The sequence below is a fragment of the Streptomyces dryopteridis genome (genome assembly GCF_049606955.1).
In the GTDB taxonomy this organism is placed as follows: domain Bacteria; phylum Actinomycetota; class Actinomycetes; order Streptomycetales; family Streptomycetaceae; genus Streptomyces.
In genome coordinates, this window is record NZ_CP187113.1 from 5,719,734 (window position 1) to 5,776,068 (window position 56,335).

Annotated in this window: 49 protein-coding genes and 1 pseudogene (2 of these 50 only partly in view); 19 read left to right on the plus strand and 31 right to left on the minus strand. The window is 73.9% G+C overall.

The annotated features are described in order from the left end of the window. On the minus strand, positions 1–1,417 hold the 5' portion of the coding sequence (locus tag ACN20G_RS24770; RefSeq protein WP_424215016.1) for an ATP-binding protein. It extends 629 nt beyond the left edge of the window; 1,417 of the gene's 2,046 nt are visible here — the first part of the coding sequence; it begins with the start codon at positions 1,415–1,417; its stop codon lies beyond the left edge, outside the window. Further along, positions 1,414–2,157: a two-component system response regulator CseB gene (cseB, locus tag ACN20G_RS24775; RefSeq protein WP_424215017.1), complete on the minus strand. Its 744-nt coding sequence runs from the start codon at positions 2,155–2,157 to the stop codon at positions 1,414–1,416. Before cseB ends, ACN20G_RS24770 begins: the two co-directional genes overlap by 4 nt. A 421-nt stretch (positions 2,158–2,578) precedes the next feature. On the opposite strand from cseB, the gene ACN20G_RS24780 reads away from it, so the two are divergent. Next, on the plus strand, positions 2,579–3,640 hold the full coding sequence (locus ACN20G_RS24780) for an alpha/beta hydrolase family protein (protein WP_424215018.1): 1,062 nt from the start codon (positions 2,579–2,581) through the stop codon (positions 3,638–3,640). Positions 3,641–3,901: 261 nt separating this feature from the next. Here ACN20G_RS24780 and ACN20G_RS24785 read toward each other — a convergent pair whose 3' ends face one another. From ACN20G_RS24785 to ACN20G_RS24795, 3 genes are all read right to left on the minus strand, one after another. Beyond that, on the minus strand, positions 3,902–5,761 hold the full coding sequence (locus tag ACN20G_RS24785; RefSeq protein WP_424215019.1) for a SpoIIE family protein phosphatase: 1,860 nt from the start codon (positions 5,759–5,761) through the stop codon (positions 3,902–3,904). A gap of 162 nt (positions 5,762–5,923) precedes the next feature. After that, on the minus strand, positions 5,924–6,184 hold the full coding sequence (locus ACN20G_RS24790; protein ID WP_424215670.1) for a hypothetical protein: 261 nt from the start codon (positions 6,182–6,184) through the stop codon (positions 5,924–5,926). 101 nt (positions 6,185–6,285) lie between these two features. Further along, positions 6,286–6,846, minus strand: a complete 561-nt coding sequence (locus ACN20G_RS24795; RefSeq protein ID WP_424215020.1) for a DUF5994 family protein — start codon at positions 6,844–6,846, stop codon at positions 6,286–6,288. Between the two features lie 294 nt (positions 6,847–7,140). Between ACN20G_RS24795 and ACN20G_RS24800 the strand changes: the two genes are divergently transcribed. Continuing rightward, positions 7,141–7,626, plus strand: a complete 486-nt coding sequence (locus tag ACN20G_RS24800; protein ID WP_424215021.1) for a DUF5994 family protein — start codon at positions 7,141–7,143, stop codon at positions 7,624–7,626. Positions 7,627–7,677: 51 nt separating this feature from the next. On the opposite strand, the gene ACN20G_RS24805 is transcribed toward ACN20G_RS24800, so the two are convergent. Beyond that, positions 7,678–8,100 carry a MarR family winged helix-turn-helix transcriptional regulator gene (locus tag ACN20G_RS24805; protein ID WP_424215022.1) on the minus strand — a complete coding sequence of 141 codons (423 nt, stop codon included), beginning with the start codon at positions 8,098–8,100 and terminating at the stop codon, positions 7,678–7,680. A 188-nt stretch (positions 8,101–8,288) separates the two neighbouring features. Between ACN20G_RS24805 and eno the strand changes: the two genes are divergently transcribed. Beyond that, positions 8,289–9,575: a phosphopyruvate hydratase gene (gene eno, locus ACN20G_RS24810; protein ID WP_424215023.1), complete on the plus strand. Its 1,287-nt coding sequence runs from the start codon at positions 8,289–8,291 to the stop codon at positions 9,573–9,575. A gap of 56 nt (positions 9,576–9,631) precedes the next feature. Here eno and ACN20G_RS24815 read toward each other — a convergent pair. The 4 genes and pseudogenes from ACN20G_RS24815 to ACN20G_RS24830 all read right to left on the minus strand — a co-directional run bounded on the left by ACN20G_RS24815 (position 9,632) and on the right by ACN20G_RS24830 (position 16,332). Then, positions 9,632–10,175: pseudogene (locus ACN20G_RS24815) on the minus strand (hypothetical protein). Positions 10,176–10,608: 433 nt separating this feature from the next. Next, positions 10,609–12,468, minus strand: a complete 1,860-nt coding sequence (locus ACN20G_RS24820) for an ATP-dependent nuclease (protein WP_424215024.1) — start codon at positions 12,466–12,468, stop codon at positions 10,609–10,611. A gap of 902 nt (positions 12,469–13,370) precedes the next feature. After that, a complete protein-coding gene (gene exaC / locus ACN20G_RS24825; protein WP_424215025.1) occupies positions 13,371–14,894 on the minus strand; it encodes an acetaldehyde dehydrogenase ExaC in 1,524 nt (507 codons plus the stop codon). Between the two features lie 58 nt (positions 14,895–14,952). After that, positions 14,953–16,332, minus strand: coding sequence for a GAF domain-containing protein (locus ACN20G_RS24830; protein WP_424215026.1), 1,380 nt, complete (start codon positions 16,330–16,332; stop codon positions 14,953–14,955). A gap of 244 nt (positions 16,333–16,576) precedes the next feature. Between ACN20G_RS24830 and ACN20G_RS24835 the strand changes: the two genes are divergently transcribed. Further along, positions 16,577–17,170, plus strand: a complete 594-nt coding sequence (locus ACN20G_RS24835; RefSeq protein ID WP_424215027.1) for an MOSC domain-containing protein — start codon at positions 16,577–16,579, stop codon at positions 17,168–17,170. A 120-nt stretch (positions 17,171–17,290) separates the two neighbouring features. Then, positions 17,291–17,671 (plus strand): ClpX C4-type zinc finger protein, encoded by a 381-nt coding sequence (locus ACN20G_RS24840; RefSeq protein WP_424215028.1) that lies wholly within the window; start codon positions 17,291–17,293, stop codon positions 17,669–17,671. 44 nt (positions 17,672–17,715) lie between these two features. On the opposite strand, the gene ACN20G_RS24845 is transcribed toward ACN20G_RS24840, so the two are convergent. Continuing rightward, positions 17,716–18,579 (minus strand): hypothetical protein, encoded by an 864-nt coding sequence (locus ACN20G_RS24845; protein ID WP_424215029.1) that lies wholly within the window; start codon positions 18,577–18,579, stop codon positions 17,716–17,718. A 169-nt stretch (positions 18,580–18,748) separates the two neighbouring features. Between ACN20G_RS24845 and ACN20G_RS24850 the strand changes: the two genes are divergently transcribed. After that, complete coding sequence (locus ACN20G_RS24850; RefSeq protein WP_424215030.1) at positions 18,749–19,675, plus strand: oxygenase MpaB family protein; 927 nt, start codon at positions 18,749–18,751, stop codon at positions 19,673–19,675. Here the strand turns inward: ACN20G_RS24850 and ACN20G_RS24855 are convergent. Continuing rightward, entirely contained in the window at positions 19,658–20,308 is a 651-nt protein-coding gene (locus tag ACN20G_RS24855; protein ID WP_424215031.1) for a class I SAM-dependent methyltransferase, read from the minus strand. The two genes, ACN20G_RS24850 and ACN20G_RS24855, sit on opposite strands and share 18 nt — an antisense overlap. Positions 20,309–20,476: 168 nt before the next feature. On the opposite strand from ACN20G_RS24855, the gene ACN20G_RS24860 reads away from it, so the two are divergent. The 5 genes from ACN20G_RS24860 to ACN20G_RS24880 are packed head-to-tail and all read left to right on the plus strand — an operon-like array spanning position 20,477 to position 25,539. Then, positions 20,477–21,268, plus strand: coding sequence for an MHYT domain-containing protein (locus tag ACN20G_RS24860; RefSeq protein WP_424215032.1), 792 nt, complete (start codon positions 20,477–20,479; stop codon positions 21,266–21,268). Positions 21,269–21,315: 47 nt separating this feature from the next. After that, positions 21,316–23,982, plus strand: coding sequence for a nitrate- and nitrite sensing domain-containing protein (locus ACN20G_RS24865; RefSeq protein ID WP_424215033.1), 2,667 nt, complete (start codon positions 21,316–21,318; stop codon positions 23,980–23,982). Continuing rightward, positions 23,979–24,422, plus strand: coding sequence for a roadblock/LC7 domain-containing protein (locus ACN20G_RS24870; protein WP_424215034.1), 444 nt, complete (start codon positions 23,979–23,981; stop codon positions 24,420–24,422). The genes ACN20G_RS24865 and ACN20G_RS24870 overlap by 4 nt, the downstream gene beginning before the upstream one ends. Positions 24,423–24,442: 20 nt before the next feature. Further along, a complete protein-coding gene (locus ACN20G_RS24875) occupies positions 24,443–24,847 on the plus strand; it encodes a DUF742 domain-containing protein (RefSeq protein ID WP_424215035.1) in 405 nt (134 codons plus the stop codon). Next, a complete protein-coding gene (locus tag ACN20G_RS24880) occupies positions 24,847–25,539 on the plus strand; it encodes a GTP-binding protein (RefSeq protein WP_424215036.1) in 693 nt (230 codons plus the stop codon). Before ACN20G_RS24875 ends, ACN20G_RS24880 begins: the two co-directional genes overlap by 1 nt. Here the strand turns inward: ACN20G_RS24880 and ACN20G_RS24885 are convergent. After that, positions 25,511–25,939, minus strand: a complete 429-nt coding sequence (locus tag ACN20G_RS24885; protein ID WP_424215037.1) for a PPOX class F420-dependent oxidoreductase — start codon at positions 25,937–25,939, stop codon at positions 25,511–25,513. The two genes, ACN20G_RS24880 and ACN20G_RS24885, sit on opposite strands and share 29 nt — an antisense overlap. A gap of 94 nt (positions 25,940–26,033) precedes the next feature. Here ACN20G_RS24885 and ACN20G_RS24890 point away from each other — a divergent pair, with 94 nt between their 5' ends. Together ACN20G_RS24890 and ACN20G_RS24895 are read left to right on the plus strand one after the other, a co-directional pair. Further along, complete coding sequence (locus ACN20G_RS24890; RefSeq protein WP_424215038.1) at positions 26,034–26,432, plus strand: roadblock/LC7 domain-containing protein; 399 nt, start codon at positions 26,034–26,036, stop codon at positions 26,430–26,432. Positions 26,433–26,610: 178 nt separating this feature from the next. Beyond that, a complete protein-coding gene (locus ACN20G_RS24895) occupies positions 26,611–27,558 on the plus strand; it encodes a DUF6397 family protein (RefSeq protein WP_424215039.1) in 948 nt (315 codons plus the stop codon). A gap of 28 nt (positions 27,559–27,586) precedes the next feature. On the opposite strand, the gene ACN20G_RS24900 is transcribed toward ACN20G_RS24895, so the two are convergent. Further along, entirely contained in the window at positions 27,587–28,138 is a 552-nt protein-coding gene (locus tag ACN20G_RS24900; protein ID WP_424215040.1) for a DinB family protein, read from the minus strand. 1 nt (position 28,139) lies between these two features. Further along, positions 28,140–29,036, minus strand: coding sequence for an alpha/beta fold hydrolase (locus ACN20G_RS24905; RefSeq protein ID WP_424215041.1), 897 nt, complete (start codon positions 29,034–29,036; stop codon positions 28,140–28,142). Positions 29,037–29,120: 84 nt separating this feature from the next. Here ACN20G_RS24905 and ACN20G_RS24910 point away from each other — a divergent pair, with 84 nt between their 5' ends. Next, positions 29,121–29,708, plus strand: coding sequence for a CGNR zinc finger domain-containing protein (locus ACN20G_RS24910; protein WP_424215042.1), 588 nt, complete (start codon positions 29,121–29,123; stop codon positions 29,706–29,708). A gap of 15 nt (positions 29,709–29,723) precedes the next feature. Here ACN20G_RS24910 and ACN20G_RS24915 read toward each other — a convergent pair whose 3' ends face one another. Beyond that, on the minus strand, positions 29,724–30,149 hold the full coding sequence (locus ACN20G_RS24915) for a YchJ family protein (protein WP_424215043.1): 426 nt from the start codon (positions 30,147–30,149) through the stop codon (positions 29,724–29,726). 281 nt (positions 30,150–30,430) lie between these two features. Here ACN20G_RS24915 and ACN20G_RS24920 point away from each other — a divergent pair, with 281 nt between their 5' ends. Continuing rightward, the gene (locus ACN20G_RS24920; RefSeq protein ID WP_424215044.1) at positions 30,431–32,413 is read left to right on the plus strand and encodes a TerD family protein; all 1,983 of its coding nucleotides are present in this window, start codon (positions 30,431–30,433) and stop codon (positions 32,411–32,413) included. A gap of 37 nt (positions 32,414–32,450) precedes the next feature. Here the strand turns inward: ACN20G_RS24920 and ACN20G_RS24925 are convergent, their stop codons facing one another. Further along, a complete protein-coding gene (locus tag ACN20G_RS24925; RefSeq protein ID WP_424215045.1) occupies positions 32,451–33,335 on the minus strand; it encodes an acyl-CoA thioesterase in 885 nt (294 codons plus the stop codon). A 79-nt stretch (positions 33,336–33,414) separates the two neighbouring features. Continuing rightward, positions 33,415–35,928: a DEAD/DEAH box helicase gene (locus ACN20G_RS24930; RefSeq protein ID WP_424215046.1), complete on the minus strand. Its 2,514-nt coding sequence runs from the start codon at positions 35,926–35,928 to the stop codon at positions 33,415–33,417. 204 nt (positions 35,929–36,132) lie between these two features. Between ACN20G_RS24930 and ACN20G_RS24935 the strand changes: the two genes are divergently transcribed. Beyond that, positions 36,133–36,924, plus strand: a complete 792-nt coding sequence (locus tag ACN20G_RS24935; RefSeq protein WP_424215047.1) for a metal-dependent hydrolase — start codon at positions 36,133–36,135, stop codon at positions 36,922–36,924. 119 nt (positions 36,925–37,043) lie between these two features. After that, positions 37,044–38,306, plus strand: coding sequence for a hypothetical protein (locus ACN20G_RS24940; RefSeq protein ID WP_424215048.1), 1,263 nt, complete (start codon positions 37,044–37,046; stop codon positions 38,304–38,306). Between the two features lie 96 nt (positions 38,307–38,402). Here the strand turns inward: ACN20G_RS24940 and ACN20G_RS24945 are convergent, their stop codons facing one another. The 4 genes from ACN20G_RS24945 to ACN20G_RS24960 all read right to left on the minus strand — a co-directional run bounded on the left by ACN20G_RS24945 (position 38,403) and on the right by ACN20G_RS24960 (position 45,758). Further along, positions 38,403–40,184, minus strand: coding sequence for an ABC transporter ATP-binding protein (locus ACN20G_RS24945; protein WP_424215049.1), 1,782 nt, complete (start codon positions 40,182–40,184; stop codon positions 38,403–38,405). Then, the gene (locus ACN20G_RS24950) at positions 40,181–41,995 is read right to left on the minus strand and encodes an ABC transporter transmembrane domain-containing protein (protein ID WP_424215050.1); all 1,815 of its coding nucleotides are present in this window, start codon (positions 41,993–41,995) and stop codon (positions 40,181–40,183) included. Before ACN20G_RS24950 ends, ACN20G_RS24945 begins: the two co-directional genes overlap by 4 nt. A gap of 229 nt (positions 41,996–42,224) precedes the next feature. Beyond that, complete coding sequence (locus ACN20G_RS24955; protein WP_424215051.1) at positions 42,225–45,161, minus strand: FAD-binding and (Fe-S)-binding domain-containing protein; 2,937 nt, start codon at positions 45,159–45,161, stop codon at positions 42,225–42,227. A 63-nt stretch (positions 45,162–45,224) separates the two neighbouring features. Beyond that, the gene (locus tag ACN20G_RS24960) at positions 45,225–45,758 is read right to left on the minus strand and encodes a MarR family winged helix-turn-helix transcriptional regulator (RefSeq protein ID WP_424215052.1); all 534 of its coding nucleotides are present in this window, start codon (positions 45,756–45,758) and stop codon (positions 45,225–45,227) included. A gap of 97 nt (positions 45,759–45,855) precedes the next feature. Here ACN20G_RS24960 and ACN20G_RS24965 point away from each other — a divergent pair, with 97 nt between their 5' ends. Continuing rightward, positions 45,856–47,856, plus strand: coding sequence for an ABC transporter ATP-binding protein (locus ACN20G_RS24965; protein ID WP_424215053.1), 2,001 nt, complete (start codon positions 45,856–45,858; stop codon positions 47,854–47,856). 147 nt (positions 47,857–48,003) lie between these two features. Continuing rightward, positions 48,004–48,876 (plus strand): endolytic transglycosylase MltG, encoded by an 873-nt coding sequence (mltG, locus tag ACN20G_RS24970; protein ID WP_424215054.1) that lies wholly within the window; start codon positions 48,004–48,006, stop codon positions 48,874–48,876. Here mltG and ACN20G_RS24975 read toward each other — a convergent pair whose 3' ends face one another. The 9 genes from ACN20G_RS24975 to ACN20G_RS25015 form a co-directional block, all read right to left on the minus strand. Further along, positions 48,877–49,941, minus strand: a complete 1,065-nt coding sequence (locus ACN20G_RS24975) for an NAD(P)-binding domain-containing protein (RefSeq protein ID WP_424215671.1) — start codon at positions 49,939–49,941, stop codon at positions 48,877–48,879. Between the two features lie 119 nt (positions 49,942–50,060). After that, positions 50,061–51,155 carry an LLM class flavin-dependent oxidoreductase gene (locus ACN20G_RS24980; protein WP_424215055.1) on the minus strand — a complete coding sequence of 365 codons (1,095 nt, stop codon included), beginning with the start codon at positions 51,153–51,155 and terminating at the stop codon, positions 50,061–50,063. Continuing rightward, positions 51,155–52,198: an ABC transporter substrate-binding protein gene (locus tag ACN20G_RS24985; RefSeq protein ID WP_424215056.1), complete on the minus strand. Its 1,044-nt coding sequence runs from the start codon at positions 52,196–52,198 to the stop codon at positions 51,155–51,157. Before ACN20G_RS24985 ends, ACN20G_RS24980 begins: the two co-directional genes overlap by 1 nt. Positions 52,199–52,259: 61 nt before the next feature. Further along, positions 52,260–53,003, minus strand: coding sequence for an ABC transporter ATP-binding protein (locus tag ACN20G_RS24990; protein ID WP_424215057.1), 744 nt, complete (start codon positions 53,001–53,003; stop codon positions 52,260–52,262). Then, positions 52,976–53,881: an ABC transporter permease gene (locus tag ACN20G_RS24995; RefSeq protein ID WP_424215058.1), complete on the minus strand. Its 906-nt coding sequence runs from the start codon at positions 53,879–53,881 to the stop codon at positions 52,976–52,978. Before ACN20G_RS24995 ends, ACN20G_RS24990 begins: the two co-directional genes overlap by 28 nt. 237 nt (positions 53,882–54,118) lie before the next feature. Continuing rightward, complete coding sequence (locus ACN20G_RS25000) at positions 54,119–54,202, minus strand: putative leader peptide (RefSeq protein WP_424215672.1); 84 nt, start codon at positions 54,200–54,202, stop codon at positions 54,119–54,121. Positions 54,203–54,384: 182 nt separating this feature from the next. Then, a complete protein-coding gene (locus ACN20G_RS25005) occupies positions 54,385–55,074 on the minus strand; it encodes an HAD family hydrolase (protein WP_424215059.1) in 690 nt (229 codons plus the stop codon). A gap of 160 nt (positions 55,075–55,234) precedes the next feature. Further along, on the minus strand, positions 55,235–55,807 hold the full coding sequence (locus ACN20G_RS25010) for a fasciclin domain-containing protein (RefSeq protein WP_424215060.1): 573 nt from the start codon (positions 55,805–55,807) through the stop codon (positions 55,235–55,237). Between the two features lie 129 nt (positions 55,808–55,936). After that, positions 55,937–56,335, minus strand: the 3' portion of a protein-coding gene (locus ACN20G_RS25015) for a helix-turn-helix domain-containing protein (protein WP_424215061.1). Its footprint extends 171 nt past the window's final position; the window shows 399 of its 570 coding nt (coding positions 172–570); the start codon falls outside the window, past its right edge — the gene reads right to left on this strand; the stop codon is at positions 55,937–55,939.

The following is a 56,335-nucleotide window of genomic DNA, read 5'->3' on the forward strand; positions in this document are numbered from 1 at the left end:
GGTGCCCACGGGTGACGTCCCGGTCGGGGACGTTGCTCCCGGCCTGATGAGGACGATCTTGCCCGGTGCGCGTATCGGGCCCCTGGCCGGTGGGTATCGCTCTCGGCGCCGCTTCGTATCGGTTCTGTAAGCGGGTGGGCGGCGGCCACTCGGGGCCGGTGTCCGGGGGCAGCAGCAGGGTGGCGACGGCCCCGCCGCCGGGGGCGTTGGCGAACCGCAGCTCGGCGTCGAGCAGGGCCGCCTGGCCCAGCGCGATGGTCAGACCCAGGCCGTGGCCGGAGCCCCGGTCGGCGGCCCCGGTGTGGAAGCGTCGTGGGCCGTGCGCCAGCAACTCGGCCGGGAATCCGGGCCCTTGGTCACGCACCTCCACCGAACGGGGGCCGACGGTCACCCGCACCGGGGCGCTCCCGTGCCGGTGCGCGTTGATGACGAGGTTGGCGACGATCCGCTCCAGGCGGCGCGGATCGGTCTCCACGAACCCGCCGCCCGCCCCATCGATCACCTCGGCGTCGAGACCGGTCCGGGTCACGGCGTCGGCGACGACGACGGCGAGCGGCACCCGCCCGCGCGCGGCCCGTTCGGCGCCCGCGTCCAGCCGGGAGACCTCCAACAGGTCCTCGACCAGATCGCGCAGATCGCGCACCCGGCCGCGCAGCAGGTCCTCGATCTCCCCCTCGGGCAGCAGGTCCGTCGCGGCCAGCAACCCGCCCACGGGGGTGCGCAGTTCGTGGGCCACGTCGGCGGTGAACCGGCGTTCGTCCTGGAGGCGTCGGGCGAGGCTGTCGGCCATCCCGTCGACGGTGGCGGCGATCTCGGACACCTCGTCACGCCCCCTGACCGGGCCGATCCGGGCCTGGAGGTCCCCGGCCGAGATCCGACGGGCGGTGGCGGAGACCCGGCCCAGCCGGTGGCCGAGCAGCCGTGCGCCGCCCACCGAGACCAGGGTGGCGGCCCCGACCCCGACCAGCGACGCCCCCACCATGCTGATGTCGAGTTGGCGCAGGTCGTGGAAATCGCCGCTCATGTTGGTCTGCACGGCCAGCACCGGGCTGCCCGGCCCGTCGGTCCGCTGCGCGGCCCAGAAGCTCGGCCCCAGGTTCCCCTGGATCCGTTCGTCGAGCGCCAGGTGCCGTTCGGCGTCACGCGGGGCGCGCAGTCGGGCGGGCAGGTCGGCCGGATCGAGTGCGGCGCCGTCCATGAGCTGCCCGGTGCGCCGGTGCATGTCCATCGCCGAGTGCAGCATGCTCAGGGCGCGGGCCTCGGCCCGCCCGTGCATGTCCTCCACCGTCCACACGTGCACCAGCGTCCCCACGATGGCCGCCACCAGACAGGCCGTGGTCGCGGCCAGCGCGGCGATCTTCGTGCGCAGGGGCGAGCGGGTGGGGTCCGGCTCGGGGAAGGGGTGTGGCGTCCTCACCGGCGGAACTTGTAGCCGAAACCGCGCGCGGTCTCGATGCGGTCCCGCCCGATCTTCCGCCGCAGCCGCTGCACGCCCAGGTCCACGACGCGGCTGTCGCCGTCCCACCCGTAGTCCCACACGTTGCGCAGCAGGGCGTGCCGCTCCAGCACCACCCCGGGATGGGCCGCGAACTCCAGCAGCAGCTTCAGCTCCGTCGGAGTGAGGGCGACCGGTTCACCGCCCATCGTGACTTCCAGACCGACCGTGTCGATCGTCAGGTCCCCGAAGACCAGGAGGTGTTCGGCCCGGCGCCCGGACGGGCCTGCGCCGTGCCGCGCGGGCCCCGGCGCCTCCGGCGCGTACGTGGCGCGCCGCAGCAGCGAGCGGATCCGCGCGACGAGCACCCCGGTGTCCACGGGCTTGACCACGTAGTCGTCGGCCCCGCCTTCCAGACCCGCCACGATGTCCAGCCCGTCACCGCGCGCCGACATCATCAGGATCGGCACCAGGCTCGTCTCCCGCACCCGGTGGCACAGGCCGATGCCGTCGAGCCCCGGCAGCATGACGTCCAGGATCAGCAGGTCGAAGGGCTCGGTCCGGAAGGTCTCCAGGCCGTCGAGCCCGTCGGCGGCGGTGCTCACGCGGTAGCCGTACCGCTCCAGGGCGGTGGCGAACGACCGCCGCATCAGTTCGTCGTCCTCCACGAGCAGCACGCGAACGGGGTCCGGGGAGGCCGAGGGCGAAACGGGGGAGGACACGGGAACACTCCGGCTCACGAGGAAAAGGGGGGCGGGGGCGCCGTGAACCCACGATAGGACAGCCACCGGCCCCGTCCGGGCGGTCGAGCAGAGGCGGGACGGGCATCCCTCCGCCCCGGAAAATCGCAGGTCAGAGTGGTTTTGTGAGTCGGACCCGACCTGGGATCGCGCCGCCCGCGAGCCCACCCGCGGGCTCCGGACCGGGCATCCGATGGGCAATGAAGCGCGAGCCGATACGCGCACGATACAAACGGGGCGCGGCACGCTCGGCGCCCATTGATACACGGACAAGCCCCGGGTGATGCACGACCGACAAATCGTCCCGGCAGAATCCGAAGGTCGACCGGACCACGCACGGCCCCGCGCCGCGCCCCGACGACGATCCCCCCGTCACCCGTGCCCCCGAAAGGGCTCCCTCCCCATGCGCATCGCCCCCCGCCGTTCCCGTCGCGTCGCCCTCGCCGCCACGGCCCTCGCCGCGGCCACCCTGAGCACGGCCTGCGGCGCGTCCGGCCCCGAACTGACGGGCACGGCCGAGGTCACCGAGCAGTCGGCCGGCGCGGCGGGCACGGCGCGACTCGCGTACGACTTCGGCGACACCGCCTACGCCCCGCCCGGCCTCGACGACAAGCGCATGGAGATGAGGGCCGCCGTCACCTACCCCAAGGCCCTCGGTGGCACCAAGCACCCCCTGGTCGTGCTGCTGCACGGCTGGGGCCAGGCCACCTGCGCCGACGGCGACCGGCCGGAGGGCAAGCAGCAGTGGCCCTGCGGGAAGGACACCAAGCCGGTCGACAACCACCTCGGTCACGGCTACCTCGCCGACGCCCTCGCCGCGAAGGGGTACGTGGTGGTGTCGGTGTCCGCGAACGGCATCCAGGCCCAGGAGGGCGGCGACGGGCACCGGGCCCGTGCGGCCCTGCTCGACAAGCACCTGGAACTGTGGCGGGACCTCGCGGACGGCAAGGGCGGGCCGCTGGAGAAGCTGGAGAGGTTCTCCGGGCACGTGGACATGAACCGCGTCGGCACCTTCGGGCACTCGCGCGGGGGCGGCGGCGTCCTCGCCCAGGCCCTCGACGACCACAAGCGCCCCGAGGGGGTCACCCTGCGCGGCGCCATGGCCTTCGCGCCCGCCCTGAACGGCGTCGACCTCGCCAAGGCCAAGCTCACCAAGGTCCCGGTCGCCGCCGTCGCCGGCACCTGCGACGCCATGTGGGACGGGCTGGACGAGGTCGCCACCCTCACCAAGGGCAACCCCGCCGTCGAACGCCACGACGTGGCCGGCGGCAACCACAACTTCTTCAACACGGTCTGGAGCCCCGGCACCGGCCCCGCCTTCGCGACGGACGACGCCGAGCAGCGCCCCGGCGGCCGCTGCGAGAGCGCCGACGGCGGGGGCGCGATACCGCGGCTCACGGCGGAGCGGCAGCGCGAGACGGCGGTCCGCCTGGCCACCGCCTTCTTCGACGAGCACCTGAAGTGATCCCCCGCGCGACGGGGTAGGCGGTGGGGGAGTACCGACACCCGACACCCCACGCACCGGGAGGCACGATGCCGCACCGGAGGAACACAGGACGCCGCCCCCCGGCCGCGCCCCCGCCCGACACCACCCCCGCGGACGCGGACACGGCCGTCGCCCCCGACGCCGGCGGCCACCGCGCCAAACGCGAACGCCCCGGCATCGGCCGCGAGGAACAGACCCGCCCCCACGACCCCGAGCGCGACGCGACCGGGGAGGACCGGGTCAGGGGACGCGCAGGGCCAGCATGACCACGTCGTCCTCCGGCGCCGGGTGGGCCATGCGGCGCCCGATCCGCCGGCACAACTCGTGCGTCGGCCCGTCCCCGTACCGCGCGAGCAGCCCCGCCAGGCGGTCCACGGCCCGGTCGATGTCCTGCCCGCGCCGCTCGACGAGCCCGTCCGTGTAGAGCAGCAGGGTCGAGCCGGACGGCAGCTCCCGCCGGTGTTCGGTGCGCGGCAGGTGCCGCAGCACCGGGTGCAGCAGGACGCCGTGCTCCGTCAAGCGGGCCACCCGACCGTCGGGGGTGCGCAGCAGCGGGGGCGGGTGGCCGGCGTTGGACCAGGTCAGCGGCCAGGGCGCGCCGGGCGGGGCGGGGTCGAGCCGGGCGTGGACCAGTGTGCCGCCCGCCTCGATGGGCAGCACCGCGCAGGCGCTGTTCAGCGCGGTCAGCGCGGTCGCCGGGCTGTACGGGGGATGGTCCAGCGTGGCCTGCCTCAGCATGCTGCGGACCTGGCCCATCACGGTGGCGGCGTGCACGTCGTGACCGGTGATGTCACCGACGGTGATCATGAGGGAGGGCTCCGCGCCGGGCGCGGTGACGGGCAGGTGATAGGCGTCGTACCAGTCGCCGCCGATCATGTTGTCGTTGGCGGCGGGCTGGTAGAAGGCGCTGATCTCGACGCTGTTGGCGAGCGGGAGGTCGGTCAGCATCGCCTCTTGCAGCTCCCGGGCCACCGAGACCCGTTCGTCGAGGTAGCGGGCGCGCTCCACCGCCTGCGCGACGTACCCGGAGGCCGCCGTCAGCAGGGCCCGCTCGGTGATGCCCACCTCGTGCCGCACGGCCCAGCCGACGGCGAGCACCCCCAACAGCGTGCGGCTGCCCCACAGCGGCAGGGACAACAGGGTCGTGAGCCCCAGCCGGTCGGCGAGGGCCACCGCCTCGGGGCCGAAGCCGGCGACGAGGGCCGGACGGTCGGGCACGAACACCGTCCGGCCCTCGCGGGCGGCCCGGGCGCTGGGAAAGGCGGCGTCCACGGGCAGGGCGAGGGGTTCGCGGGCCGCGGGTGTGGCGTCGTCGGGGTCGGGGGTCCGGTGCAGGACCCCCCGGTCGGCGACGAACAGGGCCACGTACGAGGGCTTGCCCACGCCCGCGAGGAGGTCGCGCAGCCGCCGCCGGACGTCCTCCAGGCCCGAGGACTGGGCCAGCTCCTCCGCCGCCTTCAACAGCAGCTCGGCGTGGTCCAGCACGGTCTGGGCCTCGCGCTCAAGCCGCTGCGCCTCGCCCCGATCCCGGTCGGCGGCGGCCCGCGCCGTCTCCAGCACCCGGTTCACGGAGCCGCGCCGGCCCGACAGGATCCGCAGCCGCAGCTCGACCGAGCAGGCCGCGGCCAGGTCCGCCAGATCCTCCCGCTCCGAGTCCTCCCAGCGCCGGGGGCCGCGATCGAGCGCGCACAGGGCCCCCAGCGCGAGCCCGTCCTCGGTGGTGAGCGGCCGCACGGCGCACGCGCGCACGCCCACGCGCGCGAGGGCCGGGCCCAGCCCCTCGGGGAGGCGCGCGTCGGTGAGCACGTCGGACACGTCCAGGGACCGTCCGAGGGGCGTCAGGAGGCGGGCCAGGGGCGCCGCGGGCGGGAGTTCCCGCCGGTCCGCCGGGGATGCGAACGGGCCGAGGGTCCCGGGCAGGACCCACCGGTCCTCGGCGGCCAGTGCGACGAGGGCCCCGGGCACGCGGAGCAGCCGGGCCGTCAACCGGGCGAACCGTTCCATCCCGGGGTCGGAGGCCGCCGTCAGGGCCCCCTCGTCCAGCGCCCGCCCACGCGCGGCGCCGGCGGGTGTCCCCGACTCCCGGTCCCGCTCCGCCATCCCGTCCTCCGGTCCGGCGGCTCCCGGGCCGCCTGAGCAGCATCGTAGGACGGTCGGGGCGGAACGGCCGTTCGTGGGCCGGCGGGGCGGACGCGCGCGGGGCAGCGCGGGGGCGCGCTCACGCGGTGGACTGGAGCGCGCCCCCGCACGCGTCCGGTGTGCTCAGACCTCGTCCGCGTGCGCCGCCGCACCCACGGGGGTCGCGCGGGCGGCGGCCGTTCGGGGGCGGGCGGGATCGGCGGGGGTCGTCGTGTCCACGGTCAGGTGCAGGCGGGTGGCGCCGTCGAGACCCGGGTAGCTGCGCTGCTCCGCCCCGTCGAAACGGGCGCGCAACACCTCGGCGACCGCCCGGGCCGCCTCCGGCGTGTGCGCGATGATCCGCACCTCGGCGTGGCCGAGCGATGCCAGGGTCTCGTTCTCGATGTACTTCACGTGGGTGTGTTCCCTTCGGGATGCCGGTGGTACGGGAAGTCGAGGGTGCGGGGAGTCGGGAGCGCGGGTGCCGGGGGCGCCGTCCACCGCGTTCACCCGCGGTCGCGGGAGGTGGACGAGCAGGTCCCGCCCTCGCCCTCCCAGCGGGCCTCACGGCGGCGTGCCTCCCGCACCCGGGCCCCGATGACGGCCTCCCGGGCCGTCAGCACGCCCGCGGTGAGCACACCGCCCGGGATCGCGGCGGCGGCCATCAGCCGGCCGGCGGCCTCGGGGTCCGTCTCGGGCGGGACCACCAGGAGGTCCCAGCGTCCCGTGCGGTAGGAGAGCAGGAGCAGCGTGTCGGGGCCCTGTTCGGTGAACCAACCCACGTGCACGAGGCGTCCGGCCGCGGCGACGGTGTGCGGGACGACGGGCCACCGGGCGGGGTTGACGCTCACCCGCGTGACGCGGCCCCAGGGCCCGTCCAGTGCGGCGACGAGCGGCGGCAGCTCGACGCTCAGATCGCGGGAGCGGGGCCACCACGCCCCGTCGAGGAGACCGGGCCGGGCGGTCACCGGGGTCAGGGACAGCCGGGACGGAAGGGCCGCGGACGTGAGGTTCGGGAACTCGACGGCGAGGGGGGAGGGCGCGGTCCCGTCAAGGGCGGTGTGCATGAGGTGGGCCTGCCCCCGGACTGCCCGTCGGCAGTCCGGTTTCTCGGCGATCGCCGGAAACGACACTCGCGTGACGGCGAGTGTGCGAAGTGCTCCCAGTGGTTCCACTGTACGCCCGATCGGGGGTCGATGACCGGCGCGACCAGGTATTTTCCAGGCCCCGGCGCGGTCCGGGACGGCGCGGGGGGCGGCGGAGTACCGTGAAGGCACGGCCGGCCGGCGCACCCTCGTCGATCCGGCACCGGTGCCCACCTGCGACGAGGCGGTGCCGCACCCCATCGACGGGCGGATCCCATGGCCGACTCCGACGTTCCCCATCCGCCGGCACTTCTCCTGCCCGACGCCGTGCACCGGGCGGTCGTCCCCGGCGCCGCCCTGCTGCGGCTGGAGACCACGCGGTCCCGGGAAGGGCGGCTGGACGGGGCGTGGTGGCCGCGCTCGCGCGACATCCGCACCGAACTCCCCGCGCTCATCAGTGTGTTGACCGAACACCTCGGCCCCATCACCCGGGTCGGGGTGGACGCGTCGGCCTGGAACGACCTGCCGACCCGCCTCGTCGTCGACGGCCGGATCGTGCGCCTCGACGCCGACCCCGTCGGTGACGACACCGTCCTCGTCACCCGCGGCCACAACGACCACTTCGCCCTGTTGGTGGTGCCGCCGGGCACCCCCGCCGACGCGGCCCGGGAGGCGATGGCCCGCGCGGTCCGCGCCGACAACGTCACCGAGGCCGGCCGGATCCTCCTGGCCGAGACCCCCGCCCCCACCCCGCGCCCCTGACCCCCTGACCGGGGCGGCCCGCCCGGCCGGACGGGTCGGTGGTCGGACGGGTCAGTGGTCGGCGAGACGGGCCAGCAGGGCCGCGCTCCGGACGAGCAACTCCCGTTCCTCATCGGTGAGTTCCGCCTCGATGGCCTGCGCGAGCCAGCCGGCCCGGCGTCCGCGTTCCGCTTCGAGGGCCGCCCGGCCCTCGGGGGACAGCTCGACGAGGGACTTGCGGCCGTCGGTGGGGTGCGGGCGGCGGGTGATCAGGTTCTGCTCCATGAGCAGGGCCACCGACCGGGCCATGGACTGGGGGCGGACGCGCTGGTCGACGGCGAGGTCGCTGGTGGTCATCGCGCCCTCGCGGTCGAGCGTGCCCAGTACGGCGATCTGGCCGAGGGGGATGCGGTCCTCGTGCTTCACGCGGCGCGTGAGCCTGCCCATCGCGGTGCGCAGGTCGGCGGCGATGGCGGCGGCTTCCTGGGTGGGCATGGGAAATGGTACCCCGGCATCCAGCGAGACTGCACACCTGACCTGCACAGATCATCTGTACAGCCGCACTGTACAGCCATACTGCTCAGCCAAACTGCTCAGCGTTGCTGTATGGTTTTGCTCATCGGGCCCGGCGACACCGCCGCCGCCACCGGGGTCCGACACCGCGTGCCAGAGGAGGAACCCACATGTCCGACGCCGTCATCGAGAACATCCGGGCCCGCAGCGTCATCGACAGCCGGGGCAACCCCACCGTCGAGGTCGACGTGCTCCTGACGGACGGATCCCTCGGCCGGGCCGCCGTGCCCTCCGGCGCGTCCACCGGCGAGCGCGAGGCCGTCGAACTGCGCGACGGCGACGCCGCCCGCTGGCACGGCAAGGGCGTCGACCGCGCCGTGGCCCACGTCAACGACGAGATAGCGGCCGTCGTACGTGGTCGGGACGCGGCCGACCAGGCCGGGCTCGACGCCGCCCTGATCGCCCTGGACGGCACCGCGACCAAGGCCCGCCTCGGCGCGAACGCCGTCCTCGGGGTCTCGCTCGCCGCCGCCAAGGCCGCCGCCGCGGCGCGGCGCCTGCCGCTGTACCGCCACCTCGGCGGCCCGGACGCGCACCTCCTGCCACTGCCGATGATGAACATCGTCAACGGCGGCGCCCACGCGGACAATCCGCTCGACTTCCAGGAGTTCATGATCGCCCCCGCGGGCGCGGAGAGCTTCGCCGAGGCGGTCCGCATGGGCAGCGAGGTCTTCCACACCCTGCGCCGCGACCTGCTCGCCGCCGGGCACTCCACCGGCGTCGGCGACGAGGGCGGCTTCGCCCCCGCGCTGCGCACGGCCGAGGAGGCGCTGGACTTCGTGACGGCCGCCATCGAGCGGACCGGATACCGGCCCGGCCCGGACATCGCCCTGATCATGGACCCGGCCTCGTCGGAGTTCTTCCGCGACGGGGTGTACGACTACCGGGGCGAAGGCGTGCGCCGCACCCCCGCCGAGAACGTCGAATACCTGACCAAGCTCGTCGACGCCTACCCCATCGTGTCGATCGAGGACCCGATGGCGGAGAACGACTGGGAGGGCTGGCGCGAACTGACCGCCCGCATCGGCGACCGCTGTCAGCTGACCGGTGACGACCTGTTCTGCACCGACGAGAAGCTGGTGCGCGAGGGCGTCCGCACCGGCGCCGGGAACTCCGTCCTGATCAAGGTCAACCAGATCGGCACCCTCACCGAGGCGCTCGCGACGGTGGCCGCGGCCCACGCGGCGGGTTGGACGGCCGTCATGTCCCACCGCTCGGGCGAGACCGAGGACACCACCATCGCCGATCTCGCCGTGGCCACCGGCTGCGGACAGATCAAGACGGGCTCCCTCTCCCGCTCCGACCGCACCGCCAAGTACAACCAGCTGATCCGCATCGAAGAGGAACTGGGCGCCGCGGCCCGCTACGCGGGCCCCACCACCCTCAACCACCCCTGACCACCCCCGGACCCGGGCACCCACCCGGGCCCGGCCCGGATAGACTCTGACAACTGCTATTGGAGTGACTCCAGGCGGTGCCGGCAGATCAGTGAGCAGGTGAGGCTGAGGAGGGCATCGTGGATGCCGTCGTGGACTTCCTGGCGGATCCGCAGGTGGCGGAACCCGTGGAGCTGGGCAAAGGTCCGCTCGGGTGATCGACCTGGCCGCATGACGTCGCTGTGGTTGCCGCCAGTCAGGGTGGCCCAAGCGGCATGCCCGTCGCAATCAGTGATCAGGTGGTGCTTACTGCCGATTCTGCCCCCGACCAACCGGGCTGTGTCTGTTTTCGACCTCCCCTTTGACGTGCGTGTGTGGGGGCCGTCGACCACAGCCCGCGAGAAGTCGACGGCGCCGGCTCCACGGAGCCGGGCCGTAAGGGTTCTCGTGGATGCGCGGCCAGACGCCGCCAGCAGGTCACGCCTGAACCGAAGCCCAGTTCCGACGGGACGCGTTTCCCCACGATGCCTGGGTGCGGCACAAACAGGATCCCTTGCAACACCAGGCGATCCGGATGCCGCTCCCATCCCGGAACAGAGGCTCGATCACCGCCCACAACACGCCGTCGACGTCCCATCGAAGCCCTACACGGGGTTGGGAGGTGTTGCCCCCCGTACCGTGCCGGCAGCTCCCGGCTAATGACCGCTCGCCGCAGATGCCCAGCCGAGCACTCACACAGGGCCGTGAAGGGCTGACCACTGTCGCAGGATTGTGGTTCGTTCTGGGCGGGCCTTGGCCTCCCGATGTCAGTGCTGCGTGGGAGTCTTTGGGTACAGGACAGGGCGACGAGCGGAATGCTGAGGTGCAATGCCATGGCTGTGCGTGTTCGCCATTCGGATCCCCCCGCGCCGTCTGGGTGCCGATGGTGCGGTGAACAGAAGAGTCTCCATGGTCGGCGCTGGGTCTCGTCTGTCGGCGTGCACTCATGGGAGGAGCCGACCCGTGAGCAACGACTGAGCCGAATGAAGTCTCGCCGCGCACTCCGCAGCCGGGATCAGCCGCCGTCCGGCCAGTAGGACAACCCCACCTCGCGGGCCACCTTGATCATGTCCTGGAAGACCTGCACCAATGCGGTTGGCACATCGGAAGGCTCACGCAACCTGCTCGCCAGCTCGATGACCAGCTGCTCCTTCTTGTTGGGTGCACCTTCGGAGTGCTCGCGCAGCATGTTGTGCAGTGCTTTGCTGAACTTGCCGCCCGACCTGAGGGCGGTGACATCCTGGGCGGCCCACTGCCTTGCGTCCTTGCGAGGCCAGAGGGCGTTCATGGTGTCCGCCCACTGATCGTCGCCGAAGATGTCCTCCAACTCGTTCGGGTCACCCAGGAACAGGCAGTCCGCTTCGGTGAAGCCCTGCTTGTTCAGGACGCTGATGTTGAACTGTTTCTGCTTGTCACGCATGGTGTCGGCGTCGACGAGAAACACGACGGTGCGCCGATGCTCCTTCAGGAACTTGGCGAAGCTCAGAGCGCCATCGTTGCCCTGGCAATTCCACAGCGCGACGCCCGCAGACTGCATTGGATACCCGAAGGCACGCTTGAACAGGATGGGCAGTGCCGCGTACTCCGTGGGGCCCTCTACTCCGACGAAGCACCGTTCGTGCAGTAGGACGCTGTTGCGGAAGCCCAGGGAGAGGGCCATGTTCGACATGAACCGACGGGTCTCTTCATCGGTGCCGTCCGCGCCCAATGACTGCACGTAGGCGCGCCCGTTCCGACTGTGAAGGTGCACGATGTCCTGGATGTCGACGCCGTCGATCAGATTCAGCGAGTGCGTCGCCACTATCACGGTGGCTTGTTCGGCGGATGCCGAAACCTTGATCATTTCCATGATGCGGCGCTGGTGGTCGTAGTCCAGGTGGGTGTCGGGCTCGTCGTAGGCGATGATCACCCCACCGATGCCGTCCTCGGGGTGCTCCGACAACAGCTCCTGACTGGCCTCCCACAGAGCCAGTGACACACGCCGGGACCGGCCGGATCCGGCTGCCGTCAGCGAAACGGCACTCTGCCCCGGAGTCGTCGCGGTCAAAGACAGTCGATTCACGGTGGGCCGGAACTGCACACCCGGATCCACGGTGAACGCATCGAGGGCGCACCGGTCCTCCACGAGCTTCTGCAGCCGCGCGACATCGTCCTTGAGGAGCGCGGAGAACTCCTCCTCCAGGTCGCTGATCTTCTGCCGGGTCTCCTCACGCTGCGTGTACTCACGCAGCTTCGCCGTCAGGATGCTGCGCACCACCGCCTCCGGGGACTCGGCGGCGTCGCCCTTGAAGTACAGCAATTGTGGCAGCGCCGCGGCCACAGAATCGGGTGCCGCCACCCAGTCGGGGACCATCTCCGTTTCGGCGGCGTGCGCCTCAAGTGCCTCTACCCAACTAGCCTTCACGTTCGGCTGGTCCGTGCCCAACCGGACACCCAGCTCGGCAGCCAGCTCGCGCAGCTCGATGACCTTTCGCCCGGGGATGTCCCGCAGCTGTACATTACGGGGCGCGTTCGTCAACCACTCTAGACGGCTGCCCTCGCCCTCCACATGACGACGACGCACCCGCAGTGATTCCTGGATGCCCAGCGAATTTCGCTCTGCGGAGGATGAAACAAACCGGCCCTCCACCGTGACCGTACGGTGCTCTCCTCCCTCCTCGAGCGGCAGCGCCGTACGGGCTGGCTCTCTGACGGCGAAATCCGAGATGTCACTGTCGTCCATGGCGCGCTCACCGAGTAGGAACGCGATTGCGTCGAGGGTCGCTGTCTTCCCGCAGTCGTTATGTCCTGTCAAGATTGTCTGCTTGTGGATCGGGATGCCCCGAGCGTCGCCCAGCGAGCGGAAATTGGTGACGCTGAGTTCGACGAGACGCACGGTGCTCCCTTGCAGTACGGCCAAACGTCCGCGGTGGACAGCCAGAGTCACCCCGTGAGGCCCAATCGCGTCGACGTGTGGGAAAACTCTAGCGCCCACTGCGACACGGGAGGGGGGAGAGCCTAACGTTGCAACCCTGAGTGGCAACAGGGCGTCAACGGACGGGACCCTGCAGCCGTCGTTGGCACGGGGTGCCGCGGCACACGGAGTGGCGCCCCTGCATCTCCCGCACCAGCGGTTTTCTGTCCTCGGCTTACTGGAGACGTGGTGGACCAGACCGGCCGGCCCGGCCGATGGAAGATGTGGACGCTGCTGGGGTGGTCACGCCAGACTGGACACTCTCGATTCCCGTTCGCTACGGCGATCGCTTCCGGCATCCGTCCGGATCATCGTGGTAGGGGGCCGGGCCGCCCTTGCACGCCGCATTGGGGATCCGGCCGCTTGGCGCGGCCCGGCTCCGTGGAGCCGGCGCCGTCGACTTCTCGCGGGCTGTGGTCGACGGCCCCCACACACGCACGTCAAAGGGGAGGTCGAAAACAGACACAGCCCGGTTGGTCGGGGGCAGAATCGGCAGTAAGCACCACCTGATCACTGATTGCGACGGGCATGCCGCTTGGGCCACCCTGACTGGCGGCAACCACAGCGACGTCACGCGGCCAGGCCGATCACCCGAGTCGCTCGGAGGACTCTGTGCCCTTCCGCGCGATGCGGACACCTATGTGCTTGCCTCGGGTCATCATCGCAGCTGGGGGTAGTCGAAGGGCTTGTCCTCACGTGAAGATGCTGAAGCTTGAGGTGTCGGCCTCGGTGAGGGTCGTGTCTCGTTTGGTGACCCAGGGTCATCCGCTTCAGGGCGAGGCTGTCATGGGTGTTGCCGGCCGAAACTCCGACGAGGAGGTCTGTTAGAAGAATCCGAGCTTCTTCGGGGAGTAGCTGACCAGGAGATTCTTGGTCTGTTGGTAGTGGTCCAGCATCATCTTGTGGGTTTCCCGGCCGATGCCCGACTGCTTGTAGCCGCCGAACGCCGCGTGGGCCGGGTAGGCGTGGTAGCAGTTGGTCCAGACGCGGCCCGCCTGGATCGCGCGGCCCGCCCGGTACGCCGTGTTGATGTCGCGGGTCCACACGCCGGCGCCCAGGCCGTACGCGGTGTCGTTCGCGATGCGGATCGCGTCCTCGAAGTCCTCGAACGAGGTCACCGCCACCACCGGCCCGAAGATCTCCTCCTGGAAGATCCGCATCCGGTTGTCGCCCTCGAAGATGGTCGGCTCCACGTAGAAGCCGCCCGCCAGTTCGCCGTCGAGCTCCCGGCGCGCGCCGCCCGTGAGGACCTTCGCGCCCTCGCGCTGTCCCACCTCCAGGTAGCCGAGGATCTTGTCGAGCTGTTCCTTCGACGCCTGCGCCCCGATCATCGTGTCCGTGTCCAGCGGGTGGCCGGGCACGATGAGTTCGGTGCGGGCCACCGCCGCGTCCAGGAAGTCCCCGTACCGGCCCCGCTCGATCAGCGCCCGCGACGGGCACGTGCACACCTCGCCCTGGTTCAGGGCGAACATCGAGAAGCCCTCCAGCGCCTTGTCGCGCAGGTCGTCGTCGACCGACCAGATGTCGTCGAAGAAGATGTTCGGGCTCTTGCCGCCCAGTTCCAGGGTCACCGGCTTCAGGTTCTCCGCCGCGTAGCCCAGGATCAGCCGGCCCGTGGCCGTCTCGCCGGTGAACGCGATCTTCGCGACCCGGGGGCTCGACGCCAGCGGTTTGCCCGCCTCCTCGCCGAAGCCGTTCACCACGTTGACCACCCCCGCCGGCAGCAGGTCCGCGACCAGGCCGAGCAGGTAGTGCACCGACACCGGGGTCTGCTCGGCCGGCTTGAGGACCACGGTGTTGCCCGCCGCCAGCGCCGGCGCGAGCTTCCACACGGCCATCAGGATCGGGAAGTTCCACGGGATGATCTGCGCCACCACCCCCAGCGGCTCGTGGAAGTGGTACGCCACCGTGTCGTCGTCGACCTGGCTGAGCGCCCCCTCCTGGGCCCGCAGCGCGCCCGCGAAGTAGCGGAACTGGTCGATCGCGAGGGGGATGTCCGCCGCCAGGGTCTCCCGGACCGGCTTGCCGTTCTCCCAGCTCTCCGCGACCGCCAGCGCCTCCAGGTGCTGCTCCATCCGGTCCGCGACCCGCAGCAGCAGCGTGGAACGCTCCGACGCCGCCAGCCGGCCCCAGGCCGGGGCCGCCGCGTGCGCCGCGTCCAGCGCCTTCTCCACGTCCTCCGCCGTGCCCCGGGCGACCTCGCAGAACACCTCGCCCGTCACCGGCGTCCGGTTCTCGAAGTACCCCCCGCGCACCGGCGGCACGTACTCCCCGCCGATCAGGTGGTCGTACCGGGACCGGAATTCCATCAACGCGCCCTCGGTGCCCGGTGCGGCGTAACGAGTCATGCCGGATCCTCCCGCAGTCGGGCGCGACCCGCCGTCGGGCCGCGCTCCTCCACGGACCCTAGGAGCGGGCAGGTTGCGAGGACGTTGCACGTCCCTCCCGGCGCGGACCGGGGTCCCCGGACCACCCCAACTCCGCGTCGAGGGAGCGCGAACGGGCCAGCGCGGCGGGTCGCCGAGGCCCCGGCAGGGCCGCCGCCAGCGCCCGCCACACCGTCACGTCGTCCTCGCCCCACGGCGCGCACACCCAGTCCGTCAGCAGGCCCACGTCGGCCCGGGCCACGAGCGCCGCCCGCGCCTGCTCCGCCAGCCGCTCCCGCAGCCGCACCACGCCCGGCGCCGTCGAGGCGGGCAGCAGCGGCCCTCCGTACTCCGCGAGCGCCGCCGACGTGGCCCCCGTCGCCAACAGCCGTGCCACGTCCCGGAAGTCGACCCGCGTCGGACGGGTCAGCCGGTACGGGCGCGAGGCCACCGCCTCCGCCCCCACCACGGCCCGCAGCCGCGCGATCTCCGCCCGCAGGGTCACCGCCGGGGCCCGCTCGTCCTCGTACAGCGCCGCCGTCAGCTCCTCCCCGGTCAAGCCCTCGGGCCGGTGCGCCAACAGGACGACGATCTCGCTGTGCCGCCGCCCGAGCCGCACCGTCCGGCCCCCGGTCCACCACAGGGCCTCGTCCCGCCCCAGCGCCGTCAGCACGTCCGGCCCCGGCCCCGGCCCTGCCCGCCGGTCCTCCGGGCCGGTCCCGAACGCCGCCCCCGCCTGCGCCTCCGCCGCCCGCGCCACGGCCTGCACGAACGCCAACGAGTGCGGATGCGCCAAGGCGTCCCCGCCCGTGATGTCCACCGCGCCCAGCACCCGCCCGGTGCGCGGGTCCCGGATCGGGGCCGCCGCGCAGGTCCACGCGTGCGCCCGGCGGCTGAAGTGCTCGGCCCCGAAGACCTGCACCGGTTCGCCCAGGGCCACCGCCGTCCCCGGCGCGTTCGTGCCCATCGTGGACTCCGCCCACCGGGCCCCGGGCACGAAGCCCAGGCCCTCGGCCCGCCGCAGGGTTCCCGGGTCCCCCTCCACCCACAGCAGGGTGCCGCGCGCGTCGCACACCGCCAACAGGTGGCGTTCCCGCGCGGCGAACGCGCCGACCAGCTCGCGCACCACCGGCAGGGCGCGCGCCAGCGGGTGCCCGGCCCGGCGGGCCCGCAGCTCGCTCTGGGACCACTCCACCGACGGGGCGCACTCCGGGCTCAGCCGGGCCCGCGCGGCCCGCCGCCAGGATCCCGCGATCACCGCCCTGACCTGGCCGTCCACCCGGCCCTCCCGGGTGAAGACGGCGTGCGCCCGGCGCAGTTGCCGGGTCCGTTCCACCGGGTCCGTGCCGTGGGGCAGGGCCGGCGACGGGCCGTCCTCCGTGTCCTTCACCAGCGCCCTCCCGAGTCCGCGGGCTCCCATCGTGCTCGGGGGGTCGGGGCCGGACAAGCCGTGCGCCGGACAGAAAGGGCCGCCCGACGGCGCGCGGGAGCGCACGACCGCGACGGCGGGTGCCCCCGTGCGCCGGGCGGGTGCGGGGAGGGGCCGGCCCGGAGGGGAACCCGGGTCACGGGCCGTGACGTTGCGCAGGGAGGATGGGGGCGACACGAGACGGTGTGCGCGGGCGCAGGCGCAGGCGCAGGCACACGAGCACGAGGGGGAACACATGGACACGAGGGCCACGGTCACGGCGGTCGCGCGCAACGAGGTCTACTCGTTCACCAAGCCGAACCGGGGGAGCATCACACTGCTCACCGGGCTCGGGGTCGAGGGGGACGTGCACGCGGGGGTGACGGTCAAGCACCGCTCCCGCGTGGCCCAGGACCCCACGGCGCCCAACCTGAGACAGGTCCACCTGATCCACCGGGAGCTCTTCGACGAGGTGGCGGGCGAGGGGTTCCGGGTGGGGGCCGGGGACCTGGGGGAGAACGTCACCACGGAGGGCGTCGACCTGCTCGCCCTGCCCACCGGGACCCTGCTGACCTTCCGGGCGGCGGGCGCCGAGGAGCCGCGGGAGGGGGACTCGGAGCCGGATTCCGCGGCCGTGGTCGAGGTGACCGGGCTGCGCAATCCCTGCCTCCAGATCGACGCGTTCAGCCCGGGACTCCTCAAGCGCCTGGTGCTGCGCGACGAGGAGGGGCGCGTGGTCCGCAAGGCCGGGATCATGGGCGTGGTCCGCCGGGGCGGCGTGATACGGCCCGGGGACGAGATCCTCGTGACCCTGCCAGCCGAGCCCCACACGCCCCTCGAACGGGTCTGAGGCCGACGCGGAACCGCCACTTGTCAGGCCACTCCTGACACCCATAGGGTGCGTCTGTCAGGGCCGGCCTGACAGGCGGGCCGTCGTCGTGCCCCGCCTCGAATCGGGAGGTGGTCCGTCATGGTCGTGACGGAGAGGGAGCGCGAGGAACGCGAGGCGCGCATCTGCTCGTTCTGCGGCAAGCGCGAGGCGGACGTGGCCAAGCTGATCGCCGGGCCCGGCGTGAACATCTGCGACGCGTGCGTGGATCTCGCCGGATCCATCGTGGCCGAGTACCGACCGGGTCCGACCGAGCTGCGGATGCCCTCCTGGGGTGAGTTGTCCGACGCCGAGATGCTGGACCGGCTGCCCCGGATCGCGTCCCTGGTCGACCGGGTCGAGGCCGACCTGCGCGCGTGGGTCATGGAGCTGCGGCGGCGCGGGGTGACCTGGGCCAGGATCGGCGAGGCCCTCGGGATCACCCGCCAGTCGGCCTGGGGTCGGTTCTCCGGGGAGGAGTGACCCGGGGCCGGCGCGATCGGTGAGCGGGATCGCGGACGCCGTGGTCAGGGGATGTGGCGGGCCAGGGCGTCGAGGGCCGCGAACAGCTCCCGCGCCCGGGGGTCGCCGGGCCACGGGACCACCCCGTGCGGTTCGGCGTCGAGCAGCACGAAGGCCATGTCGTCGGTGCGGGCCGTCAGCGACCAGCCCGGGCCGTCCACCCGCAGCAGCCGGGCCTCCCCGCCCGCGAACTCCGACCGGATCCGCCCCGCCGGCGGGTGCCGTTCCAGATAGCCCGCCGCCTCCGCCCGCACCCGCGCCAACCCGGGGTGCGCGGTCCCCGCGTCGGGCTCGGGCCCCGAGGCGGCCGGATCGGGCTCCTCGGCGGCCCGTGCGCGCCACTCCTCCCAGTCGCGCGCGATCAGGTCCGCGCCCAGCCGCCGGTGGGCCGGCCCCCAGCCCTCGTCGGCCGGCGGCGCGAGCGGCACCCGGCCCGTGCCGTCCTCGCCCTGCGCCGGGTCGTGCGGCTCCGGCACGCCCGGCACCGACACGGCCAACCGCATCGGCCAACCGGCCAGCGAGACCACGACGGTGTCCTCGTCGGGGGAGAGGTCGTAGGCCATCCCGCAGTCCCAGGCCGCGATGGCGCTCGCGACCAGGGACACGTCGTCGACGACCACCGTCCACCGCGCGCCCCGTTCGTCCTGACCGAGCACCAGTCCGTAGCCGTGGGTCGTGGCGGGCACGCCGAGCACGGCGCAGGCGGCGGGGAAGTCGTCGCCGAGGACGGCCGGGAACCGGGCGGGGGTGAGGAGCGCGGCGGTCAGCACGAACAGCTCGCCGGCCGTGTCGCCCTCGTCGCCGGGGTCGACGCCCTCGGCGCGGACCTCGGCACCGGCCCCGACCGCCTCGGGTTCGGCGTTCCCCACGACGTACCCCCTCCGCTCGCCGGCGCCTCTCGTCCGGCGCACCTTAACCAGTGGGTAACCTCGGCGTCGAGGCCCCGGACCGGCCGATTCGCCGCCCCGAGGCGCTCGGTACCCTCCGATGGGCCGTCAGGTGCCGCCGGGCCCGCACACGGGACACGAGGAGGACAGGGTGGGACGTTACGACCGGCTCAGGGAGATCCTGGGCCTCGACCCCGACCGCGACCACCTGGAGATCTACCGGCTGATCACCACCCTGGAGTTCCCCTGGGACCACGCGCGGGCCCTGGAGCTGGCCCTGTACCGGACCTACGCGGTGCCCTCCATCGGTCGACTGCTCGACGAGACCGGCGAGTTCACCGGGCGGACCCAGAAGCGCTACGACGACACGGTCCTGCTCCTCGACGCCGTGGTGGAGCACGGTTTCGACAGCGAGACCGGCCGCGCGGCCCTGCGCCGCGTGAACCTGATGCACGGCGCCTACGAGATATCCGACGAGGACATGCGCTACGTCCTCGCGACCTTCGTGGTGATCCCCAAACGCTGGCTCGACGCCTACGGATGGCGTCCGCTGACCCACCACGAACAGCGCGCCACCGCGAACTACTACCGCGAGCTGGGCCGGCACCTGGGGATCAAGGAGATCCCGGCCGATTTCGCCGGTTTCGAAGCACTGTTGAACGCCTACGAGGACGCGCACTTCGGCTGGGACGCGGGCGGCCGGCGGGTGGCCGACGCCACCCTGGAACTGATGGCCTCCTGGTACCCGGCGCCGTTGGCCCCGGCCGTGCGCGCCGCCTCCCTCGCCCTCCTCGACGGGCCCCTCCTCGCCGCCTTCCGCCGCCCCGAGCCGAACCCCGCCGTGCGCGCCCTGGTCCGGGGCGCGGTGCGGTTGCGCGGCCGGGCCGTGCGGCTGCTGCCCCCGCGCCGCACTCCCCATCACGCGCGCCAGAACCCCGAGGTCAAGGGCTACCGGGACGGGTACACCCCGGCCGAACTGGGCACGTTCCCGACCCGCCGGCCCCGGCCCGGGGCCGGCGGCTGCCCCGTGCCGCACGGTCGGACCGGGGCCGCGGACCGGTCAGATCCGGTCGGCTAGCACCAGGAAGCGCTCGTCCACGTCGGAGTACGAGGTCATGCGCCAGCCGCCGGCCGCGAGCAGCGGCCCGAGGTTGCGCTCGTCCCGCAGGTCCTCGGGCGTGAGCCGCCGGCCCTGCCGGGCCGCGAGCGCCGCGCGCCCGATCGGGTGGAACAGGCAGAGCCGGCCGCCCGGGGCCACCACCCGGGCGAGTTCGCGCAGGTTCGCCGCCGGTTCGGCCAGGTGCGCGATCAGGCCGGACGCGAACACGGCGTCCAGCGTCCCGTCGGCCAGCGGCAGCCGGGCCACGTCGGCCAGGAGCAGGGCGGCCTCGGCGTCCCGGCCGGCCGCCCGCGCCGCGTCCAACATCTCGGGGGTCAGGTCCGCGCCCACCACGAGCCCCTCCGGGCCCACGGCCGCGCGCAGGGCGGCCAGCGCGCGGCCCGTGCCGCAGCCCGCGTCGAGCACCCGGTCCCCGGGGCGCGGGCCGAACTCGGCCACCCCGGCCGCGAACACGGGCCCGTCCTCGGGGAACTTCTCGTCCCAGGCCCGGGCCCGGGCGCCGAAGAAGGCCCGGACCTCGCGGTGGTCCTCGGTCGCGGGGCCGGGGCGGGCCGATTCGGGCGTTCCGCGGTTCTCGTGCGTGGTGTCCATCAGGCCATGATCGCGCACCCGGGGTCCGACCCGGGAGCCCACGCGGTGACCAAGCGCGCACAAGGCCCGATCGAAGATGAACGTATCCCTGTCATATTCCGGCAGTTCCAGCGGGTTTCGAAATGCGCCCCGTGTTCGCCCGGTCACCCGCACTAGCGTCCCGTGGCCATGGGACATCTGGACCACGCGGCCCACGGTTGGCCGACCCCCGTTCTGTCGTACGTGATGGCCTGCGTCGGCGCCGCCCTCGGGCTGCGCTGCACCGTGCGCGCCCTCGCCGCCGGCACCGCCCGCTCCCGCCGCAACTGGCTGCTGACCGCCGCCTCCGCCCTCGGCACCGGCATCTGGACCATGCACTTCGTCGCGATGCTCGGCTTCAGCGTGGTCGGCACCGAGATCCACTACGACGTGCCGACGACCGTGCTCAGCCTGCTCGTCGCCGTGGTCATGGTCGGGGTCGGCGTGTTCGCCGTCGGACACGGCGGCGGCAGCCCCCGCGCCCTCCTCCTCGGCGGCACGGCCACCGGCCTCGGGGTCGCGGCCATGCACTACCTGGGCATGGCCGCGCTGCGCCTGCACGGCGAGGTCCGCTACGACCCGACCGTCGCCGTCCTCTCCGTCCTGATCGCCGTCCTCGCCGCGGGCGCCGCCCTGTGGGCGGCCCTCAACATCCGCTCCGGGGCCGCCGTCGCCGTGGCCGCGCCCGTCATGGGCGCCGCCGTCAGCAGCATGCACTACACGGGCATGCTCGCCGTCACCGTCACCGTGACCCCCTCCTCGGCGCCCCTGCCCGGCGCCACGGCCCTCCAGTTCATCTTCCCGCTCGCCGTCGGCCTCGGCTCCTACCTCTTCCTCACCGCCGCCTTCGTCGCCCTGTCCCCGACCGCCGACGAGAGCGCCGCCTCGGCCGCCGCCATCGCCGTCACCCCCCGCCCCGCCGGCGCGCCCGCCGCCTCCTGAGCCGCGCCCCGCCCGGCCCGACCGCCCACCACGAGAACGAGGAGCACATGCGAGCACCCCGCAGCACACCGGACGCGTCGACGGGCGGACGCGCCGCCGCCGGCGGCCGGTCGGGGCGCGGACGCCGGGCCCACGCCAGGCCGACCGCGGAGGACCCGGCGAGAACGGGCGCCGGCCCGGCCCCCGCGGTCGGCGGCGGACGGCCCCCCGGCACCACCCCGGCGGCGCCGGGCGGGAACTCGGCCCGCCGGTTCGCGCCCCGCGGCCCGCGCACCGTGCGGGCCAAGATCCTGGCCCTGCTCATGGTGCCGGTGTTCTCCCTGCTCGCCCTGTGGGCCTTCACGGCCGTGGACACCGCCCGGGAACTCGCCCGCTCCGCCCACGCCCGGCACGTGCGCGACACCCTGCGGACCCCCCTGGCCGAGGCCGTCGACGCGCTGCGGGACGAACGCGCCCTCCTCGTGCGGCAGAGCGCGACCGGTCCGACCGGCGCCGCCGGCGAACGGCTCGTGCTCGCCGCGCCCGCCCGGCGCAGTACGGCGGCCGTCGACGCCCTCCGGCTCGACGACCGGCACACCGTCGCCGACGCGGGCGACCAACCCGCCGAGGTCGCCGACGCCGTCCGCGCCTTCGTCACCACCGCCGGCGACCTGGCCGCGCCCCGCGCGGACGCGGCGGCCGGCCGGCTCACGCCCCAACGCGCCCTCACCGCCTGGTCCCGGGCCCTGGACCGGGCCCTCGCCGTCGAGGACGCGCTCAGCGCCCCCGGCGTCGCCGCCGCCCCGGCCGAGGCACGGGTCCTGTACGACCTGTCCCGCGCGAGCGAACTCCTCGCCCGCGAGAACGACCTGCTGGCCCTCCCCGCCGACCACGACCCCGCCGCGCTGCGCCGGCTCACGGCCGCGGTGGAGACCCGTCGCGCCCTCCTGGCCGCGGGTTCCGCCCTCCCCGACGCCGACCGCGCCCGCTGGCGGGCCCTCACCACCGGCCCGGCCCACACGGCCCTGCTGGCCGCCGAGGACCGCGCCCTCGCCGACCGTGCCGGCGCCCCGGCCGCCGGGGCGGCCCGCGCCGTGAGCAGCCCGCCGCCGGGCTGGGAGGCCGCGCAGAGCCGGGTCGCCGCCGAACTGGACGCGCTGCGCGACACCGCCGCCGCCCACGCCGCCCGGCGGGCCGACCCCCTCGTCGGCGGCCTGCCGGCGGGCACGCCGCTGCTCGTGGCCGGATTCGCCGCGATCGTCGCCTCCCTCGTCATCTCCGTCCGGATCGGCCGCACCCTCGTCGTGGAACTCGTCGCCCTGCGCAACCGGGCCCTGCGGATCGCCCACCGCGACCTGCCCGCCGCGATGGAACGCCTGCGCACCGGGCAGGGCATCGACCTCGCCCCCGAACCCGCCCCCGCGGCCCCGGCCGAGGACGAGATCGCGCAGGTCGGGGACGCCCTGGCCACCGTGCACCGGGCGGCCCTGGGGGCGGCGGCCGAACGCGCGGAACTCGCCGAGGGGGTCTCCGGGGTCTTCGTCAACCTCGCCCGCCGCAGCCAGGCCCTGGTGCACCGGCAACTGAACCTGCTGGACTCGATGGAACGCCGCGCCGAGGACCCCGACGAACTCGGCGACCTGTTCCGCCTCGACCACCTCACCACCCGCATGCGCCGGCACGCCGAGAGCCTGATCATCCTCTCCGGGGCCGCCCCGGGCCGCGCGTGGCGCTCCCCGGTGGAACTCACCGACGTGATCCGCGCGGCCGTCTCCGAGATCGAGGACTACCCGCGCGTGGACGTGGTCCGCACCGTGCCCACCCGCGTCGCGGGGACCGCCGTCGCCGACCTCACCCATCTGCTGGCCGAACTGCTGGAGAACGCCGCCCAGTTCTCCCCGCCGCATACCCGGGTCCGGGTCACCGGCGAGGCCGTGGCCGCCGGCCTCGCCCTGGAGATCGAGGACCGGGGACTCGGCATGGGGCGCGAACGCCTCGACGCCGCGAACCGCCGGATCGTCCAGTCCGAGGACCTCGACCTCTTCGACAGCGACCGGCTGGGCCTGTTCGTGGCCGGCCGGCTCGCCGTCCGCCACGGCATCCGCGTCCACCTGCGGCCCTCCCCGTACGGCGGGACCACGGCGGTGGTGCTGCTGCCCGGCGGCCTGCTGCACCCCGCCTCCGAAACGGAAGCGGGCACGGGGGCCGACCCCGGGGCGCCGGGCGCACCTCGTGCGACACCGCCCGCGCCGGGGGGCGTCGACGCGTCCGCGCACGGCCTGCGGGGCGCCACCGTCACGACGCTACGGGCCCGTCCCCGCACCGTTCCCGGCCCCCGCACCGAGCCCGGCCCCCGTACCGATCCCGAATGCGACCCGGGGCCCCGCCCCCGGGCGCCGCGTGACCCCCGCACCCCGCCGGTCGCCACCCCGGCCCCGGCGCCGACCCCGGCGCCGCCCGCGCCGGCGCCGTCGGTGTCCCTGCCGGCCCCGGCCGGGCCGGCCGGGACGCCCGAGGGTCTGCCCCGCCGGGTCCGCCGGGCCGGTCTGGCCCCGCAACTGCGTTCGCTGCCCGACCCGTCCACCGGCCTGCACCGCCCCCCGGACCCCTCGGCGGCCGGAGACCCGGAACAGGTGCGGGACCGGATGGCCGCCTACCGCGACGGCTGGCGCAGGGGCGCCGGCGAACCCGCCGCACCCACCGACCCGCCCGAGGACCAAGGAGCCCCCCGATGACCCCCGATCCCCTCACCGCCGACCCGGCCGCGGGCCGCGCGGGCACGCTGGACTGGCTGCTCGACGACCTCGCCGACCGGGTGCGGCAGGTGCGGCACGCGGTGGTGCTCTCGGCCGACGGACTGCCCGTGGGCCGCTCGCGCGACCTGGCGCGCGCCGACGCCGAACACCTCGCGGCCGTCGCCTCCGGCTTCCACAGCCTCGCCAAGGGCGCCGGCCGGCACTTCGAGGCCGGCGGCGTGCGCCGCACCATGGTCGAGATGGCCGACGGGCTGCTGTTCGTCGCGGCCGCCGGCGAGGGCTCCTGCCTGGCCGTCCTGGCCGCCGCCGACGCCGACATGGGGTTGATCGGCTACGAGATGGCCCGGCTGGTCACCCGGGTCGGCGAACACCTGCGCACCCCGGCCCGGTTCGCGGACCGCCCGGTCACGGCCGGCTGAGGCGACGGGACGGAGCGGACGTGAACGACCGCTGGTACGACGAGGACGCCGGGCCCCTGGTCCGGCCCTACACGGTCACGGGCGGCCGGACCGGGGCCGATCCGCGGGCGCCGCGCTTCGACCTGGTCGCCCGGGTCGTCGCCGAGCCTTCGGCCGGCGCCCGGGAGGCGGACCCCGAGGACGCGCTCCTCGGCGGCCCGGCCCGGGGGCCCGAACACGTGCGGCTGCTGGAGCTGTGCCGGGAGGAGAGCCCCTCCGTGGCCGAGCTGGCCGCGCGCGCCGACCTCCCCGTGGGGGTGGTGCGGGTGTTGTTGGGCGACCTGGTCGCCCGCGGCCGGGTCCGGGTCGTGGAACCGGTCGCGCCGGTGGGCCTGCCCAGGACCCGCGTGCTGCGGGAAGTCATCGACGGATTGCGAGCGCTGTGATGGGACCGCGGGACGGGACGGACGAGGAGCCGGAGGGTGCCTCGATGGCCCTGAAGATCCTGGTCGCCGGTGGCTTCGGGGTGGGCAAGACCACCCTGGTCGGGGCGGTCAGCGAGATCAGGCCGCTGCGCACGGAGGAGGTGCTGAGCGAGGCGGGCGCCGGGGTGGACGACACGGCGGGGGTGGGGCGCAAGCGGACCACGACCGTCGCCATGGACTTCGGACGGATCACGATCCGGGACGGGCTCTCGCTGTACCTCTTCGGCACCCCGGGGCAGGACCGGTTCTGGTTCCTGTGGGACGAGCTCTCGCACGGGGCGCTGGGCGCCGTGGTGCTCGCGGACACCCGACGCCTGGAGGACTGCTTCCCGGCCGTGGACTACTTCGAGCACCGGCGCATCCCGTTCGTGGTGGCCGTCAACTGCTTCTCCGGGGCCACCCGCTACGGGGCGGAGGACGTGTGCCGGGCCCTGGACCTGGAGCACGACGCGCCGGTCGTGCTCTGCGACGCGCGGGACCGGGACTCGGGCAAGGAGGTGCTGATCCGCCTCGTGGAGCACGCGGGACGGGAACAGACCCGGCGACTGTTGGCGGAGGTCGGGGCCTGGGAGGAGACCGGGCCGCCCGACACGGCGGGCGACCCGGTCGGTCAGGCCGGTCCGATCAGTCCGAGATGCCCGCCATCGCGTTGACGCGCTCGATCCGGACCCGCACGAGCAGTTCCTCGGGGACCCCGTTGCGCCGGCCGAACTCCTCGGCCCGTTCCTCGCCCATGTACCGGCCGCCGATGCGGGCGGCCCAGCGGCGGGTCTCGTCGAGGTCCTCGATCACCTCGGCGCGCCCTTGGAGGATCACGTAGGAGAACGGGGGCCGGTCGTCGTCCACGCACAGGGCGACCCTCGGCTCGTGCCGGAGGTTGCGGCCCTTGACGGTGTCGCGCCCGGTGTTGAACACGAACGAGTCCCCGTCGAGGAGGAACCAGATCGGGGCCACGTGGGGGGAGCCGTCGGGGCGAACCGTGGAGAGTTTCCCGGTTCGCGTGGAGTGCGAGACGAACCCGCGCCATTCCTCGTCGCTCATCTTCTTCGCCATGGGTACATCCTGCTTGCCGGAAAGGCGCTGGTGGGCAAGGCTTGCGGGACACGAGGGCGGGATGTTCGCACCGCCGGACGGGGAGGGGCCGAGAATGGCACTGGACAAGCAGCTCGACTGGTTGTTGGACGACCTCACCAGGAGGGTGCAGCAGGTACGACATGCCGTGGTGCTCTCCAACGACGGCCTGGTCACGGGCGCGAGCGCGGGCCTGGCGCGCGAGGACGCCGAACGGCTGTCGGCGGTGGCGGCGGGCCTGCAGAGCCTCGCGAAGGGCTCGGGCCGCTACTTCCACGCCGGTGAGGTGCGCCAGACGATGGTCGAGTACGACGAGGGCGTGCTCTTCGTGATGGCCGCGGGCGCGGGCAGTTCCCTGTGCGTGCTGAGCGCCGCCGAGGCGGACATCGGGCAGGTCGCCTACGAGATGACCCTGCTCGTGAACCGGGTCGGGGAGCACCTCGGGGTCGCGGAGCGCCGGGTCATGGGCGGCTGAGGCGCCCGGCGTTCGCGGGCGGGGACGGGACGCGCGGGTCACGCTACGCGCGTCCACGGGCCCCGCGGGCGCGCGTTCACGGTTCTCGGATCACGAAGAGTGACACTCTTCCCTTCTGCTCTCACTCTCCGTTATGTTTGTCACCGACGGTAGTCGCAACTCACCGAAGGAGACGATCGTGACGGAATTCGAGCTGCCCCGCGTGCCGAGGTTCGGCGACGAATGGCTGGGCGGGCCCACGGCGGCGGCGGAACTCGGTCTGGGGCGCGGCGAGTTCGCGCGCGCCGTGGACCTCGGCATCGTCCGGGCCGACGGACCCACCGACGGACTCGATCCCGGACCCTCCCGGTTCTCCCGGGGGGAGATCGCCCGGGTGCGGATGATGGAGGGCTCGACGGAGACCCTGCGCGAGCGGGTGGCGATGGTCGGCCCCCGGGAGGCCGCGACCCTGCTCAGCGTGGCCCCGGGGCGATTCACCCGCCTCGCCCGCTGCGGCCGGTTCACCCCCGTGGACTTCCGGGTGAACCGCTACCGCTCCGTGGTGTGGTCCTACCTCGTGGAGGACCTGCGCAAGGTGAGCGAGAACGCCCCCGAGCTGGTGCGCGCGCGCACCACGCCGGCGGACCTGCTGTTGCTCGCGGCCCGCGTGGACCTGCGCCCCCGCCGCTGGCGCACGCGCCGGGTGGGCCTGTTGTCGGCCCGGGCCCGGTCCGGCTGGGAGCGGGCCGCTGCCATCGCCTCCTTCCTGCCGGAGGAGGCCCTGCTCGCGACCGTCCCCGACCCGGAGGAACGGATCATCCTCGCGGCCCTCGCGCCCGCGCCGCCCTTCGGGCACCCGCGCACCGGAGCCGCGGCGGCCGTGGCGGCCGCGATGCTGAGCGCGACCGGGGAGGAGGAGACGCTGAGCTACCGGGCGATGCTCTCCCTGGTCCTGTCCCGACTGCGCGAGCCCCTGCCGGAGCCGGAGGCTCCCCGATCGGAGAGCGCGGGGACGCCGGGGGCCGGAGTCGCGGGCGCGGAGCGGGCCCTGCCCGCCGTGCCGCGCCCCCGCACCCGGCACGTCGTCGAGGCGGTCCGGCGACCCCCGGGGCGGGGCGCGCCGCTCGACCCGGGGCGCACGGCCTGACCGTTCGGGGTGACGGGGGCGGAGGTGTTCAGACGCCGATCGCGCCGTCGATCCGCTCGCGGAGCAGATCGGCGTGCCCGTTGTGCCGGGCGTACTCCTCGATCATGTGGATCAGGACCCACCGCAGGGACACCTCACCGCGCCACCCGTCGTGGCCCGTCACCTCCAGGTCCGGGGCCCGGGAGGTGAGATCTTCGGCGAAGGCCACCTCCGCCCGCCAGGCCGCCCAGGCCCGGGTCTCGGCCCCCGGGGCGTCCGCCGCCCCGTCGAAGTCCCCGTCGGGGTCGGCGGGGGAGGAGAACAGCGGGGGCGAGTCCTCGCCCGCGAGCACGGCCCGGAACCACCGGCGTTCCACGTCGGCCAGGTGTCGGACCAGACCCAGCAGCGAGAGGGTGGAGGGCCGTACGGACCGCAGGGCGAGTTCCGGTCCGAGCCCGGCGCACTTCAGGCGCAGGGTCTCGCGCTGGGCCCGCAGGAACTCGACCAGCAGGGTCCGCTCGTCCCCGGTGGCCGGCGAGGTGAACCGTCCCGCCGCGTCGGCCTCGTCGAAGAGTCCGCCCCGGCGTGTGGAGTCGGCCACGTCAGGAGGTGGGGAGGGTGTCGAGGAAGTCCGCGATCAGCGGGGCGATCGCGGGCAGGTGGTCCTCCAGGGCGAAATGGCCGGTCTCGAAGAGGTGGAGTTCGGCCTCGGGCAGGTCGGTGAGGTAGGCGCGGGCGCCGGGCTCGGGGAAGAAGAAGTCGTTCACGCCCCAGGTGATCAGGGTCGGCGGACGGTGCTCGCGCAGCCACGCCTGCCAGGCGGGGTACGCGGTCAGGTTGTTCTTGTAGTCGTAGGCGAGGGCGAGTTGGGCGTCCTTGCGGCCGGGGCGGTCGAGGAAGTGCTGGTCCAGCACCCAGCCCTCGGGTGCGACCAGGCTCGGGTCCTGGGTGCCCCCCTCGTACTGGGCGCGGGTGGAGTCCAGGGTGAGCAGGTCGAGGATCGTGGCCTCGGCCCAGGGGGTGTCCGGGGTGAGGGCGGTGAACGCGCGGGCCCCCTCGGAGAGGCCCTCCACGTAGGCGTTGCCGTTCTGCACGATCAGCCCGGTGACCGCCTCGGGCCGGCGCAGGGCGAGCCGGAAGCCGATGGGGGCGCCGAAGTCGAAGAGGTACAGCGCGAACCGGGTCAGTCCGAGCCGCTCCACGAAGCCCTCGGTGATCTCGGCGAGCCGGTCGAAGGTGTAGGTGAAGTCGGCGGGGGCCACGGTGTGGCCGAAGCCCGGGTGATCGGGGGCGATCAGGCGGTAGTGCGTGCCCAGCGCGTCGATGAGGCGCCGGAACTGGTGGGAGGCGGAGGGGAAGCCGTGCAGCAGCAGGAGCACCGGAGCGTCGGGGCGCTCGGGCAGGGACTCCCGGTAGAAGACGTCGACGCCGTCGACGGTGACGCGGCGGTGGGCGGTACGGGCGGGCAGGGCGATCCGGGACGCGGTGTCCGACGTCATGTCACATGCCTCCTCGGCGGGGTGATGACATGGTTATAGCGCAGCTCTTCTAACGGGACAATGGCATGAAGTAGCGTTAGTCACATGGATGAGAGCGTTCCGTTCACCGGCGAGCCGCCGGCCTTGGACCTGGTCAACACCCGCCCGATGAGCCCCCGGGGGCGGGTGGATCTGATCGACACCCCGGACCGGCTCGCCGCCTGGCTGGTGTTGGAGAGCGGCCGGCTGCCCGCCGAGGTCACGGCCCTGGTACCGCAGGCCCCGGACCTTCCGCCGGTGCACGCGGTCCGGGAGCACGCCGAGGCGGCCCTGCGGGCCCTGTGGGCGGGTCAGGCCCCGCCGGGCACGGCCCTGCGGGGGCTGGAGCGGGCGGAGCGGGCCGCGCCGCCGGTGCGCGACCTCGGGTGGGACGGGGAACGGGTCACCGTCACCGCGCGTCGTACGGGCCCCGTGGGCCGCCGGCTGGCGGCGGCCCTCGCGCACGAGGCCGTCGCCCTGCTCACCGACCCGGCGGTCGGGCGACTCCGGGAGTGCGAGGCGGACACCTGCCGGATGTTGTTCCTGCCCGCGCACCCCCGGCGCCGCTGGTGTTCGCCCACCCTGTGCGGCAACCGCGCGCGGGCCGCCCGGCACTACCGCCGGCACAAGGCGGCCGACGGGACCGTCGACTGACGGGATCCGGGCCCGTCAGTCGAAGACGACGGGGGAGAGCGGGCCCACGTACACCCAGGCGCCGTTCTCCTTCGAGAAGGAGCTGTTCTCGTGCAGGGAGCCGCGTCGTCCGCCCTCGCGGTAGTGGGCCCGGAACTCCACCGAGCCCTCCGTCTCGAACAGTCCGCCGCGCTCGGTGCCCAGGATCTCCAGGCGCTCCCACCGCTGCCCCGGGTCGAGGTCGAGCTCGGCGGGGCGGGTGGAGGAGTGCCAGGACCGCAGCAGGTACGGCACGTGCCCCACGGCGAACGCGCTGAAGCGCGAACGCATCAACGCCTCCGCCGTGGGCGCCGCGCGCTCGCCCTGGTGGAAGGGCCCGCAGCACTCGGTGTACGGGGCGGGCAGCCCGCACGGGCACCCGGCGGGGGAGCGGCGGGGACGACGGGAGGACGCGGAGGACATGAACGCTTCAGCTCTTCGGATCGGGGGCGTAAGGGGGGCGGGCGGCGCGGCGCCGGACCGTACGGGAAACGGGGTGCGGGCCGCCGGCGGCCGGTCCCCCAGTATCGCCCCGGCGCTCCCCTCGCGCGGAACGCGGGCCGGACGTGTTCGGGACACACCTCCGACGAGCCCGCGACCGTGCAGTACAGTGCCCGCAGCCACAACGGGGCAGACCGGCCCGCTCTGGGGAGGAGCGGACGGCACGGCCCCTTCTTCTCTCTTCGGGTGGGGACTCAACGAACATGCTGGAAATCGTCAAGGGCGCCAACGCCGCGCTGTCCGCCGTCACCGAGGACGGGGACTCGATCACCCTGAGCCTGTCCTGGACCAGCGCGAGCGGGGACGGCGACGTCGACGTGTCGGTGTTGCTGCTCGACAAGGATGGCAAGGCCCGCAGCGAGGCGGACCTGATCTTCTACAACAACCAGGCGGCGGCGGACGGCAGCGTGCAGTTGCTGGACTCGCCCGCCGGCGGTGACGGCGGGGACCGGATCGTCCTCGACCTCAGCGCCCTCCGCCCCGACGTGGAGCGTGTCGTCGTGGCCGCCAGCCGGCACGGCGGCGCACGGTTCGGCGACCTCGACGACCTGCGGATCGTCGTCTCCGACCGCACGGGCGAACCGGTCCTCGGCTTCTCCATCACCGATGCCGGCGTCGAACGGGCCTTCATCTTCGGCGAGCTGTACCGGCGCGGGGAGGAATGGAAGTTCCGCGCCGTCGGCCAGGGTTACGAGTCCGGACTGGCCGGGCTGACGGCCGACTTCGGCATCCTCATGGACGACACCGCCGACGAGACCCCGACGGCGCTCGACCCCCTGGACCCCCTCGACCCCGACGAGGTCGCGACGGAACCGCCCGCCCCGGACCGCCCCGCCGCCGAGGCCCCGCCCGCCGCCGAGGCCCCGCCGACCGCCGCGGTGCCCGCCCCGCGCCGGCCCCGGACGGCCAAGAAGAAGATCACCCTGGCCGCCAGGCCCAAGCCGTCACTGGCCGAGAACGACACCTGGCGGACCGCCCGGCTCTTCCCCGCCTCCTCGCTCAAGAGCGACCGGGACCGCGAGGTCCGCGCCACCTCCGTGCTGCTCGCCGTCATGGCCCAGGTGCCGGAGTTCGGCCGCCGGCTCACCGCCGGTTTCGGCGCCCCCGCCGGGCGGATGGAGACCTTCACCGAGGTCTCCTTCCCGCACGGGGACACCCCCCGTCGCCCCGACGGGGTCGTCCGCGTGGACCGTGCCGGCAAGCTGTGGACCTGCCTGCTGGAGGTGAAGACCAACGGCAACCCCCTCAAGGCCGAACAGGTCCAGGCATACGCCGACATCGCCGCCAAGCGCGGCTACGAGGCCGTGGTCACCCTCTCCAACGACGTGGCCCTCGACGACCGCCCGCTCGTCGAGGTCAAGATCGACAAGCGGCGCAAGAACCGCGTGATCATCGGCCACCTGTCCTGGGCCGAGGTCGCCCACCAGGCCCAGATGCTGATCCGGCACGAAGGCGTCGACAACGCCGCGCACGCCTGGCTGCTCCAGGAACTCCTGCACTACCTGCGGCACGAGAACTCCGGCTGCCACGGCTTCCAGAACATGGGCCCCTCCTGGGTCCCCGTGCGCAACGGCATCCAGGACGACACCCTCGGCCACGGCGATCCGCGCGTCGTGGAGGTGGTGGAGAGCTGGGAGCGCCTGATCCGCCAGGTCGGCCTGCGGCTCGCCGGCGAACTCGGCCAGAAGGTCGTGCCCGGCCCCCGGGCCCGACGCGGCACGGACCCCCGGGCCCGACGCCTCGCCCTCGCCGAGGCCCTCTGCGAGAACCACCGGCTGCACGCCGAACTCCGCATCGACGGCACCCCGCACACCCTCGGGCTCGTGGCCGATCTGCGCACCGGGCAACTCCGCACCTCCGTCGAGGTGGCCGTCCCCGAGGCCGGCTACCCGCTGCCCAAGGCCAAGCGGCTGCTCCGCCGGCTCGCCGAGGCCCCCGCCGGACTGCACGTGGAGACCCTCGTCGAGGGCGGCGGCAAGGGCCCCAAGGGCACCGTGGAACGGCTGCGGCCCGAGCCCGGCGACCTGCTGCCCAAGGACGGCGCCCGCATGGTCGGGTTCCGGCTCACCCTGGTCAAGAACATGGGCAACGGGCGCGGCAACGCCGAATCCGGGTTCATCCGCAGCGTGGACGAGGCCGTCGACCGCTTCCACGCCGCGGTCCTCGCCCCTCTCACCACCCGCTGACCGGGCCCCGCCCCGGATTCCGCCTCCCGCCGCCGGTTCAGACCTCGTGGCGGGGGGCGTAGGGGCGGAACAGGCCCTCCTGGACCACCGAGACCAGCAGTCGGCCCTCCGCGTCGTAGATCCGGCCCCGGGCCAGGCCCCGGCCGCCGTGCGCGATCGGGGACTCCTGGTCGTAGAGGAACCACTCGTCGGCCCGGAACGGCCGGTGGAACCACATCGCGTGGTCCAGCGAGGCCATGTCGAAGCCGCGCATCCCCCACAGCGGTTCCACCGGGATCCGGACCGCGTCCAACAGGGTCATGTCGCTGGCGTAGGTGAGCGCGCAGGTGTGCACCAGCGGGTCGTCGCCCAGCGGCCCGACCGCCCGCATCCAGACCGCGCTGCGCGGATCGGCGTCCTTCAGCTCCTGCGGGGTCCAGCGCAGCCGGTCCACGTACCGGATGTCGAAGGGCTGCCGGCGCGCCATCCGCTCCAGGGTCACCGGCAGCGCCCCGAGGTGGTCGCGGATCTCGTCGGCGAGCTTCGGCAACGTGTCGGGGTGCGGGAACTCCAGCCGGGGCGGCAACTGGTGCTCGATGCTGCCCTCCTCCGGCGCGTGGAAGGAGGCCGTCAGGTTGAAGATGGTCCGCCCCTGCTGCACGGCCGTCACCCGACGGGTCGTGAACGAGCGCCCGTCACGGACCCGTTCCACCTGGTACACGATCGGCACCCCCGGGATCCCGGGGCGCAGGAAGTAGGCGTGCAGGGAGTGCACCGGCCGGTCCCCGCCGGTGGTGCGGCCCGCCGCGACCAGGGCCTGACCGGCGACCTGCCCGCCGAAGACCCGTTGCAGGGACTCCTCCGGGCTCGCGCCCCGGAAGATGTTGACCTCGATCTGCTCCAGGTCGAGCAGGTCCACGAGTCTTTCGGCGGGGTTGGTCATCGTCGGCCTCTCCAGGAGTGTCGGGGAACACGGGGGAAGGGGGACGGCGCGACCCCGGGCCGGGGCCGCGCCGCGCGGATCAGAGCTGGCCCACGGACGTGACCCGGACCACGGCCCGGCCCTCCTCGTCGGAGGCCGCGAGGTCCACCTCGGCGCCGATGCCCCAGTCATGGTCGCCCCGGGGGTCGGCGAAGGTCTGCCGGACACGCCACAGCCCGTGCGCCGCGTCCTCCTCGATCGACAGCAGCTTCGGGCCGCGCGCGTCCGGGCCGGTGCCCAGGTCGTCGTGCTCGTCCCAGTACGCGTCCATGGCCTCGCCCCAGGCGTCCTCGTCCCAACCGGACTCGGCGTCCAGGGCGCCCAGCTCGCCCACCCGGTCCAGGGCGGCCAGCTCCACGCGCCGGAACATCGCGTTGCGGACCAGGACGCGGAACGCGCGGGCGTTCGCCGTGACCGGCTTGACCTGGTCGGCCTTCTCCACGGCCTGCTCGGCGGTCTCCACCTCCGGGTTCGCCAGCTGCTCCCACTCGTCGAGGAGGCTGGAGTCCACCTGCCGCACCATCTCGCCCAGCCAGGCGATCAGGTCCTGGAGGTCCTCCGACTTCAGGTCGTCGGGGATGGTGTGGTCCAGGGCCTTGAACGCGCTCGCCAGGTACCGCAGCACGATGCCCTCGGTGCGGGCCAGTTCGTAGAACGAGGTGAACTCGGTGAAGGTCAGGGCCCGTTCGTACATGTCGCGGATGATCGACTTCGGCGAGACCGGGTGGTCCCCGACCCACGGGTGGCTCTTGCGGTACACGCCGTACGCGTGCAGCAGCAGCTCCTCCAGCGGCTTGGGGTAGGTGACCTCCTGGAGCCGCTCCATGCGCTCCTCGTACTCGATCCCGTCCGCCTTCATCGCGCCCACGGCCTCGCCGCGCGCCTTGTTCTGCTGGGCGGCCAGGATCTGACGCGGATCGTCGAGGGTGGACTCCACCACCGACACCATGTCCAGCGCGTACGAGGGGGACTCCGGGTCCAGCAGCTCGAAGGAGGCCAGCGCGAACGTGGACAGCGGCTGGTTCAGGGCGAAGTCCTGCTGGAGGTCCACGGTGAGCCGGATGATCCTGCCCTCCGAGTCCGGGGTCTGAAGCCGCTCCACCACCCCGCCGTCCAACAGCGAGCGGTAGATCGCGATGGCCCGCCGGATGTGCCGCAGCTGGTTCCTGCGCGGCTCGTGGTTGTCCTCCAGCAGCCGGCGCATCGCGTCGAAGGCGTTGCCGGGCCGGGCGATCACCGACAGCAGCATGATGTTGGTGACCTTGAACCGCGAGGTCAGCGGCTCGGGCTCGGAACCGATCAGCTTCTCGAAGGTGCCGTCCGACCAGCCGACGAAGCCCTCCGGGGCCTTCTTGCGGACCACCTTGCGGCGCTTCTTCGGGTCGTCGCCGGCCTTCGCCAGGGCCTTCTCGTTCTCGATGACGTGCTCGGGGGCCTGCGCCACCACGAACCCGGCCGTGTCGAATCCGGCCCGCCCGGCGCGGCCCGCGATCTGGTGGAACTCCCGCGCCCGCAGGGTCCGCACCCGGTTGCCGTCGTACTTCGTCAGCGCCGTGAACAGCACCGTGCGGATCGGCACGTTGACCCCGACCCCGAGGGTGTCGGTGCCGCAGATCACCTTCAACAGGCCCGCCTGCGCCAGCTTCTCCACCAGGCGCCGGTACTTCGGCAGCATCCCCGCGTGGTGCACGCCGATGCCGTGCCGCACATAGCGCGACAGGTTCCGGCCGAACGCGGTCGTGAACCGGAAGTTGCCGATCAGCTCGGCGATCCGGTCCTTCTCCTCGCGCGAACACATGTTGATGCTCATCAGCGACTGTGCCCGCTCCACCGCCTGCGCCTGCGTGAAGTGCACGATGTAGACCGGGGACTGCCGGGTCTGGAGCAGCTCGGTGATGGTGTCCGTGATCGGCGTGGTCACGTACTCGTAGGACAGCGGCACGGGCCGGGTCGCCGACCGGACCACCGAGGTCGGCCGACCGGTGCGCCGCGTCAGGTCCTCCTCGAACCGGGTCACGTCGCCGAGGGTCGCCGACATCAGCACGAACTGGGCCTGCGGCAGCTCCAGCAGCGGGATCTGCCAGGCCCACCCGCGATCGGGCTCGGCGTAGAAGTGGAACTCGTCCATGACGACCTGGCCGATGTCGGCGTGCACGCCGTCGCGCAGCGCGATCGAGGCCAGCACCTCGGCGGTGCAGCAGATGATCGGCGCGTCGGCGTTGACGGAGGCGTCACCCGTCAGCATGCCGACGTTCTCGGTGCCGAACAGCTTGCACAGGTCGAAGAACTTCTCCGACACCAGCGCCTTGATCGGCGCCGTGTAGAACGTGACCTTGTCCTGCGCCAGCGCCGTGAAGTGCGCCCCCGCCGCCACCAGGCTCTTGCCCGAGCCGGTGGGGGTGGACAGGATCACGTTCGCGCCCGAGACCACCTCGATCAGGGCCTCCTCCTGCGCCGGGTACAGGGAGATGCCCTGGCCCTCGGCCCACGTGGAGAAGGCTTCGAAGAGGGCGTCGGGGTCGGCGGTCGGCGGGAGCTGATCAATGAGGGTCACACCCCCCATCTTGCCTTCCCGAGCCCCGGATGAGGGAACCGGACCGCGAAACGAAGATCATCGACGGTACCCTGGGCCGTCGTGACCGCCCGGGGCACCCCGGCCCGGAGGTCGGTCACGGGTCCGACGCATGGTCGCGCCCCGCCCCGGGCAGCAGGGCACGGACGGCACGGGGCCGGCACGACACCGGGGCGGGATACGACGATGATGGGTCCGGCACACTCGCTCTCGGGGGCCGCCGCCTGGCTCGGCGTCGGCGCCGCGGCCGCCGCCGCGGGACACGCGATGCCCTGGCCGGTGCTCCTCACCGGCGCATTGATCTGCGCGGGCGCCGCCCTCGCCCCCGACCTCGACCACAAGTCCGCGACCATCTCCCGCGCCTTCGGCCCGCTCTCGCGCGGCCTGTGCGAGGTCGTGGACAAGGTCTCGCACGCCGTCTACAAGGCCACCCGCTCCCCGCGCGACGGCCGGCGCAGCGGCGGCCACCGCACCCTCACCCACACCTGGCTGTGGGCCGTCCTGATCGGCGCCGGCTCCTCCGCCCTCGCCGTCACGGCTGACCGCTGGGGCGTGCTGATCCTCCTCTTCGTCCACCTCGTGCTCGCCGTCGAGGGCCTGCTGTGGCGGGCCGCCCGGATGTCCAGCGACATCCTCGTCTGGCTGCTCGGCGCCACCAGCGCCTGGCTGCTGGCCGGGGTCCTCGACCAGCCCGGCAACGGCGCCGGATGGCTGTTCACCGAACCCGGCCAGGAGTACCTGTGGCTCGGGCTGCCCATCCTGCTCGGCGCCCTCGTCCACGACATCGGCGACGCCCTCACCGTCTCCGGCTGCCCGATCCTGTGGCCGCTGCCCATCGCCGGCAAGCGCTGGTACCCCATCGGCCCGCCCAAGGCCCTGCGCTTCAAGGCCGGCAGCTGGGTCGAGCTGAAGATCCTCATGCCCGCGTTCATGCTCCTCGGCGGGTTCGGCGGCGCCGCCGCCCTCGGACTCATCTGAGCCGGCGCCCGGGTTCCGCTTGTCGAGGTGCCCTGGTGGAGTGCGATCGGGGCCACCATGATGGCGGCCACGCGCCGCCGCCCGGCGATCGCGGCCTTCCCAGGGGGGAACCCACGTCCATGAGGAGCACACGCACCCGCACGACCCGCGCCACCCGTACCCTCCACGCCGCCGGCGGCCTCGCCGCCCTGTGCGCCCTCGCGCTCACCGCCCCGGCCCACGCCGCGTCCCCGGCCGAGGGGGCCGCCGGGGACCCGGGCGCGGCGGGCAAGAAGTGCACGCCCGGGATCACCGTCCTCGACTCGCTGCCCGGCGGCGCCGAATGGGTGGTCAGCTCCGGCGGCTCCCCGGCCGTCAACGGCTTCGGCCCGCTCGGCCTGACCGTCGGCGTCTCGCAGAACCGACCCGTGTACTGGACCGGCAAGAAGGTGCGTGCCGTGCCCCTGCCCGCCGGGTACACCGGGGGCTCCGTCGAGGCCGTCAACCGCTGGGGCCTGATGGTCGGCAGCATGTACGGACCCGCCGGTCGGGCCGCGTTCCTCTGGCTGCCCGGCACCCCCAAGGCCAAGGCGCTGCCCGGCGGCCAGTTCGCCACCGACGTCAACGACCTCGGCCGGATCGTCGGATACCGCTGGGAGAACGACGGCGGTGCCACCGGCCTCGAATGGTCCGGCACCACCCTGCGCCGCACCCTCACCAAACCCGCGGGCGGCGGCAGCCTCCAGGAGATCACCGGCATCAACAACGCCGGCCAGATCGTCGGCAGCGGCTACGTCGTCGACGACGAGACGCACGAGCACCACGGCGGACTGCTCTGGCCCGCCGACCCCAAGGCCCCGCCCCGGGAACTCAAACCCTTCTCGCCCGGGGACACCTACGAGTACTGGAACCCCGTCGACATCGACGCCAAGGGCCGCGTCGCCGGCAACTGGTGGTACTCCCGCGCCGACAACGGCAACGGGGTGGTCTGGAAGGCCCCGTACGAGGAGGTCCAGTTCACCGGCAACCCCGGCGACTACACCCGGCACTCCTTCGACGACGTCAGCGAACGGACCGGGGTCTTCGTCGGCACCGCCTTCGACTCCTACGTCACCGGCCCCTGGCCCCCGGACACCGCCCCACCCGTCCTCGCCACCCGGTGGGCCGGCAGTGGCAACGTCCTCGGCCTGCCCCGGCTCGGCGCCGGCGGAGACAGCACCGCCCGCTCCGCCTCCGACGACGACCGGGTGGGCGGCGCCGCCGAGGACGCGGGCGGGGTCGCCAAACCGGTGATCTGGACCTGCGCCTCGCAGCAGGCCGGCGAGATCCCCAGGACCCCGGGCGCCGCCGACCGGGTCCAGCGCAAACTCGCGGGCCTCGGCTTTACCGTCCCGCGCCACTGAACCCGGGTCCGACCCACACGGCCGCACCCCGGCGCACGCGTGGACGTGCGCCGGGGTGCGCGGGGCAGCGGGGACCGGAGTTCGGAGCCGGCCGGGTCAGCCGTGCCAGGAGCGCCACAGGGCCGCGTAGGGCCCGTCCGCCGCCACCAGCTCCTCGTGCGAACCCAACTCGGTGATCCGGCCCTCCTCCACCACCGCGATCACGTCGGCGTCGTGCGCCGTGTGCAGCCGGTGCGCGATCGCGATCACCGTCCGGCCCTCCAACACCCGCCCCAAGGAACGCTCCAGGTCACGGGCGGCCCGCGGATCCAACAGGGAGGTGGCCTCGTCCAGCACCAGGGTGTGCGGATCGGCCAACACCAGCCGCGCCAACGCGATCTGCTGCGCCTGCGCCGGGGTCAACGCGGAGGCGCCCGAACCCACCTCCGTGTCCAGCGCGTCCTCCAGCCCGCGCGCCCACTCCGCCGCGTCCACGGCGCCCAGCGCCGCCCACAGCTCGGCGTCCTCGGCGCCCGGCCGCGCCAACCGCAGGTTGTCCCGCAGCGAACCCACGAACACGTGGTGCTCCTGGTTCACCAGGGCCACCTGCTCGCGGACCCGTTCGGCGGGCATCTCCGCCAACCGGGCGCCACCCAGCGAGACCTCTCCGGCCCGGGGACCGTAGATCCCCGCCAGCAGCCGCCCCAGCGTGGACTTGCCCGCGCCCGACGGACCCACCAGCGCCATCCGGGTGCCCGGCGGCACCGCCAACGACACCCCGTGCAGCACGTCCACGCCCTCCCGGTACCCGAAGCGCACCGCGTCGGCCTCCAACAGGCGCCCTTCGGGGGTCACCGAGGCGTCCCCCGAGTCGGGCTCGATCTCGCGCACCCCGACCAGCCGGGCCAGCGACACCTGCGCCACCTGCAACTCGTCGTACCAGCGCAGGATCATCGCGATCGGGTCGATGGTCATCTGCGCGATCAGGGCCCCGGTGGTCAACTGCCCCACCGACATCCACCCGTTCAGCACGCACCAGCCACCGATCACCAACGTGCCCGTCAGGATCACCACGTGCGTCCCGCTCACCACGGGGAACAGCACCGACCGCAGGAACAGCGTGTACCGCTCCCACTGCGTCCACTGCCGCACCCGCAGCTCCGAGAGCTCCACCCGGTGCCCGGCCAGCCGGTGCGCCTCCACGGTCCGCCCCGCGTCCACCGTCTCCGTCAGCGCCGCCGCGACCGCCGCGTACCCGGCCGCCTCCGACCGGTACGCCGAGGGCGCCCGACGGAAGTACCAGCGACAGCCCACCAGGAGGATCGGCAGCGCCAACAGCACCGCCAACGCCAACGGAGGCGCCGTCACCGTCAACGCGCCCAGCAACAGCAGCGCGTACACCACGCCCACGGTCAGCTGCGGCACCGCCTCCCGCATCGCGTTCGACAGCCGGTCCACGTCGGTGGTGATCCGCGACAGCAGATCACCCGTGCCCGCCCGCTCCAACACGCCCGGGGGCAGCCGCACCGCCCGCACCAGGAAGTCCTCGCGCAGATCGGCCAGCATCCGCTCGCCCAGCACCGCGCCCCGCAGCCGCACCTGCGCCGCGAACACGGCCTGCGCGACCAGGGCCACCAGGAACACCGAGATCATCGCGGTCAGCGGCAGTTCGCGCTCACCCGCCGCCAGACGGTCCACCACCCGACCCAGCAGGGTGGGCCCGACCAACGAGGCCAGCACGCCCAGCGCGTTGACGGCCAGCAGCACCAGGAAGGCGGCGCGGTGCCGGCGGAACAAGTCCCGCACGTAGTGGCGCACCGTCGTGGACGTGCCCACCGGCAGGGTGGTCGCCGTGGTCGGCCGCGCCGGGTCGTACTCCGGTTTCTCCAACCCGATCATGCCGAGCGCTCCTCGTGTGCCTCGTGTGTCTCGCCTGCCGTGTCCCGCTCCGTGTCGCGGGTGACCACGGCCCGGTAGCGCGGTTCGGACCGCAACAGCTCGCGGTGCCGCCCGCTGACCAGCGCCTCGCCCTCGTGCACCAACACCACCCGGTCCGCGCGGTCCAGCAGCAGCGGCGAGGAGGTCAGCACCACCGTGGTCCGCTTGTTCCGCAGCGCCGCCAGGCCGTCCGCGATCGCGGCCTCGGTGTGCGAGTCCACCGCCGAGGTCGGCTCGTCCAGCACCAGCACCTCGGGGTCGGTGACCAGCGACCGGGCCAGCGCGAGGCGCTGCCGCTGCCCGCCCGACAGGGACCGGCCGCGTTCGGTGATCCGGGCGTCGAAGGGGTCCTCGACCCCGTCCGGCGCGCCCTGCACCAGGGCCGCCAGCACGTCCTCGCAGTGCGCGGCCCGCAGGGCCTCCTCGGCCCCGACCCGCCGCGAACGCGGCACGGCCAGCAGCTCGCGCAGCGTCCCCGAGAGCAGCACCGGGTCCTTGTCCTGCACGAGGACCAGCTCCCGCGCCGTCCCCAGGGCCAGCTCGTCCAGGGCCACGCCGCCCAGCAGCGCGGACGGAGCCTCCCCGACCGCCCCCGGGTGCCCGCCCAGCCGTTCGGCGAGTCGACCCGCGAGATCCGGGTCCCCGCAGACCACGGCCGTGAGCAGACCGGCCGGGGCGAGGGTGCCGGTGGCCGGGTCGTACAGGTCCCCGCCCGGCTCGGGCGGGGACGCGGCGGGCCGCTCGGCGACCGGGACGGGCCCGGCCTCCGGCAGCGCGTCCCTGGTCAGGGCCAGCACCCGGGCCGCGCGCTGCGCGGAGGGCCGGGAGAAGCTGTAGGCCATCGCGATCTCCTCGAAGTGCCGCAACGGATACAGCAGCAGCGAGACGGCGCTGAACACCGTGACCAGTTCGCCCACGTCCGCCCGACCGGACCGGACCGCGCTCGCCCCGAACCAGACCACCGCCGTCAGCAGCAGCCCCGGCAGCAGCACCTGGGTGCCGTGGATCAGCGCCCACATCCGCGCGCTGCGCACGGCCGCCCGCCGCACCTCCTGCGAGGCGGCCCGGTAGCGGTCCAGGAACAGGTCCTCGCCGCCGATGCCGCGCAGCACGCGCAGCCCCGCCACGGTGTCCGAGGCCAGCTCCGTGGCCTTGCCGGCCTTCTCGCGCTGGGCGTCGGCCCGTTTCGTGGCCGCCGGCAGCAACGGCAGCACCGCCAGGGCCAGCACCGGCACGCCGATCGCGACGACCACGCCGAGGGTCGGCGCGTACCAGGCCAGGGCCACCGTCACGGCGACCACGGTCACCAGCGCGGCCAGGAACCGGGAGATCGCCTCCACGAACCAGCCGATCTTCTCCACGTCGCCCGTGGAGACCGCGACCACCTCGCCGGCCGCGACCCGTCGGGTCAGCGCCGCGCCCAGGCGCGCGGTGTGCCGGGCCAGCAACTGCTGCACCCGGGCCGCCGCCGTGATCCAGTTGGTGACCGCGGTGCGGTGCAGCATCATGTCGCCGAGCGCCACGGCCAGTCCGAGCGCGAGCATCAGGCCCGTGGCCCGCCACAGGCCGCCGCGGTCGCCGTCGACCACCGCCTGCACGCCCGTGCCGAGCGCGAAGGGGAACCCCGAGATGGCCCCGAAGTGCAGCAGGCCCCAACCGGCGCTCTTGAGCTGACCGCCCAATTGGCCGCGGCCGAGCCACCAGAGGAATCGGGGACCGGACCGGGTGTCGGGTACCCCGGGGTCCGAGAACGGTAGGTCACTGATCTGCATGACGCCCCATGACTGTCTTGGATCGCGCTGTCGCGAGGAACGCGAGAGCACCGCAAGGTTCGTCGCGCGCGACCGTGCGGCGCAATCGATTTTCCGTGACGCAAGGGATGTTTCGCCCCGGTCGCAGGCCCCGGGACCCAGGGCACGGCGACTCCGTCCCGTTCCCCCTCGCGGCCCCGGGGGAACGGGAAGCGGAGGACTCCGCGCGCCGACCGGTCAGGCAGACGACCTACGGTCGGGTGGCCTCCTCCAGGGCGATGAGCGCCGAGTAGTAGGTGCGGCCGGTGGCGCGGTCCATGCCCACCTCGCACATCCGGTTCGCCGACAGGTGGGCGTCGAAGGGCCGGGCGGTGACCTCGGCGGCCTCCCGGGCCGTGGCCGAGGCCGTCAACTCGGGGTGCAGCATCCCCCGGTCGCCCGCGAAGGCGCAGCACCCGGCGTCCTCGGGCACCACCACCTCGCTCGCGCATGCCTCGGCCAGCGCCCGCAACTCGGCCTCGTCGCCCAAGTGGCGCATCGAGCAGGTCGGGTGCACCACCGCCGAGTCCATCACCCGGTGGACCGTCAGACGCGGCAGCAGCTCCTCCGCCGCCCACACCAGGGAGTCCACCACCGTCAGCTCCGCGTGCAGCTCCCGGTTGGCGTCGGTGAGGTAGGGCACCACCTCGTGCGCGATGCCCAGGGTGCACGAGGAGGCGTCCACGACCAGCGGCAGTCGGCCGCCGGCCGTCCAGCCCCAGGCGGCCTCCACGATCCGGTTCGCCATCACCCGGTTCCCGGCCTCGTAGCCCTTGGAGTGCCAGATCGTCGCGCAGCAGGTCCCGGTCAGGTCCCCGGGGATCCACACCGGGCGCCCGGCCCGCTCCGAGACCGCCACCACCGCCGCCGGCAACGAGAGCCCCGGGGTGCCCGCGCTCGGGCCGAAGATCCGGTTCACGCACGCCGGGTAGTACACGGCCACCGCCCCGGGCCGGCGGGTCGCGGGCATCCGGCGGGCCGCCGAACCGGGGATCTGCGGCAGCCAGTCGGGCACGAGGTCCGGCCGGACCGCCTTGCGGGCCGCCCCGGTCACCGCGCGCAGCGGCGCGTCCCCGACCACCCGCGTGATCCGGTCGGCCGCGCCCACCGCCAGCCGGGCCGCCGTCTCGATGGCCGCGAACCGGCGGGCCGCCGCGGCCGCCACCCGTTCCTCGCGCGGACTGTGCCGGCGGTGGCGGAACTCCTTCATCAGGGCCCCGGTGTCGATGCCGACCGGGCAGGCCAGCTTGCACGTGGAGTCGCCCGCGCAGGTGTCGACGGCGTCGTACCCGTAGGCGTCCAACAGCTCGTCCAGCACCGGGGATCCGGGGTTCTGGCGCATCATCTCGCGGCGCAGCACGATGCGTTGGCGCGGGGTGGTGGTCAGATCGTGGCTGGGGCAGGTCGGTTCGCAGAACCCGCACTCGATGCACGGGTCGCCGATGGCCTCGACCCGGGGGATGGTCTTCAGGCCGCGCAGGTGGGCCCGCGGGTCGCGGTCGAGGACGATCCGGGGGGCCAGCACCCCCTCGGGGTCGATGATCCGCTTGGTGCGCCACATCAGCTCGGTGGCCTTGGGGCCCCACTCCAGCTCCAGGAAGGGGGCGATGTTGCGGCCGGTGGCGTGCTCGGCCTTCAGGGAGCCGTCGAAGCGTTCCACGGTGAGGGCGCAGAACGCCTCCATGAACGCCGCGTAGCGGTCCACGTCGGCCGGGTCGGCGGCGTCGAAGGCGAGCAGGAAGTGCAGGTTGCCGTGGGCGGCGTGACCGGCGACGGCCGCGTCGAAGCCGTGCTCGGCCTGGAGGGTGAGGAGGGCCTCGCACGCCTCGGCCAGGCGGCTCGGCGGCACGGCGAAGTCCTCGGTGATCAGGGTGGTGCCCGGGGTGCGGGCCCCGCCCACCGCCGTCACGAAGGCTTTGCGGGCCTTCCAGTAGCCGGCGATCAGCCCGGGGTCGGAGGTGAAGGCGTTGGTGACGGACGGCACCGGGGCCACCAGCTCCAGCCCGGCCAGCACCTCGGCGGCCCGCTCCTCGCAGCGCCGCCGGCCCGCCTCGTCCGGGGCCCGGAACTCCACGAGCAGCGCGGTGGTCCCGCGCGGCAGGTCGGCCCAGTCGGCGGGCACCCCGGGCACGCTCACCGAGGCCCGCAGGGTGTTGCCGTCCATCAGCTCCACGGCCAGGGCGCCCGCCTCGTTGAACGCGGGCACGGCGGCGGCCGCCGCCGGCAGTGAGGGGAAGAAGAGCAGGGCCGTGGTCAGTTCGCGGTCCAGCGGCAGGGTGTCGAAGACGGTCTCGGCGATGAAGCCGAAGGTTCCCTCCGAGCCCACCATCAGCCCGCGCAGGATCTCCACCGGGGTGGCGCCGTCGAGGAAGGCGTCGAGGCGATAGCCGTTGGTGTTCTTGATCTCGTGCTTCGCCCGGATCCGCGCGGTCAGCTCCGGGTCCGCCTCGATCTCGGCCTTCAGCTCCAGCAGCCCCCGGCACAGCGCGGGCTCGGCCCGCAACAGCTCCTCGTCGGCGAGCGGATCGGCGGTGTCCACGACCGTGCCCCCGGGCAGCACCACCGTCAGCGAGGACAGGGTGCGGTAGGAGTTGCGGGTGGTGCCGGCGGTCATGCCCGAGGCGTTGTTGGCGACCACCCCGCCGAGGGTGCAGGCGATGGCGCTGGCCGGGTCGGGGCCGAGCACCCGGCCGTGCCGGGCGAGGGCGGCGTTGGCGCGGAACACGGTGGTGCCGGGGGCGATGCGGGCCCGCAGCCCCTCGTCGAGGACCTCCACCCCCACCCAGTGCCGGCGCACGTCCACGAGGATGTCCTCGCCCTGGGCCTGCCCGTTCAGGGAGGTGCCGGCGGCCCGGAAGACCACCTCGCGGCCCCGGCCGCGCGCGTAGGAGAGCACGGTGGACACGTCGTCGACGTCCTCGGCGACCACCACCACCTGGGGCACGAACCGGTAGGGCGAGGCGTCGGAGGCGTAGCGGACCAGGTCGGAGACCTTCCACAACACCTTCTCGGCGCCCAGCAGCGCGGTCAGCTCCGCGCGCAGGGTCTCGGGGGTGCCGGTCGCCCGCCGCTCGGGCACCCGGTCCGGGGCCGGTGCCCGCAGGCTGCGGGGGCGCAGCGCCCCGGGCTTCGGTTCCAGCAGCGGCATGGGGACCCCTCGCCTTCGTCGTCGTGCCGCCGTCGGCCCCGCGGCCGGTGTGCGCGTCCCGGGTCAGTGCCGACGGCCGCCGGCCGGGGTGTCGGCCAGCGCGCTCAGCAGGCCGCCCAGCAGGTCGCGCTGGTCGGCGGTCAATGGTGCAAGGATCTCCTCCGCCGCGTCCGTCCGCGCGTTGCGCAGCTCGCGCAGCGTGGCGCGCCCGGCGTCGGTCAGCTCGATCCGGATCACGCGGCGGTTGGCGGGGTCGGGGGCCCGGCGCACCCGGTCGGCCCCCTCCAGGGCGTCGACGAGGCTGGTCACGGCCCGGGGCACGACCTCCAGCCGGGCCGCGAGGTCGGCCATCCGGGGCGGCTGGGGGCCCTCCCAGTAGGCGACCAGGCGCAGCAGCCGGGACTGGGCGGGGGTGATGCCCAGGGGTTCCATGCGGCGCTTCTGCGCGCGGTGCAGGCGTTTGGTGAGCCGCAGCAGTTCCTCGGCGAGCGCGCCGTCCGGGTCCGCGTCCGCCTCGGCCCGCGGGCCGGAAGGGAACTCGGGGCAGGGGCCGGACGCGGGGTGTTCGGCGGGGGCGCCGGCGGGAGAGGGACTCATGGCCCGCACCCTATCAGGAGCAGGCTCATTGTGAGTATAGGTAACAATGAGCTAGCCTCTTTGTTTGCGTGGAAGAATCAGACCGAGGAGGGTGCCTGTGCATCACGACGAACCGCAGTGGACGCCGCCCAACCGTCCCCTCGACCCCCGCGGCCCCGCCCCGGCGGAGCGCCCGCGCGAGCTGCGCCGAATAGCCCGGCTGTTCCGCCCCTACCGCGGCCGGCTGGGCCTCGTCGGCCTGCTGGTCGGCGCGTCCTCGCTGGTCACCGTGGCCTCGCCGTTCCTGCTGCGCGAGATCCTGGACGTCGCGATCCCGCAGGGCCGCACCGGGCTGCTCAGCCTGCTCGCCCTCGGCATGATCGCCACCGCCGTGATGACCAGCGTCTTCGGAGTGCTCCAGACCTTCATCTCGACCACCGTCGGCCAGCGGGTCATGCACGACCTGCGCACCGCCGTCTACGCCCGCCTCCAGCGCATGTCCCTGGCCTTCTTCACCCGGACCCGCACCGGCGAGGTGCAGTCCCGGATCGCCAACGACATCGGCGGCATGCAGGCCACCGTCACCTCCACCGCCACCTCCCTGGTCTCCAACCTGACCGCCGTGATCGCCACCGTCGTGGCCATGATCGCGCTGGACTGGCGGCTCACCCTGGTCTCGCTGGCGCTGCTGCCCTTCTTCGTGTGGATCAGCCGCCGGGTCGGCAACGAGCGCAAGAAGATCACCGCCGAGCGCCAGCGCCAGATGGCGACCATGGCCGCCAACGTCACCGAGTCCCTCTCCGTCAGCGGCATCCTGCTGGGCCGCACCATGGGCCGGGCCTCCTCCCTGACCTCCTCCTTCGCCACCGAGTCCGAGCGGCTCGTGGACCTGGAGGTCCGCTCCGGCATGGCCGGGCGCTGGCGGATGTCCACGATCGGCATCGTCATGGCCGCGATGCCCGCCCTGATCTACTGGGCCGCCGGCATCGCCCTCCAGACCGGCGCCCCGGCCGTCTCGGTCGGCACCCTCGTCGCCTTCGTCACCCTCCAGCAGGGCCTGCTGCGGCCCACCGTGAGCCTGCTCTCCACCGGCGTGCAGATCCAGACCTCGCTGGCCCTGTTCACCCGCATCTTCGAGTACCTGGACCTGCCGGTGGAGATCACCGAACGGCCCGACCCGGTTCACCTGGACCGGGCCCGGGGCGAGGTCCGCTTCGAGCGGGTCCGCTTCTCCTACGCCGCCGCCGACGCGGCCGGCCGCGCGGGCGACCCGCCCCGGGTGATCCTCACCAAGGACGGCGCCACCACCGGGGCCCGGCGCGACACCCTCGTGGACATCGACCTCACCGTCCCCGCCGGCGGCTCCCTCGCCGTGGTCGGGGCCACCGGCTCCGGCAAGAGCACCCTCGGCCTGCTCGTGCCCCGGCTCTACGACGTGACCGAGGGCCGGGTCACCCTCGACGGGGTCGACGTGCGCGACCTGGACTTCGACTCGCTGGCCCGCGCCGTCGGCGTGGTCTCCCAGGAGACCTACCTGTTCCACGCCTCCGTCGCCGACAACCTGCGCTTCGCCAAGCCCGAGGCCACCGACGAGGAGATCGAGGCCGCCGCCCGCGCCGCCCAGATCCACGAGCACATCGCCTCCCTGCCCGAGGGCTACGACACCCTGGTCGGCGAACGCGGCCACCGCTTCTCCGGCGGCGAGAAACAGCGCCTGGCGATCGCGCGCACCATCCTGCGCGACCCGCCGGTGCTGCTCCTGGACGAGGCCACCAGCGCCCTGGACACCCACACGGAGCACGCCGTGCAGCGCGCGATCGACTCCCTCTCGGCCGGCCGCACCACGATCACCATCGCCCACCGCCTGTCCACCGTCCGCGACGCCGACGAGATCGTGGTCCTGGACGCCGGTCGGATCGCGGAGCGCGGCACGCACGAGGAACTGGTCGCCCTCGACGGCCGCTACGCCGCCCTCGTGCGCCGGGACGCCGACACCGCCGCCCACCCCGGCGCGTCGGACCCCTCGGACGAGGGCGCGAACCACGGCACGGACGGGGGCGTGAACGGGAGCGCGAACGGGTCCCCGCGCGGGCGGCGCCCGGCCGCCGTGACCCCGTGACGCACGCGCGGGGCCGACGAGACGCGTGGGACGGGCGGGTCCCATGGGGCGGCCGGGACGTGGGATTCGGGGGAGTGGTGCGATATTCCGCCCGGCACCCGGGCGATGTGCGAGGAATGTCCGACTGTCCGGGCTAGCGTGACGGACATGCGCCCCGCATACCGGCACCCCCCGCACCCGCCGTCACGGCGTGGCCGGGCCCGGCTCACCCGCCGCGGCCGGCTCACCCTCTTCCTCACCGCCCTCACGGCCGTCGGCGCCCTGATCCTGCTGCTGCCCGACTCCGGGGACCCCCCGTCCGCGCCCCCCGAGGCCCGCCGCCTCGTCGTCCCCGAGGGCCGCCGGGCCACCGAGGTGTACGCCGCCGTGGACCGGGCCCTGAGACTCCCCGCCGGCAGCGCGGCCGCCGAGGCCGCCCGGCTGCGCCCCGCCCTGCCCGCCGAGGCCAAGGGCAACCCCGAGGGCTTCCTCTTCCCCGCCACCTACCCCCTCACCGACGGCACCACGGCCGGCGGACTCCTGGCCCACATGGTGCGGACCGCCACGGAACGGATCGCCGCCCCCACCGTGGCCGGCCCCGGCAAGGCCCACGGGATGACCCCCTACCAGATCGCCACGATGGCGAGCATCGTGCAGGCCGAGGCCGACAACAAGGCCGACATGGGGAAGGTGGCCCGGGTCATCCACAACCGGCTGGCCCGCTCCATGCCGCTCCAGATGGACTCCACCGTCAACTACGCCCTGCGCCGCTCCACCCTCGACACCAGCCTGCGCGACACCCGGGTCGACCACCCCTTCAACACCTACCGCCGACAGGGCCTGCCACCCACCCCGATCGACAACCCGGGCGCCGAGGCCCTCGCCGCGGCCGTCGCCCCCACCCCCGGGAACTGGCTGTACTTCGTCACGGTGGCCCCCGGGGACACCCGGTTCGCCGCCGACTACGCCGCCCACCAGCGCAATGTCGAGCTGTTCAACAAGAACCGCGCCGCCGCCAAGGCCGGCCCGCCCCGCCCCTGATCAGGCCGGCACCGCGACCGCCGGACGGGCCAGGAACGCGGCCAGCTCGCGGGCCACCGCGCCCCCGGCCCGGTTCGCGCCGATCGTGCTCGCCGAGGGCCCGTAGCCCACGAGGTGCACCCGCTCGTCACGGGCCGCCCGGGTGCCCGCCATCCGGATCCCGCCACCGGGCTCGCGCAGCCGCAGCGGCGCCAGGTGCTCCATCGCGGGCCGGAAGCCGGTGGCCCACAGGATCACGTCGACCTCCTCCGCGTGCCCGTCCGCCCAGATCGGCCCGGCCGGCCCGATCCGTTCGAACATCGGCCGGCGCTCCAGCACCCCGTTCGCGAGCCCGTCCCGCACCGCCCGCGTCAGCTGCAATCCGGTCACGGTCACCACGCTCTGCGGCGGCAGCCCGCGCCGGACCCGCTCCTCCACCAGCGCCACCGCCGCCCGGCCCTGCTCCGGCCCGAAGCCCTCCTCGTGGAACACGGGCGGCCGCCGCGTCACCCAGCGGACGGACGCCGCGAGCGGCGCGATCTCCAGCAGGTGCTGCACGGCCGAGGTCCCGCCGCCGACCACCACCACCCGCAGCCCCGCGAACTCCTCCGGCCCCCGGTAGTCGGCGGTGTGCGGCTGCCGGCCCCGGAACGAGTCCGCGCCCGGGTAGGACGGCCGGAACGGCCGGTCCCAGGTCCCGGTGGCGTTCACCAGCGCCCGGGTCGAGAACCGGCCGGCGTCGGAGTCCACCAACAGCCGCCCGGCCGCCCCCGGGGTCCCGTCCTCGGTCACCGAGCGCACGTGCGCCGGCCGCAGCACGGGCAGCCCCTCGTCCCGCTCGTACGCGCCGAAGTACGCGCCGATCACCTCCGCCGACGGCCGCCCCGGATCCGCCTCCGGCACCCGGGTGCCGGGCAGCGGGTGCATCCCGTGCACCCGCTCCCAGGTCAGCGTCGGCCACCGGAACTGCCAGGCCCCGCCGGGCGCCGGCGCGTGGTCCAGGACCACGTGCCCGATCGCCCGCCGGCGCAGGTGGTGCGAGGCGGAGAGGCCGGCCTGGCCGGCGCCGATCACCACCACGTCCACCGCGCGGACGGGGGAGCCGGCCCCGGCGCCCCGGGCGCCGGCCTGTTCGGGGGTCTGCGCGAATCCGTTCACGCCCTGACCAACCCGCGCCGCCCCCGAACCCTTCCCGGCCCCGGCGCTCAGTCCCCGAGCAGGCCGCGCGAACGCAGCTCCGGGGTCACTCCCTCGCCGAACCAGTACGCCTCCTCCAGGTGCGGGTAGCCGGAGAGCACGAAGTTCTCCACGCCCAGCGCGTGGTACTCCTCGATCCGGTCGGCCACGTCGGCGTGGCTGCCGACCAGTGCCGTGCCGGCCCCGCCGCGCACCAGACCCACCCCGGCCCACAGGTTCGGGGAGATCTCCAGCTTGTCCCGGGACCCGCCGTGCAGCGCCAGCATCCGCTGCTGGCCCACCGACTCGCTCTGCCCCAGCAGGTGCTGGGCGGTGGCGATGTCGGATTCGTCCAGGTCGTCGAGCAGCCGGTCGGCGGCCCCCCACGCGTCCTTCGCGGAATCCCGCGAGATGGTGTGCAGCCGGATCCCGAACCGGACGGTCCGGCCGCGCTCGGCGGCCAGCTCCCGGATCCAGTCGATCTTCTCCTTCACCTGCTGCGGGGGCTCGCCCCAGGTCAGGTACACATCGGCGTGCTCGGCGGCGACGGGCCCGGCCGCCGCCGAGGACCCGCCGAAGAAGATCTCGGGCAGCGGGTCCGGCGGTATCGCGGTGATCCCGCCCTCCACCTGGTAGTGCTCCCCGGCGAAGTCGAAGGGCCGGCCGCCCCAGACCCCGCGAACCACCGACAGGAACTCGGCGGTCCGCTCGTAGCGGCGGTCGTGGTCGAGGTGGTCGCCGAACCGGCGCTGCTCGGCGGAGTCGCCGCCGGTCACCACGTTCAGCAGCAGCCGGCCGCGCGAGACCCGCTGGAAGGTGGCGGCCATCTGCGCCGCGAGGGTGGGCGCGATCACCCCGGGCCGGAAGGCCACGAGGAACTTGAGCCGCTCGGTGTGCTGGGAGAGGGCCATGGTGGTCAGCCAGGCGTCCTCGCACCAGGTGCCGGTGGGGGTCAGCACGGCCTCGAAGCCGAGCCGTTCGGCGGCCTTCGCGATCTGGGCCAGGTACTCCACGTCGGGCTCGCGGACCCCGGCGGCCCGCGTGTTGTGCGCGTAGGCGTGCCGGTCCACGAGGGTGCGGCCGTCCCCGCCGGTCGGCAGGAACCAGTGCAGGCGGACGGTCATCAGGACTCCTTGGCGATCGTGCGGGGCGCGGTGGTGGAGGGCGGCAGCTTCTCGTTGAAGCGGGTGTCCACGAAGTCCTTGAAGACGACCTTCGAGGGGATCAGCTTCAGTTCGGCGAAGGTGTCGGCGACGGCCTGCTCGGAGGCGGTGGCCGCGTCGTCCACGGCCACCGGGATCCGGGTGCCGTTGCTGCGCTTGACGGCGTCCAGGGCCACCGCGTAGGGCAGCCCGGTCTCCTTGGCCCACACCTTCGCCCACTCCCGCGGGTGCTCGCCGGCCCAGGCCGTGGCGCGCTGGATCCGCTTGAGGAAGTCGCCGATGGCCTTGGACTTCGCGGGGTCCTCCAGCGCGGCGGGCGCGGCCACCTGGAAGGTCAGCCCGTTGACGAGGCCCTCGCCGTCGCTGAGCACCCGGCCGCCGGTCCCCAGGACCTGCGCGGTGTACGGGTCCCAGACGGCCCAGGCGTCCACCTTGCCGGTGTTGAACGCGGCCAGCGCGTCGGCGGGCTGGAGGTGGTTGATCGTGACGTCGGACGGGGTCAGCCCGGCCTTCCTCAGGGTGGCGATCAGCTGGTAGTGGGCCGAACTGCCCTGGGCCACCGCGATCCTCTTGCCCTTGAGCTCGGTGGGGGACTTGAGCGCGGAGCCCTTCGGCACGAGCAGCGCCTCCCCGGCCGCCGAGCCCTTGCCCGCGCCGACCACCTTGAACCGGGACTTCGCGGCGGCGGCGAACACCGGCGGGGTGTTGCCCACCCCGCCCACGTCCACGGCCTTGGCGTTGATCGCCTCGATCAGCGGGGGACCGGAGGTGAACGTGGACCAGGTGATCGCGTAGTCGGTGCCCTCCAGTTCGCCGGCGGCGCGCAGCAGGGACTCGTACCCGCCCTTCTGGTCGCCGACCCGCAGGGTCACCTTCGCGCCGGCGTTCCCGGCGGGCGCGGCCTTGTCGGCGGATCCGGCGGCCCCGGTGTCGGCGCCGCAGGCGGTCAGGGCCAGGGACAGCGGCAGCGCGGCGGCCAGGGCCAGGACGGAACGTCGTCTCATGGGTGGTCTTCTCGTTCTGTGAGAGGGCGGACGGCAGAGGGGAGAGAGGGGGGTGTCGGGGTCAGTCCACGCCGAGTTCGGCGAGCAGTCGGGCCCGCAGCGCCGCGAACTCCGGGTCGCCCACGGAGCGCGGGCGGGGCAGGTCCACGGGGGTGTCGTGGGCGATCCGGCCCTGGTCCATCACCAGCACGCGGTCGGCGAGCAGCAGTGCCTCGTCCACGTCGTGGGTGACCAACAGGACGGCGCAGCCGCGTCGTTGCCACAGTTCGGCGACGAGCCGCTGGGCCTTGATGCGGGTCAGCGCGTCCAGGGCGCCGAAGGGTTCGTCGAGCAGCAGCAGATCCGGTTCGCGGACCAGCGCGCGGGCCAGGGAGGCCCGCTGGGCCTCGCCGCCGGAGAGGGTCTTGGGCCAGGCGTCCACCCGGTGCTCCAGGCCCACCTCCGTGAGCGCGGCCACGGCCCGCTCCCGGTCCGGCCGGCCGGGCAGCCCCAGCACCACGTTGCGCCAGACCCGCTTCCACGGCATCAGCCGGGGTGCCTGGAAGGCCACCGCCTTGCGGGCGGAGACCAGCACGGAGCCCTCGATCTCCCGGTCGAGACCGGCCAGCACCCGCAGCAGGGTGGACTTGCCGCAGCCGCTGCGCCCGAGCAGGGCAGTGAACTCCCCGGCGCGCAGCGAGAGGTCGAGGCCGTCGATGACGGCCCGGCCGTCGAAGGCGCGGGTCAGCCCGGTGACGCGCACGGAGTCGGCGGCGTCGGTGTCGGGAGCGGGGGCGGTCAGCGGCCCGTGAACGTCGGTCGCCATTGCAGCAACAGCCTTTCGAGAGTGCGGACGGCGAGGTCGGCGACGAGGCCGAGGACGGCGTAGACCACGAGGCAGACCACGATCACGTCGGTGCGGAAGAACTCGCGGGCCTGGTTCATCAGGAAGCCGATGCCGGCGTCCGCGTTGATCGATTCGCCGAAGACCAGCGCGAGCCAGGCCGTGGCCAGCGAGTAGCGCAGCCCCGTCATGAACCCGGGCAGGGCCCCCGGCAGCACCACGTGCCGCACCAGCCCCCAGCGCCCCAGCGACAGGGCGCCGCCGGCCTCGATCAACTGCTCGTCCACGCCCCGGATCCCGGCGTACACGTTGAGGTACAGGTGGAAGGCGGTGCCGAGCGCGATGAGGGCGACCTTGGGGGCCTCCCCGATGCCCATCCAGATGATGAACAGCGGGATCAGGCCGACCCACGGCACCGTGCGCAGCATCTGCACGCTCGCGTCGATCAGGTCCTCGCCCAGCCGGGACAGGCCCGAGAGCAGGGCCAGTCCGGTGCCGATCACCCCGCCCACGGCCAGGCCGATCACGACCCGCTGGAGCGAGACCGCCATGGCCTCCGGGAGGGTGCCGTCCGCGATCAGCTCCACTCCGGCGGCGGCTATCCGGGCCGGCGGGGCCAGGGTCTCCTCCGGCAGCCACCCCAGCACCCCGGCGAGCTGCCACAGCCCGAGCAGGGCCAGCGGGCCGCTGAGCCGACGGATCCAGCGCGGCACGGACCGCCGCCGCGCCGAGGAGGGCACCACGGCGACCAGCGGGGCGGCGGCCTTCGCGGGAGCGGGGTCGGCGGCGGGGGCGAGCGGGTCGGCGGCGCCGGGCGCGGCGGTCGCGGCGGTTTCGGGTGGGGCGTGACCGATGGTCATGGCGGCTCCGGATGAGGTGGCGGCGCGGGCCCGGTGTCCCGGGGCACGCCGGAACGGCGCGGGTCGCCGCGCGCGGGGGCCCGCCCGGGGTCCGAGGGGACGGGGCGTGACGAAGAGAGGTGCGGGGACGCCGACCGGGCGGGTCCGCGGGGTCGGCGGGGGCGGCGGGGTCCGTGGATCGTCACGGTCGCGCCGCGCGGGCGCCCCCCGACGCCGGGGGCGACGTGAACAGGGGCGTCAGCGACCGCGACAACAGGCGGCGGAGGCCACCCGCAGCAGGTCGATGTGACCGCGCGTGGTGAGCAGGGCTGTACGCGACATGTCGCCGAAGGTAGCCGGCCCCGCGCCGGCCGGTCAACGGCCCGACCGGCCTGGACACACGGACTTCACGAACGGCTTTCGGCCGGCCCGGCCGAAACAATCCGGTCCGTGGCACGGCGAAGGCCCCGCGCCGGGTGGGTTCCGGGGCGGGGCCTCGTGCTCGGGGCCTGGTGCGGGGTGGGTCAGTCGCGGACCGGTTCGGTGCGGCGGGCCGCGAACCAGTCCAGCATCTCGGCCGCGTCGAAGGCGTCCTGGCCCCCGCGCACCAGCAGGGTCACGTCGGCGAAGGCCGGGTCCTCGGCGCTGCGCTCGGTGTAGGGCAGCACGACGCAGCTCATCCCGGCGGCCTTGGCCGCGAGCGCGCCGGGCACCGCGTCCTCCAGGACCAGGCAGTCGGCGGGGTCGGTGCCGAGCAGTTCGGCGGCGGCGAGGAACACGTCGGGTTCGGGCTTGCCCCGTTCGACCTCCTCGGCGGAGATCACGGTGGTCAGCAGCTCGGACAGGCCGGTGCCGTCGAGGACCGCGTCGATCGCGGCGCGGGAGGAGCCGGAGGCCACCGCCATCGGCACCCCGGCCGCGTGCAGCCCCTCCACGAAGGCGCGCATCTGCGGGAAGACGGGGGTGGCGGTGCGGGCCAGCTCCAGGTAGGCGGCGTTCTGCTCGGCCAGCAGGACCTCGACGGGGGTCTCGATGCCGTGGAGGTCGCGCAGGATCTCCAGTGTCTCCAGGGTGCCGATGCCGATGTACTCGGCGTGGTCCTCCCAGGTGAAGTCGGTGACCCCGTGGCGTTCCAGGGTGCGGCGACCCGACTCGTAGTAGTTGGGTTCGCTGTCCACCAGCGTGCCGTCGAGATCGAATATGACCGCGATCATCCCGTGCTGTCCGTCCCTGTCGCTCCGGTTTCGTCCTGTCCCACCCAGGATGTCAGGTTTCGCGAGCGTTCCGGCCCGCGGAGTTCACCGCGGGCCGGAACGCTCGCGCGCGGGCGGGGCGTCCGCCGTGCGGGCGGACGCCCCGTCGGTTCCCGGGCCCTCACATCCCGGGCATCAGCACGGTGTCGATCAGGTACACGGTGGCGTTGGCGGTGTGCACGTCACCGCAGACCACCTTGGCCGTGTCGTTCACCGTGAAGTCCGTTCCGGAGCCCTTCGTGGTGAGCTTTCCGCCCTCCAGGGTCGCGAACGAGCCGTTGGCCAGCTGCATCGGCGTCACCTTCTGGCCCACCACGTGGTACGTCAGCACCTTGGTGAGCTGAGCCTTGTCGTTCAGCACCTTGTCCAGGTCGGCCTTCGGGATCTTCGCGAATGCCTCGTTGGTCGGCGCGAAGACGGTGATGTCCTTCGCGTTGTTCAGGGTGTCGACCAGGCCGGCCTTCTTGACGGCCGAGACCAGGGTGGACAGCGCCGGGTTGTGCGAGGCGGCGGTGGCCACCGGGTCCTTCGCCATCCCGTCCAGGCTGCCCGCGCCCTCCTTGGGTACGGAGGCGCAGGCGGGCCCGAAGGGCGTTCCGGTGTCCGCGAGGGCCGCGCCGGGGGCGGCGAGCACGAGCGGGACGGCGAAGGCGCCGCTGAGGGCGAGCACGGTGCAGCGGGTGCGGAGGTTCATGACGAGTCCTCTCCCATGGGGGTGTGTGATGGACGTCACATCTTTCATTCGACCCTGTGCACCTGTCCGGATTGCCCGGATCCACACTTTTCTTCCGGGTGCTGTTCCCGTGCGCGCCCCTCCTCGTGCTCAGCCGAGGGGCAGGGCCTGCCACAGGTAGAGGAAGAGCATCCACACGGACACCGCCGCCGCCATCCGCCGCAGCCTGCGCCGCCGCACCTCGGCCACCGGGTCCGGCCGGGTCAGGAGCAGCGCCGGCACCTCCGTCACCGGCCGGGCGCTCGGCGCGGGCGCCGGGGGAGCGGGGGTCGCTCCGGGGACGGCGGGACCGCCCCGGCGGGCCGCGGGCAGCTCCGCCCGCGCCGGCAGGGCCGTGCCGCCGGGTCCGGCCGGGTGCGGCACCAGCGGGCCGGACCCGGCGTCGGGACCGCCCTCGCCGGGGGAGTCCCCGGCCGGCGCCGGCGCGCCCTGGGCGAGGCCGGCCAGGAAGCGCGCGTACGCCTCCCGCCGGGCCCCGCGCGGCGCGCT

What these genes read in the sequence shown, in the direction of transcription:
- ACN20G_RS24780 (WP_424215018.1), top strand. Translation starts at nt 2,579, where the DNA reads ATGCGCATCGCCCCCCGCCGTTCCCGTCGCGTCGCCCTCGCCGCCACG.
- ACN20G_RS24785 (WP_424215019.1), bottom strand. Translation starts at nt 5,761, where the DNA reads ATGGCGGAGCGGGACCGGGAGTCGGGGACACCCGCCGGCGCCGCGCGT.
- ACN20G_RS24795 (WP_424215020.1), bottom strand. Translation starts at nt 6,846, where the DNA reads ATGCACACCGCCCTTGACGGGACCGCGCCCTCCCCCCTCGCCGTCGAG.
- ACN20G_RS24800 (WP_424215021.1), top strand. Translation starts at nt 7,141, where the DNA reads ATGGCCGACTCCGACGTTCCCCATCCGCCGGCACTTCTCCTGCCCGAC.
- ACN20G_RS24805 (WP_424215022.1), bottom strand. Translation starts at nt 8,100, where the DNA reads ATGCCCACCCAGGAAGCCGCCGCCATCGCCGCCGACCTGCGCACCGCG.
- eno (WP_424215023.1), top strand. Translation starts at nt 8,289, where the DNA reads ATGTCCGACGCCGTCATCGAGAACATCCGGGCCCGCAGCGTCATCGAC.
- exaC (WP_424215025.1), bottom strand. Translation starts at nt 14,894, where the DNA reads ATGACTCGTTACGCCGCACCGGGCACCGAGGGCGCGTTGATGGAATTC.
- ACN20G_RS24830 (WP_424215026.1), bottom strand. Translation starts at nt 16,332, where the DNA reads ATGGGAGCCCGCGGACTCGGGAGGGCGCTGGTGAAGGACACGGAGGAC.
- ACN20G_RS24835 (WP_424215027.1), top strand. Translation starts at nt 16,577, where the DNA reads ATGGACACGAGGGCCACGGTCACGGCGGTCGCGCGCAACGAGGTCTAC.
- ACN20G_RS24840 (WP_424215028.1), top strand. Translation starts at nt 17,291, where the DNA reads ATGGTCGTGACGGAGAGGGAGCGCGAGGAACGCGAGGCGCGCATCTGC.
- ACN20G_RS24855 (WP_424215031.1), bottom strand. Translation starts at nt 20,308, where the DNA reads ATGGACACCACGCACGAGAACCGCGGAACGCCCGAATCGGCCCGCCCC.
- ACN20G_RS24860 (WP_424215032.1), top strand. Translation starts at nt 20,477, where the DNA reads ATGGGACATCTGGACCACGCGGCCCACGGTTGGCCGACCCCCGTTCTG.
- ACN20G_RS24865 (WP_424215033.1), top strand. Translation starts at nt 21,316, where the DNA reads ATGCGAGCACCCCGCAGCACACCGGACGCGTCGACGGGCGGACGCGCC.
- ACN20G_RS24870 (WP_424215034.1), top strand. Translation starts at nt 23,979, where the DNA reads ATGACCCCCGATCCCCTCACCGCCGACCCGGCCGCGGGCCGCGCGGGC.
- ACN20G_RS24880 (WP_424215036.1), top strand. Translation starts at nt 24,847, where the DNA reads ATGGGACCGCGGGACGGGACGGACGAGGAGCCGGAGGGTGCCTCGATG.
- ACN20G_RS24885 (WP_424215037.1), bottom strand. Translation starts at nt 25,939, where the DNA reads ATGGCGAAGAAGATGAGCGACGAGGAATGGCGCGGGTTCGTCTCGCAC.
- ACN20G_RS24890 (WP_424215038.1), top strand. Translation starts at nt 26,034, where the DNA reads ATGGCACTGGACAAGCAGCTCGACTGGTTGTTGGACGACCTCACCAGG.
- ACN20G_RS24905 (WP_424215041.1), bottom strand. Translation starts at nt 29,036, where the DNA reads ATGACGTCGGACACCGCGTCCCGGATCGCCCTGCCCGCCCGTACCGCC.
- ACN20G_RS24910 (WP_424215042.1), top strand. Translation starts at nt 29,121, where the DNA reads ATGGATGAGAGCGTTCCGTTCACCGGCGAGCCGCCGGCCTTGGACCTG.
- ACN20G_RS24915 (WP_424215043.1), bottom strand. Translation starts at nt 30,149, where the DNA reads ATGTCCTCCGCGTCCTCCCGTCGTCCCCGCCGCTCCCCCGCCGGGTGC.
- ACN20G_RS24920 (WP_424215044.1), top strand. Translation starts at nt 30,431, where the DNA reads ATGCTGGAAATCGTCAAGGGCGCCAACGCCGCGCTGTCCGCCGTCACC.
- ACN20G_RS24925 (WP_424215045.1), bottom strand. Translation starts at nt 33,335, where the DNA reads ATGACCAACCCCGCCGAAAGACTCGTGGACCTGCTCGACCTGGAGCAG.
- ACN20G_RS24935 (WP_424215047.1), top strand. Translation starts at nt 36,133, where the DNA reads ATGATGGGTCCGGCACACTCGCTCTCGGGGGCCGCCGCCTGGCTCGGC.
- ACN20G_RS24940 (WP_424215048.1), top strand. Translation starts at nt 37,044, where the DNA reads ATGAGGAGCACACGCACCCGCACGACCCGCGCCACCCGTACCCTCCAC.
- ACN20G_RS24945 (WP_424215049.1), bottom strand. Translation starts at nt 40,184, where the DNA reads ATGATCGGGTTGGAGAAACCGGAGTACGACCCGGCGCGGCCGACCACG.
- ACN20G_RS24950 (WP_424215050.1), bottom strand. Translation starts at nt 41,995, where the DNA reads ATGCAGATCAGTGACCTACCGTTCTCGGACCCCGGGGTACCCGACACC.
- ACN20G_RS24955 (WP_424215051.1), bottom strand. Translation starts at nt 45,161, where the DNA reads ATGCCGCTGCTGGAACCGAAGCCCGGGGCGCTGCGCCCCCGCAGCCTG.
- ACN20G_RS24960 (WP_424215052.1), bottom strand. Translation starts at nt 45,758, where the DNA reads ATGAGTCCCTCTCCCGCCGGCGCCCCCGCCGAACACCCCGCGTCCGGC.
- mltG (WP_424215054.1), top strand. Translation starts at nt 48,004, where the DNA reads ATGCGCCCCGCATACCGGCACCCCCCGCACCCGCCGTCACGGCGTGGC.
- ACN20G_RS24980 (WP_424215055.1), bottom strand. Translation starts at nt 51,155, where the DNA reads ATGACCGTCCGCCTGCACTGGTTCCTGCCGACCGGCGGGGACGGCCGC.
- ACN20G_RS24985 (WP_424215056.1), bottom strand. Translation starts at nt 52,198, where the DNA reads ATGAGACGACGTTCCGTCCTGGCCCTGGCCGCCGCGCTGCCGCTGTCC.
- ACN20G_RS24990 (WP_424215057.1), bottom strand. Translation starts at nt 53,003, where the DNA reads ATGGCGACCGACGTTCACGGGCCGCTGACCGCCCCCGCTCCCGACACC.
- ACN20G_RS24995 (WP_424215058.1), bottom strand. Translation starts at nt 53,881, where the DNA reads ATGACCATCGGTCACGCCCCACCCGAAACCGCCGCGACCGCCGCGCCC.
- ACN20G_RS25000 (WP_424215672.1), bottom strand. Translation starts at nt 54,202, where the DNA reads ATGTCGCGTACAGCCCTGCTCACCACGCGCGGTCACATCGACCTGCTG.
- ACN20G_RS25005 (WP_424215059.1), bottom strand. Translation starts at nt 55,074, where the DNA reads ATGATCGCGGTCATATTCGATCTCGACGGCACGCTGGTGGACAGCGAA.
- ACN20G_RS25010 (WP_424215060.1), bottom strand. Translation starts at nt 55,807, where the DNA reads ATGAACCTCCGCACCCGCTGCACCGTGCTCGCCCTCAGCGGCGCCTTC.